Consider the following 55,651-nt stretch of genomic DNA (forward strand, 5'->3'; position numbering starts at 1 on the left):
CGGCCTGCAGGCCGACGTCGTCACCCTGGCGCTGTCGGGCGACATCGACGCCATCGCGCAGAACGCGAAACTGCTGCCCGCGAACTGGCAATCCCGGCTGCCGCACAACAGTTCGCCGTACACCTCGACGATCGTGTTCCTGGTGCGCAAGGGCAACCCGAAGAAGATCCGCGACTGGGGCGACCTGGCGAAGCCCGGCGTCGCGGTGATCACGCCGAACCCCAAGACCTCCGGCGGCGCGCGCTGGAACTATCTCGCGGCCTGGGCCTGGGCCTCGAAGGAATATCGCGACGGCGACAAAGTGCTCGGTTTCCTCACGCGACTGTTCAAGAACGTGCCGGTGCTGGATACCGGTGCGCGTGGTTCGACCACCACCTTCGTCGAACGCGGCATCGGCGACGTGCTGATCGCCTGGGAGAACGAGGCCCTGCTCACGCTCAACGAAGGCGACACGCGCAGCAAGTTCGAGATCGTCGTGCCCAGCCTGAGTATCAAGGCCGAGCCGCCGGTCGCCTGGGTCGACAGGAACGTGGCCAAGCACGGCACGCGCAAGCAGGCCGAAGCCTATCTGCGCTTCCTCTACACGCCGGAAGGCCAGCGCCTCGCTGCCAAGCATTTCTATCGCCCATCCGAACCGGACAAGGTGCCGGCCGCCGAACTGGCGAAGTTCCCGCAGGTCACGCTGGTCACCATCGACAGTGCGTTCGGTGGCTGGAAGAAGGCGCAGGCGCAGCATTTCGCCGACGGCGGTTTCTTCGATCGCATCCAGCAGTCCGGACGTTGATCCGATGAACCCTGGCCATCGCCCACACAGGGAGACGCCTGCATGACTTCTTCTGCCATACAGCGCGACAGGGCGCCCACCGCGCCCACCGCGTTGCCCGCCACCCACATGCGCAGGCTGCGTCATCCGTTGCCGGGATTCGGCCTCGGCCTCGGCGTCGGCATGGCCTGGCTCGGGCTCGTCGTCCTGCTGCCATTGCTCGCCCTGTGCGTGCGTGCGGCAGGCCTCGGCATCGACGGCTGGCTGCGCGCGTTCCGTGACGAGCGCGTGCAGGCCGCGCTGCAGCTGAGCTTCGGTGCAGCGCTGGTAGCGGCGATCGTTGCATCGCTGGTCGGCCTGATCGTTGCCTGGGTGCTGGTCCGCTACCGCTTCCCGGGCAGACGCCTGATCGATGCCCTCGTCGATTTGCCGTTCGCGCTGCCGACGGCGGTCGCGGGCATCGCGCTGACCGCGATCTACTCCAGCAACGGCTGGGTCGGGCAATGGCTCGAACCGCTGGGTATCAAGATCGCGTACACCAGCGTCGGCATCACGCTCGCGCTGATCTTCATCGGCTTGCCGTTCGCGGTGCGCTCGGTGCAGCCGCTGCTGGAGACCCTGGGGCGCGAACAGGAAGAGGCCGCCGCTTCGCTGGGTGCATCGCGCTGGACCGCACTGCGCCGCGTGGTGCTGCCGGAAGTGCTGCCCGGCGTGCTCACCGGCTTCTCGCTCGCGTTCGCGCGCGGACTGGGCGAATACGGCTCGGTGATCTTCATCGCCGGCAACCTGGCGTACAAGACCGAGATCGCGCCGCTGCTCATCACCATCCGCCTGGAGGAATACGACTACAACGGCGCCATCGCGCTGGCGGCGCTGCTGCTGGCCGCGTCGTTCCTCTGCCTGCTCGCGATCAACGCCATTCCCGCGCTGTTTGCGCACGGGCGCGGCAAGGGAGACCACCATGTCTGCTGAGTCCTTCCACCATGACGATCCACTGCGCGAGCCCGTGTGGGTGCGTGTGGGGCTGATCGCCTTCGCGGTGCTCGCCATGCTCCTGCTGGTCGTGCTGCCGCTGATCACCGTGCTGGCGTCTGCGTTCGGCGACGGTTTCGGCGCATGGTGGGCGGCGCTGCGCGAACCCGATGCCCTGGCTGCGCTGCGCCTGACCCTGCTCACCGTGTCGATCGCGGTGCCGGTGAACGCGGTCTGCGGCGTGCTGATGGCCTGGGCGCTCGCGCGTTTCGAGTTTCCGGGCAAACGCGTGCTGCTGTCGCTGATCGACCTGCCGTTCGCGGTGTCGCCGGTCGTCGCCGGCCTGTGCCTGGTGCTGCTGTTCGGCGCGCATGGCTGGTTCGCGGAACTGCTCGCCGAGCACGACATCAAGATCTTGTTCGCGCGCCCCGGCATCGTGCTGGCCACGCTCTTCATCACCTTTCCGTTCGTGGTGCGCGAATTGCTGCCGCTGATGCAACAGCAGGGCGCCGACGATGAGCTTGCGGCGCGCTCGCTGGGCGCCGGTGCATGGCGGCTGTTCTTCCGCATCACCCTGCCGAACATCAAGTGGGGCCTGCTCTACGGCGTGCTGCTGTGCACGGCGCGCGCGATGGGCGAGTTCGGCGCGGTGTCGGTGGTCTCCGGCCACATCCGCGGGCTCACGAATACGCTGCCGCTGCACATCGAGATCCTCTACAACGAATTCGACACCGTTGCCGCGTTCGCCGCCGCCTCGCTGCTCTCGGGCATGGCGCTGGTCACGCTGGTGCTCAAGTTCTGGCTGGAATCCCGCCATGGCGACGCGCTGGCGTCGTCGCACAGGAAACACTGATTAGGAGTCCGTTGACATGCACCTGACCCTCCGCAACCTCCGCAAGCAGTATCCCGGCACCGCCGCGCTCGACGGCGTCGACCTCGACATCGCCTCGGGCGAACTCGTCGCGCTGCTCGGTCCGTCGGGATCGGGCAAGACCACGCTGCTGCGGATCATCGCCGGCCTGCTGTCGCCGGATGCCGGCGAGGTCCGCTTCGGCGACCGCGACGCCACACGACTGAGCCTGCGCGAACGCAACGTCGGCTTCGTGTTCCAGCACTACGCACTGTTCCGGCACATGACCGTGGCCGAGAACATCGCCTTCGGCCTGAGCAGCCGGCCGCGCGCCCGGCGCCCCGACAAGGCGACGATCGCGCGTCGCGTCGAGGAACTGCTGCAGCTGATCCAGCTGCCCGGCTACGGCCGGCGCCATCCCGAACAGCTGTCCGGCGGGCAGAAGCAGCGCATCGCCCTGGCCCGCGCGCTGGCGATCGATCCGAGCGTGCTGCTGCTCGACGAGCCCTTCGGTGCGCTCGACGCCAAGGTGCGCGTCGAACTGCGACGCTGGCTGCGCCGCCTGCACGACCAGACCGGGCAGACGACGGTGTTCGTCACCCACGACCAGGAAGAAGCATTGGAACTGGCCGATCGCGTGGTCGTGCTGCGCGAGGGACGCATCGAACAGGTCGGCACGCCGGACGAGATCTATGCGCATCCGGCCTCGGCCTACGTGTTCGACTTCATCGGTCGCGGCAATGCGATCCGTGGGCGGGTGCAATCCGGCGTGTTCGTGGCCGAGGACGAACTTGGCGTGCTGGATGCGCCTGGCGTCGCCGATGGCGATGCGCTGGCGATGTTTCGTCCGCACCAGGCGGTGCGCAACGACGAGGACGGCGAGGGCATCCGCGTGCGCGTGTCCGGCATGCACCGACGCGCGGAACGGATCACCGTCGATCTCTCCGCCGGCGGCGGCAATCGGCCGATCGAATGGGAGCATGTCGCCGACGATGGATTGCTGCTGCCTGCGGTCGGCGAGTCGCTGGTGCTGCGGCCGACGCGACCGCGTTTCTTCCCGTTGTCGGCTTGATCCACCCGCTGCGGACTTGGCCCGCCGTCGCCGTGTTGCGTACCGTCGCCATGTCCGGAACTCCCGAGGTCGAGTCTTTTCGACGGCGAGGGGATTCGATAAGGCAGGCTTGAACGGCAGGCCAAGTCCGCAGCAGGCATGCGATCAGCCGGAGCCGGGCGTCGTCATCCGCAGGCCGTGTCGCCATTCGGTTTCCCGGGTGGCGAGGTCCGAGGCATCGAGCCAGCGCAGGATCGCGCGCACGGTGACTACCGGATAGTCGCCGCCCAGGCGCGTACCGACGCCGTGGTCGGTGAACACGAGGTGCGCGCTGCCGAACAGGCCGCCGACGATCCGCTTCGAGTACGCGATGTGGATGAGGTCGGGCTCGAACCCGTGCGCCTGCGCGAGCAGGTAGGCCTGCGCGCGATCCGTCGTGCGATGTCGCTCCGGGATCGAGGCCGCGATGTGCTCCAGCACCCAGGCCGTGGAGTTCTGGTAGCGCGCGCTGCCGGGTCGTGCGATGAGGTTGTAGCGCGGCGTGTACAGCGGATCGTGCCGAAGGTCGACCAGGCGCGCGGCGAGTCGTGCCGCGAGGCCGGGTTCCAGCCAGGTGATCCGCGCGTCCTGTTCGATCAGGTCGTCGGCGAAGAAATTGACCAGGCCCTGCGCGTACAGGCCTGAACCGTCGCTGCTGCAGTCGTTGAGCAGGTGGACCACGGTCCAGCGGCCGGCGGCGTGGTCGCGCACCGCGAAGCCGGTGTGGCTGTAGCGCAGACCGTGTTTCGAGAGGTCGGTGCCGACGCGAGAGACCAGCGCGACCGGGGCATCATGGCGGTCCAGTTCCTCCACGACCATCCGCGCGGTGCGCGCGGCATCGGCGATGCGCGCGGGCGTCATCGTCCGGGTTTCGCAGGGCGTGCCCGCGTTCGCCGCCGGGGCCACGCTCATCAGCACGATCAGCGCCGCCAGCATCAGGCCGATCAGGCTCGCGGCAACACGCGCGCTGCGGCGTTCGTCGTCGGGGTCGTAACCGCTCACGAGACGCGCTCCGGGGAAGCGGGCTGCAGGGAAGTGATCTCCCGCGAGTGGATGTGCGTGCGCGTGGTCTCGTCGGCGATGAAGCAGATCGCTTCGCCGCTGGCCATCAGCAGCCAGCCGCCGGTCACCGCCACCGCTTCCAGCGCATGCCCGGCGGACAGGCCGAGCGCCTTCACCGCCTCGACCGAGAGGTAGACCACGAATGACACGCCGATGCCCACCGCCGAGACCGTCACCGCGACCACCGTGCCGCTGGCGACGACGCCAGTGACCACGAATTCGCTGCCCGCCGCCAGGGCGCTGACCGCCGCGATCGGCACCTCCACCGAGGCGGCGAGACTGGCCTCGGAGGCGCGCGACGCGCCAGCGTCGGCGGCCCGGGCATCCGCGGGCTTGATCAGCAGGCAGCCCAGCGTCAGCACGGTGGCGGCGATGCGATAGCGCAGGGGCATGTGGCGCAGCAGGGACAGCGGGCTTGGCGGCATGGCGGCGGCAGCGATCGGGAGGTGGATCGAGGAAAGCCGCGGCCCGGATCCATTGCAAACGGAATCGACCGGGTGTAAGCAGTGGGGCTGGCAAGTATTGGAAAGCGATACCCATGGCCGTTTCGGTGGACCTGATCGACGCCCTCAAGCGCCTCCTGCGCGGGCAGGGCATGACCTATCGCGAGCTGGCCGCGCGCCTGAAGATGAGCGAGGCGGCGGTCAAGCGCATGTTCTCGCTGCGCGCGATGAGCCTGCAGCGCCTGGAGCAGATCTGCGACGTGCTGGACATCGGCCTGGCCGAGATCGCCGCCGAGTCCGTGCGCGGCAAGGACAGCATGGCCGAGCTGAGCGAGGCCCAGGAGCGCGCGCTCGTCTCCGATCCGGCGCTGCTGTTGGCACTGTTCCTGAGCCTGAACCGCTGGAAGCAGAGCGACGTGCTGGCCCAGTTCTCGTTCACCGAGCCGCAGTGGACCGGCCTGCTGGTCAAGCTCGACCGCCTGGGCATCATCGAACTGCAGCCGGGCAACCGCGCGCGCCCGCTCACCGCGCGGAATTTCCGCTGGCGTCGCGGCGGACCGATGGAACGCTACTTCCGCGAGAAGCTGCTTGGCGATTACTTCGCCGATGCCTTCGACGGCGAGCAGGATGGCCTGTTCCTGCTCAGCGGCAGCCTGAGCGTCGATGGCGTGCGGCAGATGCGCCAGCGCCTCGAAGAAGTGGTGAAGGAGTTCGATGCGCTGCTGGTGCGCGATGCCACGCTCTCGCCGAAGGAGCGCATCGGCGTGAGCCTGGTGCTCGCGCAGAAGCCGTGGCTGCTGCAATTGTTCCAGGGCTATCGACGCGCGCTCGATGCGAAAGGCTGAACGCGGACGACAGCATGTGCATGCATACCCGTGCGTACAGTAGATGCATACGCATGCGTAGGTTCACGCATTGCATGAACGCATTCGCCCATACGCATGCGGATGCTGGAAAAACAGGGGTTTGACGCGCCGTCGTCGCCGCGAAAATGGCGATAATGGCAAGTTCTGTCCACTCGCTCTCCGCACATGCCGCAGCCCGCTTCGTTCGATTACGCGCAACTCATCGCCTGCTCGCAAGGCACCGTCTTCGGCCCCGGCAATGCGCGCCTTCCCGCGCCGCCGATGCTGATGTTCGACCGCATCACCCGCATCGACGAGAAGGGGGGCTCGCACGGCAAGGGACTGCTGGTGGCGGAACTGGACATCCGCCCGGACCTCTGGTTCTTCGCGTGCCACTTCGAAGGCGACCCGGTGATGCCCGGTTGCCTCGGCTTGGATGCGATGTGGCAGCTCGCGGGTTTCTACCTGCCGTGGCTCGGCGAACCGGGTCGCGGCCGCGCGCTCGGTGTCGGCAACGTCAAGTTCACCGGCCAGGTGCTGCCCACCGCGAAGGTGGTGCGCTACGAGATCGACGTGCGCCGCGTCATGCGCGGCAAGCTCGCGCTGGTCATCGCCGATGGCCGCACCTACGTCGATGATCGCCTGATCTACGAGGCAGAAGGGCTGCGTGTCGGCCTGTTCCAGTCGGTGGAGGGCTTCTGATGCGTCGCGTCGTCGTCACCGGCTACGGCCTGGTTTCCCCGATCGGCAACGATTCCGATACCGTCTCCGCCGCGCTGCGCAATGGCACCAGCGGCATCGAATCCGTCGCCGAGTACGCCGAGAAGGGCTTCCGCAGCCAGGTCGCGGGCGTGCCGAAGATCGATCTCGATGCGCAGATCGATCGCAAGCTCAAGCGTTTCATGGGCGATGCCGCCGCCTACGCGTACATCGCGATGCGCGACGCCATCGCCGATGCCGGCCTCGACGAGGCGCAAGTGCGCAACCCGCGCACCGGCGTGATCGCCGGCTCCGGCGGCGCGTCGGCGCACTGGCAGATCGAGACCGGCGACCTGATGCGCAACAAGGGCGCGCGCAAGGTCGGCGCGTTCATGGTGCCGCGCACGATGGCCTCGACCGTGTCCGCGTCGCTGGCCACCGCGTTCGGCATCCAGGGCGTGAGCTACACCATCGCTGCGGCCTGCGCGACCTCCGCGCACTGCATCGGCGCCGCTGCCGACCTGATCCGCCATGGCGCGCAGGACATCGTCATGGCCGGTGGTGGCGAAGAGCTGCACTGGGGCCTGTCGGTGCAGTTCGATGCGATGGGTGCGCTGTCCAGCCACTTCAACGACACCCCGCAGCGCGCCTCGCGTCCGTACGACGCGGATCGCGACGGCTTCGTCATCGGCGCCGGCGGCGGCATCCTCGTGCTCGAAGAATACGAACACGCCAAGGCACGCGGCGCGCGCATCCATGCCGAACTGGTCGGCTATGGCGTGACCTCCGACGGTGCCGACATGGTCGCGCCCAGCGGCGAGGGCGCGGTGCGCTGCATGCGCATGGCGATGCAGGGCTTCCCGGGCGGCGGCGAGCCGGTCGGCACGATCGATTACCTCAACACCCACGGCACCTCGACGCCGCTGGGCGACATCATCGAGATCGAGGCGGTGCGCGAAGCCTTCGGCGGCGACACTGCTGCAATCCCGCCGTTCTCCTCGACGAAGGCGCTCACTGGCCATTCGCTCGGCGCCGCCAGCGTGCACGAAGCGATCTACAGCCTGCTGATGCTGCGCGACGGCTTCATGGCCGGCTCGGCGAACATCGAGACCCTCGATCCGCGCCTCGACGGCTATCCGGTGCTGCGCGAGACCCGCGATGCGCCGCTGCGCACGGTCATGTCGAACAGCTTCGGCTTCGGCGGCACGAACGCGACGCTGGTGTTCCGGGCGGTGTGAACCATTCTGGAGCGGGGTCGATGACCCCGCTCCTCAAGTCCCGTCGAATCGACTGGGGGTGCGTTTCGGATAGGCCAGCCCTTTGTGGATGAACATGGCATTCCGGCGCGTTTCGTCGAATTCGACCCGGTTCATGGCGATCGTGTCGAGTGGTTTGAATCCCTGGATGTTTCCGTCTGCATCCCGCACGCGAAACGCATCGCGTGCGGCAGCGGCATCGTGACCGATGCCGTAGACCATCAGCTGGTCGGAATAGTCGTCGATGGCATCGTCGAAGCCACTGTCGAAAATCCAGAAGGCCATGTCGCGATCCAGGACGAGCATCGAGCGCGGCACGTCATGGAAGCTTCCATATTCGACGATCCGCAACCACTTCAGGACCGGGATAGCCGCAGTCTCGTTCGGGTTCATTCGACAGTCTGCAGCGGCTTCACCACCGAATAGCGTTCCTTCTTCGGCTTCCCGGGCAGCGGCGGGAAATCGACCGGTTCCGGCTTGATCTGCGTGTCCGGCAGGCGATCGAGCAGGTCGCGGATCATCGTGAGCCGGCCGCGCTTCTGGTCGTTGAAATCGACCAGTGTCCACGGCGCGTAGTCAGTGTGGGTGGCCTTGAGCATGGCTTCGCGCGCCTTCGTGTATTCGTCGTACTTCGCGCGTGCGTCGATGTCGATCGGCGACAGCTTCCAGCCCTTGAGCGGGTCTTCGCGGCGTTCGGCGAAGCGCTTTTCCTGCTCGTCCTGGTCGCAGCACAGCCAGTACTTGAACAGCAGGATGCCGTCGTCGACCAGCATCTTCTCGAAGACGGGCGCCTGCTTCAGGAATGCCTTCACCTGCTTGTCGTCGGCGAAGCCCATCACCTTCTCGACGCCGGCGCGGTTGTACCAACTGCGGTCGAACAGCACGATCTCGCCAGCCGCGGGCAGGTGCGGCACGTAGCGCTGGAAATACCATTGGCTGCGTTCGCGCTCGCTCGGCTTGGGCAGGGCGACGGTGCGGCACTGGCGCGGGTTGATGTGCGCGCTGATCGCATCGATCACGCCGCCCTTGCCGGCGGTGTCGCGGCCTTCGATCAGCACCAGGATGCGCTGGTTCGTGTGCGCGGCCCAGCGCGCCATCGACGCCAGCTCGCGCTGCAGCGGTTCCAGGCGTTCCTCGTAGTCCTTGCGCTTGAGCTTTTCGGGTTTGGTCATGGTGAGATCCGCAGTTCCAGTCATTGGGATGTTGGAAACCAGATGTCGTCGAGGTCTTCCATTGTGCCGTCGAAGTCGAAGGGCTTCAGGAAATCGTTCATGGCGTCCGGAGGTTCGCCACGGAGCATGCTGGCTCGCATTTCAAGCAGGCGGATCAAGCAGGCGCCGGAATAATGGTTTTCTCCCCATGCTTGCGGTGGCCCATGGATTTCGACGCGCCGTTGCAGATCGCGCTCGGCGACTTTCCAGAAGGCTTCTCGATCATCTAGGGTCAAGCCCCTCAGATCGAAGCCGTCAAAGATCGAGTAGCCGTGTTCGCACTTGTCCATGAGCCAGTGCGCGAGCTTTGCTTGAGGAGGCGGCAGCAGTTCCGCGATCCGCTCGAGCATTCCGGTCATGCCCAAATTGGACCCGCTCAACACTCTGCCGTCTTCGAGCACGATTTGAATGCTCACCGCGCCTGTCCGTCAGGTTGCTTTGCGCGCTCGCTTGCTCGCCGCCCGCTTGCGCGCGGGCTTCGCCGGTGCATCCTCCGGTCGCGCACCGGCGGCCATGCTCTTCGCGACTTCCAGCAGCGCGCCCTGCTGCCTGGTGTTGAGCGCGCGGTAGGCGGCGAGCAGCGCGTGTTCGCCCCTGGTGCGGGTGGGGTCGAGGGTGCTGGCGACTTCGGCCAGCAGCGCGCCGGCGGGGACGCCGAAGGTGCGGGCGAGGGCGTCGATCTGGTCGCGCCCGGGCATCTTCTCGTCCTTCAGCCAGGCGCTGATGGTGCTGGCGCCGGCGCGCGGGATGGCGGTGGCGAGGTCGGTCACCGACAGGCCGGTGGCCTTGGTCAGCAGGCGCAGGGTGTTGCCGATCGGCATGGCTTACTCCTTGAGGCGGGGCCGCAGGGTCGCAAGGTTGCACGGTTTCGTGCGCGCGTCGAGCTGTGCGCAGACGATCTTCTCCCAGGCGGTCCGGCAGGCCGAGGTGGAGCCGGGCAGGGCGAACAGGAAGGTGCCGTTGGCCAAGCCCGCGAACGCCCGAGACTGCAGGGTCGAGGTGCCGATCTCCTCGTAGCTGATCGCCCGGAACAGCTCCCCGAAGCCCGGCATCTCCTTGTCCAGCAGCGGCAGCAGCGCCTCCGGCGTCGAGTCGCGGCCGGTGAAGCCGGTCCCCCCGGTCACCAGGATGCCGTCCACCGCCGGATCCGCGATCCAGATCGACACCTGCGCTCGCAGCTTGTAGCGGTCGTCAGGCAGGAGGGTGCGGTCGTGCAGCCGATGGCCGGCCTCGACCAGCGCCTCGGCGAGATAACCGCCGGAACTGTCCTCCGCCAGCGTGCGGGTGTCCGACACGGTGAGGACGCAGAGAGAGAGGGGGATGAGGTTGGGTTGGGCGGTCATGGCTGATCAATATCTCTCGGTGGATCGAAAAAGCATGCATGAATCGGATGGTGCCGACTTTGCAATCACTCCAGCGCTTTCGCGACATCCTTCGCGGTGCGCGAGACCGCTGCCAGAACGGCGGCATGCTCGCTGCTTCCGATCAGCTTTCCGCTGGGCCTGTGAAAAGACGCCAATATCGCGCCAGTTGCCACGTCGATGACACGTACCGTCGAGAACCCGTTCAGCATGGCTCCGGTGTGGTGGCTGGTGACCTTGCCCATGATCAGTACCTCGGCATTGGCTTCTTTCGCTTTCTGGATGGCCAATTCCGTGGGAGCGAGATTGCCGCCGGCAATGATGTCGGTCGACTCGATCCGTAAAGCGGAGCCTTGCACGATGGTCGCCTGGATTCTGGTTTCAAGCTCGGCAATGAACAAGTCGGTGCTTACTTCGACGAAGTCTGGATTTCCTTCGAATCGGGGCACGAATATCTTGGTGATGGCAATCCTGTCGATCGCTTCCTTGTTGACGCGGGTGACGGACGGGTTTGCGAATCCAGTCAGGAAAACAATGAGGGCGATGCAAAACAGTATGCGGCGCATGCTGTGTCTCCTTTGCCAGTTGATTGAGACGGTGGCTTTCATGAATCAATTGGTCACCTGATGCCAATCCGCCCACGACTCCACAAAGATATCCCGAATCTCGACCTCGCCGATCGGCGTATCCACCGTCCCCAGCGAGAACGCGATCAACCCGGGTTCGCGGTTCTCGTCGCGCCAGAACAGCGAGGCGCCGCAGCCGGCGCAGAAGCCGCGCTCGGCGGTGGTCGAGGAGCGATACCACGTCAGAGTCCCTGTCTCGTCTTCGATGGACAACTGCGCCGTGGACACCGTGGCATAGGTCGCGAACGCGGCGCCGTGGCTCTTGCGGCACATCGAACAGTGGCAGTGCGTGACCCGGTCGAAGTCGCCTGCGACGCGGTAGCGCACCGCGCCGCAGAGGCAGCTGCCGGCATGGGTTGCGGTGGTCATGCGTCGTCGCTCCAGGTCGTGGCGAGCGGCAGCTGGAAGCGCAGGGTCTCGTCGTACTGCACCCAGCCTTCCGCGCGGTACAGCGCCTGCGCGGCGTGGTTGTCGGGCATGGTTTCCAGTTCGAGGCGGATCGCGCCGGCCTCGCGGCCGAAGTCTGCCGCCGCCGAGAGCAGCGCCTGCGCGACACCCTTGCGCCGGGCGTGCGCGGCGACGAACAGGTCGTTGAGAATGAAGGTGCGCTGCGCGCGCACCGAGGAGAACATCGGGTAGAGCTGGGTGAAGCCGGCGGGCGCGCCGTCGAGCGTGGCAAGGAAGACCACCGATTCATTGCGCGACAGGCGTTCGTGCAGGAAGCTCCGTGCGGTGTCGAGGTCGGGCGGCATCGCATAGAACGTGCGGTAATCGGCGAACAGCGGCGCCAGCGCGTCGAGATCGTCGAGCGTGGCGCGGCGGATGGTCACGGGCATGGGCGTCGTCCTGGGGAATGCGATGTTGCGATGCTAGCAGGCGGAGCGTTTCCGTCGCGGAACGCTGTTGTCCGCGGCCCAAGGGTTTTGTAGAGCGGAGCTTGCTCCGCTCGCTTCTTCCGGTAAATGCATGAGCGGAGCAAGCTCCGCTCTACAGGTCTTCCGCAGGGAGATGAGCGGAGCAAGCTCCGCTCTACAGGTGATGCATCCGCGTTCGGGCGATGCGTCAGAGATCCCCGAACCGCGCCTGCATCGCGGCGATGGCGGCGAGACCGGCGGTCTCGGTGCGCAGGACGCGCGGGCCGAGGCGCAGGCCGGTGAAGCAGTGCTGCGCGAGCAGTTCGCGATCCTTCGCGGACCAGCCGCCTTCGGGGCCGATGCCGATCACCACCGCGCCCTGCGGTCGCGACAGCGTCTCGAAGCGATGCTCCCCCTGCGGATCGAGGGTGAGCTTGAGCGCATCGGCGTCCAGCGCCGCAGCGGCTTCGCCCAGGCCGCGTGCCGGCATCAGCTCGGGAATGCGCGCACGACCGCTCTGCTCGCAGGCCGAGGTCACGACGCTGCGCCAGTGCGCCATGCGCTTGTCGAGGCGCTCGCCGTCGAGCCTGACCTCGGTGCGATCGGCGAACACCGGCGCAATGGCCGACACGCCCAGCTCCGTGGCCTTCTGCAGGATCAGGTCCATCTTCTCGCCGCGCGCGATGCCCTGCAGCAGGACGATGCGCAGCGGCGATTCGTTGTCGACGACGCGCAGGCCGCCGACCTCGACATCGACGCCGCGCTTGGTCACGGTGGCCAGCGTGGCGTCGTAGTCGTGGCCATCGCCGTTGAACAGCACGCAGGCCTCGCCTTCGCGCAGGCGCAGCACGCGCACCAGGTGCGTGGCCGCGCTCTCGGGCAGGGTCACGCGCGCGCCGGGCGCGAGCGGCTGGTCGACGAACACTCGGGTCAGGCGCATCGTGCGGCCTCCTTCAGGCAGGCATCGGTCGCATCGGCGATCTGCGCGAGCTGCGCGTCGTCGACGCAATAGGGCGGCATCCAGTACAGCACGTCGCCGAGCGGGCGCAGCAGCACGCCGTGGTCGAGCGCGGTGCGGTACATGCGCAGGCCGCGACGGCCGGCGATCTCGACCGCGTGGCCGTCGTCGTGGTTCTCCGGTTCCGGATGCAGTTCGATCGCGACGACCATGCCGGCCTGGCGCACCTCGGCGACCAGCGGGTTCGCCGCGAACGAGGACGCGAGTTCGCCCATCTTCTGCGCGGTGACGCGGTTGCGCGCGATCACGTCGTCGCCTTCGAGGATGTCCAGCGAGGCCAGCGCGGCGGCGCAGGCCAGCGGGTTGCCGCTGTAGCTGTGCGAGTGCAGGAAGGCGCGCTCGCGGGAATCGTCGAGGAAACCCTCGTAGATCTGCTGCGTCGCCAGCACCGCTGCCAGCGGCAGGAAACCGCCGGTGAGGCCCTTCGACACGCACATGAGGTCGGGCATCACCCCGGCCTGCTCGAAGGCGAACAGCGTGCCGGTGCGGCCGAAGCCGGTGGCGATCTCGTCGGCGATCAGGAATACGCCGTGCACGTCGCACAGGTCGCGCACGCGCTTGAGGTAGACCGGATCGTGCATGCGCATGCCGCCGGCGCACTGCAGGCGCGGTTCGAGGATCAGCGCGCAGACCTCGCCGGGATGTTCGTCGAGCAGGCGGGCGAGGGCGTCGGCGGCGTCCTCGGCGCACTGTGAGGCGTCGGCCGGCGTGCGCGCGCCGAAGGCGTCGGGCGAGGGCGCGAACAGCACGTCGAGCAGCAGCGGCGCGTACACGCGGCGATACAGCGGGATGTCGCCGACCGACAGTGCGCCGACGGTCTCGCCGTGGTAGCTGTTGGTCAGGGCGACGAACTTGGTGCGGTTCGGTTCGTCGCCGCGGTTGCGATACCAGTGGAAGGCCATCTTCAGTGCGACTTCGACGCCGGCCGAGCCGTTGTCGGCATAGAAGACCTTGGCCAGCGGGGCGCGATCGGGCTGGCGCGGGGCCACGGCGAGCAGACGTTCGGCCAGCTCCACGGCCGGGGCATGCGAGAACCCGGCGAGGATCACCTGCTCCAGCGTGCGCGCCTGACGGCCGATGGCCTCTGCGATGCGCGGTTCGGAGTGACCGTGGATGTTCGTCCACCAGCTGCTGACCGCGTCCAGGGTCCGGCGGCCGTCGTGGCCGACCAGCCAGGCGCCTTTGCCGTAGGCCACCGGCAGGAGGGGCAGGGCGTGGGGGTGTTCGCGCATCTGGGTGCAGGGGTGCCAGAGCACGTCGAGATCGCGCGCGCGCCAGTGGTCGGCGTCGTGGTCGTTTATGATCTTGGGATGCCTCGTCATCCCCACATTATCGCCCGTCCCCCCGCCCGCCCGGTGGCCGCATGAGCCGGCCCCTGCCGATCGTCCACCAGGTCACGCGTCGCCAGTCCGACGGCGACCGGGTGGTGGAGGAGCTGGACCTGGAGTTCTCCAACGGCGAGCGCCGCCGCTACCACCGCGTGGCGCCGGTGGGCAACGGCGCGGTGATCGTGGTGCCGATGATCGACGACCACACCGCGCTGCTGATCCGCGAGTACGCCGCCGGCACCCATCGCTACGAGCTGGGCCTGGTCAAGGGCCGGATCGACGACGGCGAGACGCCCGAGCAGGCGGCGAACCGCGAGCTGAAGGAAGAGGCCGGCTACGGTGCGCGTTCGCTGACCGTGCTGCGCCGCCTGAGCCTGGCGCCGACGTACATGGGCCACGAGACCGTGCTGGTGCTGGCCCGCGACCTGTACGAGGAGCGCCTGCCGGGCGACGAGCCCGAGGTGCTGGAGGTCGTGCCGTGGCGCCTCGATGCGCTGCACGAACTGATGTTCGTAGAAGAATTCTCGGAGGGGCGCTCGATCGCGGCGCTCTTCCTCGTCAGGGAACTGCTGTCCGGAGGACACGAGACCGATGCCCATGCTGCTCGATGAGACGATCCGCGAAGGCGTGATCGCCATCGCCAATGCCGCCGCAGCCGAGATCCTGGCGGTCTACGAACAACCCATCTATGTCGAGCGCAAGGGCGACGACAGCCCGCTGACCGCCGCCGACCTGGCCTCGCACCACTGCATCGTTGATGGCCTGGCCCGGCTGACGCCGGACATCCCGGTGCTGTCGGAGGAGTCCGCCGTGCTGCCCGTCGCCGAGCGCCGCGCCTGGACGCGGTTCTGGCTGGTCGATCCGCTCGACGGCACCCGCGAGTTCGTCAAGCGCAACGGCGAGTTCACGGTGAACATCGCGCTGATCGAGGACGGCGTCGCCGTCTTCGGCGTGATCCAGGCGCCGGTGCCGGGCGTGCTGTGGTGGGGCGACCTCGCCCACGGCGCGTACCGTCGCGCCGATGGCGGGGAAACGGCGATGGAAGTGCGCAGCCCGGCCGTGGCGCCGATCCGCGTCGCCGCCAGCCGTTCGCATCGCGACGCGCGCACGGAAGCCTTCATGGCACGTATGGCCGCCGACCTGGGCGAGCTGGAGGACGTGACCGTCGGCTCCTCGCTCAAGTTCTGCCGCATCGCCGAAGGCGCGATCGACATCTACCCGCGCTTCGGCCCGACCAGCGAATGGGACACCGCCGCCGGCCAGGCCATCCTCGAAGCCGCCGGTGGCCGCGTGCTCGACCCGCAGGGCCGACCGTTCCGCTACAACCAGCGCGACACCCTGCTCAACGGGGATTTCGTTGCGCTGGGGGATGTTCACATGCCGTGGCAGACGTGGTGCGATTGATCGGGCCATCCGCGCAGTCATGACCGAGTCCACCGACATCCACCGCATCCTCGCGATCATGGCCCGCCTGCGCGACCCGCAGGGCGGCTGCCCGTGGGATCGGAAGCAGACCTTCGCCACCATCGCGCCGTACACGGTGGAGGAGGCGTATGAAGTCGCCGATGCCATCGACCGCAACGACCTCGACGACCTGAAGGACGAACTCGGCGACCTGCTGTTCCAGGTGGTGTTCCATGCGCGCATGGCCGAGGAGCAGGGCGCGTTCGCGTTCGGCGACGTGGTCGCGGCGATCAGCGACAAGATGGAGCGCCGGCATCCGCACGTGTTCGCCGGGATGAGCATCGCCGACAGCGATGCGCTGAACGCGATGTGGGACGCGGAGAAAAAGAAGGAACGCCTGGCGAAGCTCGGTGTGGAGGCCGATGCGTCCGCTCTGGCCGGCATCGCCCGGGGCCTGCCCGAGTGGCAGCGCGCGCTGAAGCTGCAGAAGAAGGCCGCGATGGTCGGGTTCGACTGGCCCGGGCCGGCGCCGGTGATCGACAAGCTGAAGGAAGAGCTGGAGGAAGTGCGGGTGGAGTTCGAGGCCCGCGCCGCTGCGCCGGGTGATCCCGCAGCGCAGGACCGGCTGGAGGAGGAGCTGGGCGACCTGCTGTTCGTCGCCGCGAATCTCGCCCGTCACGCGAAGGTCGACCCGGGTGCGGCGCTGCGTCGCGCCAACCACAAGTTCGAGCGCCGCTTCCGCGCGATGGAAGCCATGGCCGCCGCCGATGGCATGCGCCTTGCCGATCTGCCGCTGGACGCGCAGGATCGTTACTGGGACCGGGCCAAACAGCAGGAGTCGACATGAGCGAACGCTTCTCAAGCTTCCGCGAGTTCTACCCCTTCTACCTCGGCGAGCACCGCAACATGGTGTGCCGCCGCCTGCATTTCGTCGGCAGCTGCGTGGCGCTGGGCCTGATCGCCGCCGCCATCGCGCAACGCAACCCGTGGTGGCTGCTCGGCGCGCTGGTCAGCGGCTATGCGTTCGCCTGGGTCGGGCATTTCTTCTTCGAGAAGAACCGGCCCGCGACGTTCAAGCACCCGTTCTACTCGTTCGCCGGCGACTGGGTGATGTTCAAGGACATCCTGATCGGACGGATTCCGTTCTGACCCGGTCGCCCTTGTAGAGCGGAGCTTGCTCCGCTCATGGCGTTCCCGGGAGATTGAGCGGAGCAAGCTCCGCTGCCGGCTTTCCGAGAGCCTTTGAATCTGCCGTCGCGGTGATGGGGCAGGCTTCGGTGAGGGTGCAGCGGAGCTGCGCTCCGCTCTACGGAAACGATTGCGCTATTTCCCCAGCTTCGCCACCAGCGCCTTCATCGCGGCCTGCGTATCCGGTTCCCACCAGCCGTCGACGAAGGCTTCGACATCGATGCTTTCCGGCGACATCGCCTCGACCACGTCCGCGCGGGCGATGGCGCGGGTCTGCAGCATCGGCTGGCGCGGCAGTTTCAGCAGAGCCTGTTGCCATGCGATCGCGCGCGCTTCGACGTGCTCGCCGTCGGCGAGTTCATCGACCAGGCCAAGGTCGAACGCGCGCTCGGCGGGAATCATTTCGCCGGTGACGAGCAGGCGTTCAGTGCGATGGCCGCCGACGATGCGGCGCATCAGTTTCTGGATGCCCTCGGGCACCGCCAGGCCGACCTGGGTTTCGTTCAGGCCGATGGCGAAGGGCTTGGCCGGATCGGCGCTGCGCGCCATCACCCGGTAATCGCAGCACAGCGCGAGCACGCAGCCGCCGGCCGGCGAGTGGCCGGTGATCGCCGCTGCCACGGGGATGCGCGATTCGGCCAGCAGACGCGCCACGCCGAAGAAGGCCTGCCAGGCTTCGAGTACGGCGCTGCGGTCGTCCCCCAGCGAGACCAGGTAGGGCACGTCGAGGCCGGCGGAGAAGATCTTGGGATTGCCGGCCAGCACCACGCCGAGCACGCCGTCGCTGTAGGCGGTTTCCAGTGCGGCGATGAGGCTGCGGCACAGTTCGGGGTTCAGCGCGTTCACCGGCGGCCGGGCCATGCGGATGCAGCGGATGGCGCCGATGTCCTGGGTCTCGATCAAGGGGATGCTCATCGTCTTCCGGGCGAGAGAGGGGGAGTCGCTATCATAGGGCCATGAACGCATCTGCCCATCGCCATGTCTGTCGTCTCGCCGTCCTTGTCGCCCTCGCGGTCGCGTCCGTCCTCGGGCCCGGAGCCGCACTGGCCGCGAACAAGCCCTGCCTGCCCGTCGTCCGCGATGCCTGGGTGCGCCTGCCGCCCGGCAACATGCCGATGATGGCCGGCTTTGGCCGCATCGAGAACCGCTGCGGCATGCCCGCGACCATCCTGCGCGCCACCAGCCCGTCTTTCGCGAGCGTCGAGCTGCACGAGTCGAAGATGGTCGATGGCGTCAGCCGCATGCGCCCGGTGCCCGAACTGCGCCTCGCACCGAACGGCGCCGCCGTGCTCAAGCCCGGCGGCCTGCACCTGATGCTGATGAAGCCCTCTGCACCGCTGAATCCGGGCAGCCGCATCGTGCTCCAGTTCGAACTCGCCGGCGGCGGCAAAGTGCTGGGTGAGTTCGAGGTGCGGAAGGCGACGCCGTAGCGCTGCCTCCGCTGTTCGGTAGGAGCGACGCGAGTCGCGACGCACCTCCGTTGGTCTGTCGCGACTCGCGTCGCTCCTGCAAAAGTCGGAGCGTTGGCTCAGCTTTCCGCCGACGCTCGCACCGCTTCCGGCAGCGGGATCGGCCGGCCGCTGTGTCGGTCGATCCACACCAGCACGCAGTGGCCGTCGGCGTGGACGCGGTCGTCGGTGTCGATGATGCGATGGCCGAGGGTGACGCTGGTGTTGCCAACGCGGTCGGCGAACAGCTCGACGAAGACCTGCGAGGGGTAGGGGATCGGCAGGCGGTAGTTCATCTGCACGGCAGCGAGCAGCGGGATGTGGTCTTCGGTGATCCACGCCTTGCCGGTGCTCTCGAACCAGCGGATCCGCGCCTCTTCGAGGTAGGTCATGAAGTTCGAGTTGTTGACGTGGTTGAACGCGTCCAGGTCGCGCCAGCGCAGCTCCATGGGCATGCGGACGAGGATCTTCTTCGCGGTGTCGGTGGGGGCGGTCATGATGATTTCTTTCCGGCTTTGCCTGCCGGGGTTTTCTTGGCGGGCATGTTCTTTGGAGGCGCTTTCTTCGCGACGGCCTTCTTTGCCTCGGACTTGCGCGGCGGCAGCGCGCGTTCGGCCTTGGAGATGGTCGAAGCCTTCGACGGCGTGCTGCCGGCGACGCGTTTCGGGTCGAGCAGCGGGGCGAGGAATCGGCCGGTGTGCGAATGCGGCATTGCCGCGATCTCCTCGGGCGTGCCCTCGCCGAGGATCGTGCCGCCGCGATGCCCGCCTTCGGGGCCGAGGTCGATCACCCAGTCGGCGGTCTTGATCACGTCGAGGTTGTGCTCGATCACCACGATCGTGTTGCCCTCGTCGCGCAGCTTGTGCAGCACCGCGAGCAGGTGCTCGATGTCGTGGAAATGCAGGCCGGTGGTCGGCTCGTCGAGGATGTACAGCGTGCGGCCCGTGTCGCGGCGCGACAGTTCCTTGGACAGCTTCACGCGCTGCGCCTCTCCGCCGGACAGCGTCGTCGCCGGCTGGCCCAGACGCACGTAGCTCAGGCCCACATCGACCAGGGTTTCCAGCTTGCGCGCGATCGACGGCACCGGTTCGAACAGCTTCAGCGCGTCCTCGACGGTCATCTCCAGCACGTCGTGGATGCTGTAGCCCTTGTAGAGGATCTCCAGCGTCTCGCGGTTGTAGCGCTTGCCGTGGCACACGTCGCAGGGCACGTACACGTCGGGCAGGAAGTGCATCTCGACCTTGATCAGGCCATCGCCCTGGCAGGCCTCGCAGCGGCCGCCGCGCACGTTGAAGCTGAAACGCCCCGGCGAATAGCCGCGCGCGCGCGCTTCCGGCACCTGCGCGTACAGCTCGCGCAGCGGTGTGAACAGGCCGGTGTAGGTCGCCGGGTTCGAGCGCGGGGTGCGACCGATCGGCGACTGGTCGATGTCGACGACCTTGTCGAACAGGTCGATGCCCTTCACCTCGCGGTATGCCGCCGGTTTGTGCGAGGCGCCGTTGATCTCGTTCGCGGCCAGCGCATACAGGGTGTCGTTGATGAGCGTCGACTTGCCCGAACCCGACACGCCGGTCACGGCGGTGAACAGGCCCGCATGCAGGGTCAGGTCCACGTCCTTGAGGTTGTTGCCCGAGGCGCCGCGCAGCTGCAGCTTCATCTTCGGGTTCGGCTTGTGTCGATGCGCGGGAATCTCGATGCGCTTGCGACCGCTGAGGTACTGGCCCGTGAGCGAGCGCGGCGACTTCAGCAGGTCGTCGAGCGTGCCCTGGGCGATGACTTCGCCGCCGTGCACGCCTGCGCCCGGGCCGATGTCGACCACATGGTCCGCCAGACGGATCGCATCCTCGTCGTGCTCGACCACGATCACGGTGTTGCCGAGATCGCGCAGCCGGGTGAGTGTGCCGAGCAGGCGCTCGTTGTCGCGCTGGTGCAGGCCGATCGAGGGCTCGTCGAGTACGTACATCACGCCCACCAGGCCCGCGCCGATCTGCGAGGCGAGACGGATGCGCTGCGCTTCGCCACCGGACAGGGTGTCGGCCTTGCGCTCCAGCGTGAGGTAATCCAGGCCCACGTCGACGAGGAAGGTCAGGCGCTCGCGAATTTCCTTGACGATCTTGGTCGCGATCTCGCCGCGCCAGCCGGCCAGCGACAGCGCGCTGAAGAAGTCGAGCGCTTCGTCGATGGGCAGCACCACGATCGACGACAGCGGACGGTCGGCGACGAACACGTTGCGCGCGGCGCGGTTCAGGCGCGCGCCGCCGCAGTCGGTGCAGGCACGCTCGCTGATGTATTTCGCCAGTTCCTCGCGCACCGCAGCGGATTCGGTTTCGCGGTAGCGGCGTTCGAGGTTGGGCAGGATGCCTTCGAAGCGATGCTTGCGCTGGGTGCGGCCGCCGGCATCGGTGAGGTAGGTGAAGGTGATGACCTCGCTGCCGCTGCCGTGGAGCACCGCGTCGCGGCTGCTTTCCGGCAGCTCCTGCCAGGGCGTGTCGACGCTGAAGCCGTAGTGCTTGGCCAGCGACTGGATCAGCTGGAAGTAGTAGACGTTGCGGCGGTCCCAGCCGCGCACCGCACCGGCGGCCAGCGACAGTTCCGGGTGCACCACCACGCGCGCCGGGTCGAAGAATTGGCTGACGCCGAGGCCGTCGCAGGTCGGGCAGGCGCCGATCGGCGAGTTGAAGGAGAACAGGCGCGGTTCCAGCTCCGGCAACGCGTATTCGCAGACCGGGCAGCTGTATTTCGACGAGAACAGCAGCGGCTCGGCATTCGCATCGTCGAGCGACTGCACCATGGCCATGCCGTCGCCGAGTTTCAGGGCCGTCTCGAAGGACTCGGCGAGGCGCTGCTTGAGGTCCTCGCGCGGCTTGAAGCGATCGACCACGGCCTCGATCGTGTGCTTCACGCGCAATGCGAGCGGCGGCACGGCGTCGATCTCGTACAGCACGCCGTCCACGCGCACGCGCACGTAGCCCTGCGCGCGCAGTTGCTCGAACACCTGCGCATGCTCGCCCTTGCGCTCGCGCACGACCGGCGCCAGCAGCATCCAGCGCTGCTCGGCGGTCTTCGGGTCGTTCGCCAGCGCCAGCACCTGGTCGACCATCTGGCTGACGGTCTGCGCCTCCAGCGGGAAATGGTGGTCGGGGCAGCGCGGGCTGCCGACGCGGGCGTAGAGCAGGCGCAGGTAGTCGTAGATCTCGGTGATCGTGCCGACCGTCGAGCGCGGGTTGTGGCTGGTCGACTTCTGCTCGATCGAGATCGCCGGGCTCAGGCCCTCGATGTGGTCGACATCGGGCTTCTCCATCACGCTGAGGAACTGGCGCGCGTAGGCCGAGAGCGACTCGACGTAGCGGCGCTGGCCCTCGGCGTAGATGGTGTCGAACGCCAGCGACGACTTGCCGGAACCGGACAGGCCGGTGATCACGATCAGCTTGTCGCGCGGCAAGTCGAGATCGATGTTCTTCAGATTGTGGGTACGCGCTCCGCGGATGCGGATGGTGTCCATCGCCATGGGGGTGGGGGGATCCGGGTGACTGCAGGGAAGGGGCGCCGCCTTGTCCCGGCCCCGGTGGTCCGGATGGCCGAGCAAAGGCAACTCGCTAGCCTACCGAGCGCCCATGTCCGGAGCAAACCCACGGGTGGAACGCTGCAAGCCCGTTCATTCCGGTCCGTTCATCCCGCCACACTCAGCGCAGCAGTTCGAAGCGCATCGACGCACCGCCTGGCGGCGGCACCGCGTTCTCGACCGGGCTGCCGTCGGGGTTCTGCCCCCAGCCGCGCGTGTCGATCACCGCCGGGCTGACGCCCTGCAGGATCAGCTGCACCTTGAGCGCCTCGGCGCGCTGTTTCGACAGGAACACGTCGTTGGCGGCATCGCTGGTCGGCGTGACAGGGCCGACGATCACCAGGCGCGTGCCTTCGGGCGCGGCACGGATGGCGTCGGCGGCCTGCGCGACCAGCGCCAGGCTGTCGTCGCTGACTTCGCCGCTCCCCGGCTTGAAGGCCACGTCGGTCGCGTTCAGGGTCTTCGCCAGTGCTTCGGGACTCAGCTTCGGTTCCGTCCCGGAATCGTCGCCCGGCGGCTCGAACAGGCCCGACAGGCGCACGCCCGGGAAGGCGCGTTCGGCGGCTGCGCGCAGCGCGCGGCGCTGGTCGTTGTCCAGCGGGCCGCTGAGCGTGGCCTGGTTGCCCGACAGGCGCAGGCCGGCGCCGGGGACGGTGGACAGGATGCGCAGGAAGTCTTCCAGACCCTTGGCCCAGATCGGCGGCCTTGCGGACGGATCGACGTCGATCGCGCCCTGCGCCCGGCCGTTGCCGTAGACGGCCAGCAGCGCGCGTTCGATGGCGGTGCGGGTGGCTTCGCTGTCGACGGTGCCGTCGAAGCGCAAGCTGCCGCTGTTGTCGGCCAGGCCCAGTGTGGCGTCGATCTGCACGCGGGGCGCGGTTGGCACCTCGGTTTGGGGCGGCGTGTCGCTGCCGCGCTGGCAGCCGGTGGTGGCGATGAGCAGGGCCAGCGCGCAGGCAAAAGCAGGCGCTGGCCTCGGAAATTCGGGGGAATGGATCGGCATGGTGTCCTCGCGGAAGCTCCCCCGGCGTGCGCCGGGGGAGCATTGTGACGCTTGTCGCGGTTGGTGCAGCGAACGGCTTACTTCTTCGAGCTGTAGTTCACCGACACTTCGTCGGAGCACTCGCTCGTGCCCTGGTTGCAGATCTTGTAGGTCATCGTGCCGCTGCCCACGATCCGGAACGTGTCCGTGAACGTGTAGGTGTTGCGGCGCGAGTTGTAGATCAGGCCATTGCGGTAGATGTCCACCTGCTTCTTGCCGTGCTGCCAGGTCAGGGCGACCCGCGTGCGGTGGTTGGTCAGCTGCTCGACCGTGGCCGCCTGCTTGTACGGGTAGTTGGCGTCGACGAAGCTCGGGTACAGCGAGATGCCGGCGGCGGCGCTGAAGCCCTTGATCGTCACGTACCACACGCCTGCGCGCGGCGCCGGGAAGAAGCAGTTCTCGTTGTTGCCGAAGCTGAACGGACGGCAGTCGAACGCGCTGTTGGTCGGCGGTGCGCCATAACGGACGTAGACATCGGCATCGCCGGTGCCGCCGTACATCGCGAACAGCAGGTTGCTGGCGCCGTTGGGCACCACCAGCTGGTACTTCAGCTCGCCGTTGGCGCCGACGCTGAGGTTGCTGACCGTCACACCGTTGAACAGCTCGGTGGCCGGCGGCGGGGGCGGTGGCGGCGGCGGATCCGACGGCAGCGGGTCGGTGCCGTTGGCGACGCGCACGGCGGCGGTGGCATCGACGATGCCGGTGCCGCAGGGCTTGTCGTAGGAGCAGCCACCTGGGAAGCCGCCATTCGCGTACGCGGTGTTCTCCAGGATCTTCTTGACCTGCGCCGGTGTCTTCGGCGTGGACGAAGCGGACTGCATCAGCGCGACGATGCCGGCCACATGCGGCGACGCCATCGAGGTGCCGGCGTACCAGCCGTAGCCCTCCGCGCCCTGCGTGGTCAGGCCCAGGTTCAGCGTCGAGAGCACGTTGTCGGAGGCGGGCGCGGCACCGCTGCCGCCCGGCGCGGCGACATCGACGACCGGGCCGAAGCTCGAATAGCTGGCCAGCGCACCGGTCGGGCCGACCGCGGACACCGCGACCACGTTGTTGCAGCTCGCCGGCTGCTGGCTGGCCGCGTCGCCGCCGGAATTGCCGGCCGCGACCACCACGGTCGTGCCGCGTGCGACCGCAGCGTCGATGGCGTTCTGGAACGCCACGCTGCACGCGCCGCCGCCGCCGAGGCTGAGGTTCAGCACTTCCGCCGGGTTGGCGTTCGCGGGCACACCGGCGACGGTGCCGCCCGAACCCCAGGTGATGCCGTCGACGATGTCGGACAGGAAGCCGCCGCACTTGCCCAGCGCCCGGATCGGCAGGATCTTCGCGCCGGGCGCCACGCCCGCACCGCCGACGCCGTTATCGGTCAGCGCCGAGATCGTGCCGGCGACATGCGTGCCGTGCCAGCTGCTGTCCTCGGCGATGCCGAAGATGTTGCATTCGCCGTCGTGCCAGTCGCCCGGATCGTTCGGGTCCGCGTCGCGGCCGTCGCCGTCGACGGCAGTGTCGAGATCGCCGATGAAGTCGTAGCCCGGCACCAGCTGGCCCGCGAATTCGCTGTGCGGGACGATGCCGGTGTCGATCACGCCGACCACGATGCCGGCGCCGCGGGTGATGTCCCACGCCGGTTCGAGGTTCGCGCCGCCGGCGCCCGCCTTGTAATGCCACTGCTGGGCATACAGCGGATCGTTCGGCGTGAACAGCGGCTTCATCCGCACGTCGGCTTCGACGGCGAAGATGTTCGGGTCCTTCATCAGCTCGGCCATCAGCTGCTTGCTTTCGGCCAGGTCCAGCTTGCGATCGGTGCGGATCACGTCGGCACCGGTCGCCAGCGTGCGCAGGCCCTGGATGCCGAGGCCGAGATTGCCGGCCTTGCCGGCGTAGCGGCTCTCCAGCGAGGTCCTCGCTGCCCGCGCGTTGTCGCGGTAGGTGACGATGAAGCGGTCGTGCCCTTCGTCCTGCGCTGCTGACATGCGGCTTTGGGCGGCGGTCCTGTCGACGACGGGGGCGCGGCTGCCCGACCAGGCGATCGGCGCGGTCACCGCAGCGACGGCCACGGCCAGTGCGGTCAGCCTGAACGCGTGTGAGGGTTTGAGTCGGATCATGGTGCATCAGCTCCTTGTGCATGAGGGGCGGCCTGAATCCTGGCTGCCCGGAGTGGCCGATCCGGCATGTCATGACGCGACGGATCGTCCTGGGGGATGCGTCCCGGTGCCGCGGCCGCGGACCCGGGACGCGACGCCGCACGCCGCCGTGGGTGGCGCGGCGACGGGCGGGGTGTCTGGGCCGAGCGTCAGGGGTCGGCAGCGGCCGGCGGCAAGCTCACGCCGGCAGGGGGATGTGAGGGCAGGCCATGCGCCTGCGGGGTGCGGCAGATATGGATGGAACGACTGCGCTGGGACATCGAACACGGACTCCATGTGTGTGCCGTCGGACCGACCGGCCTCTGTCATCCCCGGGACCCCCCTTGTCCCGCGGGTGCGACCGGACCCTCCGGCCGCATAAACATACGCTGATGAATGGACCGAGGCTAAGCCGGCCCGGGCGCGTTCCGCAAGTGCCTGCTCGACGGGGGGGTCGACTGAACTTGCGGCAGGGCGCCGTCGCCGCTAGAATTCCGCCTCTTTCCGCCCGCAGGGGCGGTTTAGCGTCACCAGCAATACCCGCAACACCAAAAGCGACACCCAAATAACTACAGAGGAATTCCGTTCATGTACGCAGTTCTGGTCACCGGCGGTAAGCAATACCGCGTGATGCAAGGCGAGACGCTTCGCGTCGAGCTGCTCGAAGCCGACGCCGGCAGCGAGATCAAATTCGACAACGTGCTGATGCTGGGCGACGGCGAGGGCGTGACCCTCGGCGACGCACTGAAGGGCGCCACCGTCACCGCCAAGGTGCTCGGTCATGGCCGCGCCGACAAGATCCGCATCGTCAAGTTCCGCCGCCGCAAGCACCATCGCAAGCAGATGGGCCATCGGCAGCACTACACCGAAATCCAGATCACTGGCATCAACAAGTAAGGAGAAGCAGCCATGGCACATAAAAAGGGCGTAGGTTCCTCGCGCAACGGCCGCGACTCCAACCCGAAATACCTCGGCGTGAAGCTGTTCGGCGGTCAGGCCGTCGAAGCCGGCAACATCATCGTCCGTCAGCGCGGCACCCAGTTCCACCCGGGTCCGGGCGTCGGCCTCGGTCGCGACCACACGCTGTTCGCGCTGGTCGACGGCAAGGTCGAGTTTTCGGTGAAGGGCGCCAAGAAGCGCCGCACCGTCAGCATCGTCTGATCGATGCCGCATCGCGCGAGAGGCCCCGCTTCGGCGGGGCTTTTCGTTTCTAGCGTAGGACCATCGCGCTTCTTCTCCGCTTCACCGCCCCTTGCCAGGATCGGTTCTTCCTGCGCCAGTCCTGCCAGAATGCACCCCGTCAGTTCCCGGAAACCTGCCCCATGAAACTCGTCGACGAAGCCGAAATCGAAGTGATCGCCGGATCCGGCGGCAATGGCTGCGTGGGGTTCCGGCGCGAGAAGTTCATCCCGCTGGGTGGCCCCGACGGCGGCGACGGTGGCGATGGCGGCAGCATCTGGCTGCAGGCCGACGAGAACCTGAACACCCTGGTCGACTTCCGCCACGAGCGGAAATTCCGCGCCCAACGCGGCGAGAACGGCATGGGCCGACAGATGTACGGCAAGGGCGGCGAGGACACCACGATCATCGTGCCGGTGGGCACGGTCATCACCAATGTCGAGACCGATGAAATCATCGGCGACCTGACCCGCCACGGGCAGCGCCTGCTGGTCGCCAAGGGCGGCAAGGGTGGCCTCGGCAACATGCATTTCAAGAGCTCGGTCAATCGCGCGCCGCGCAAGGCGCTGCCGGGCCTGCCGGGCGAGGAGCGCATGCTCCGACTGGAGCTGAAGCTGCTGGCCGACGTCGGCCTGCTGGGTTTCCCGAACGCCGGCAAGAGCACTTTCGTCCGCGCGGTGTCGGCGGCGACGCCGAAGGTCGCGGACTATCCGTTCACCACCCTGTATCCGAACCTGGGCGTGGTCAGCGTCGAGCCGCATCGCAGCTTCGTGATCGCGGACATCCCGGGGCTCATCGAAGGCGCCGCCGACGGCGCCGGCCTGGGCGCGCAGTTCCTGCGCCACGTCCAGCGCACCCGCCTGCTGCTGCACTTGGTGGACATGGCGCCGATGGAGGGCGTGATCGACGCCTCGCCGGCCGAGCAGGTCCGCGCGATCGAGCACGAGCTGCGCAAGCACGACCCGGCGATGCTCGAAAAGCCGCGCTGGCTGGTGCTCAACAAGGCCGACCTGATGTTCGAGGACGAGGCCCGCGCCCGCGCCGAGGAGATCGTTGCCGAGCTGGGCTGGACCCAGCCCTGGTACATGGTCTCCGCGATCTCGCGCGAAGGCACCTGGCCGATCATGCTGGAGATCCAGCATTTCTTCGATCGCCTGCGCGAGGAGCAGCTGGAAGCCGAGGCGGAAGCGAAGGCGGCCAGCGCACAGGCCGGGAATCCGCCCTCCGATCAGGCGTAAGCGAATGCCCGACGATTCGCGGTGTGTAGGGCGGGCTCAAGCCCGCCACCCTGCATGCGGAAAGACGATCGGCGGGCTTGAGCCCGCCCTATGGCATGTTTCGTGCCTGTACCGTTACCTCAAGGCAACAAAAAACCCGGCCGGAGCCGGGTTCTTGCACATCACGTTCGGACTGGAATCAGCCGACGGCCTTGAGGGCCTTGATGCGGGCCGTCAGACGGCTCTTGTGGCGGGCAGCCTTGTTCTTGTGGATCAGGCCGCGCGCGCTGAAGCGATCGAGGATCGGCTGGGCGACGGCGAAAGCGGCTTCGGCGCCGGCGGCGTCGTTCGAGTCGATGGCCTTGAGGACCTTCTTGACGGCGGTGCGGAGCTGGGAACGCTGGGCGGTGTTGCGGGCGTTGCGCACGACGGTCTGCTTGGCGCGCTTCTTGGCGGACTTGATGTTGGCCACGATGGAATCCTGGGGTTTACGGTTGATATCGGTCGGAAAAACAGGGCGGTGCCCGCCGTCCGATGGTTGAATGAAAGAGGACAGACCGCCGCTATGCGGACAGTTAGACAGAAAATTATGGGCGATTCAGTGGGTTGGGTCAACCGGTCCGGTGCCGGGAGGCTGCAATGAGCGGTCCGGGCGACGAAAAGGCGGGCGAGACGGGGGGGCAGGGCGCCCCGAAGCCGCCCGCCAAGGTCGGCCTGTTGCGCTCGACCTCCGTGTTCAGCGCGATGACCCTGCTGTCGCGGATCGCCGGGTTCGCCCGCGACGCCCTGCAGTCCCGCCTGTTCGGCAGCTCGGTGGCGATGGACGCCTTCGTCATCGCCTACCGGATCCCGAACTACCTGCGCCGGATCTTCGCCGAGGGCTCGATGCAGATGGCCTTCGTGCCCGTGCTGAACGAGCTGCGCGAGCGGGGCGACCAGACGGCGCTGAAGGAATTCGTCGACCGCATGGCAGGAGCGCTGTTCTCGGTGGTCTTCGTGGTCTCCGGCATCGGCATGCTGGCGGCGCCGCTGATCGCCAGCCTGTTCGCGCCGGGCGCGGTGGACGAGCCGGAGAAGTTCGGCCTGATCGTCGACATGCTGCGGATCACCTTCCCGTACCTGCTGTTCATTTCGATGATGGCCCTGGTGGCTTCGGTGCTGAACAGCTTCGGCAAGTTCGCGCTGCCCGCCGTCACCCCGGTCCTGCACAACCTGGTGATGATCGCGGCGATGGTCTGGCTGGCGCCGCGCTTCGCCGAGCCGGCCAAGGCCCTGGCCTGGGGCGTCCTGATCGCCGGCATCCTGCAGTTGGTGGTGCTGTGGCCGGCGCTGGGTCGGCTGGGGTTGCGGCCGACGTTCAAGCCCGGATTCGGTCATCCCGATGTCCGCCGGGTGGCGAAGCTGATGATCCCGACGCTGTTCTCGTCGTCGGTGGCGCAGCTGAACCTGCTGGTCGGCACGATCTTCGCGTCGGTGCTGGTCACCGGCAGCCAGACCTGGCTGTACCTGTCCGACCGCCTGATCGAGTTCCCGCTGGGCCTGTTCGGCGTGGCGATCGGCACGGTGATCCTGCCGCACCTGTCGCGGCGCCATGCCGCGACCGACGCCGAGGGCTACTCGGCGGCGCTGGACTGGGCGCTGCGCCTGGCCCTGCTCGCCGGCGTGCCGGCCGGCCTGGGCCTGCTGCTGCTGGCCGAGCCGCTGACCTCGGTGGTCTACCAGGGCGGCAAGTTCACCGCGCACGACACTCGCATGGCCGCGCTTAGCCTGAGTGCGATGAGCCTGGGCGTGCCGGCCTTCATGCTCAGCAAGGTGCTGTCCCCGGCGTTCTATGCCCGCCAGGACACCAGGACCCCGATGAAGGCGGCGATCTGGACCGTGTTCGCGAATGTCGCGATGACCATCGCCTTCACCCTGCCGCTGTGGCTGAACGACGTCGACGGCGCCCATGGCGGCATCGCGCTGGCCACCGGCCTGGCCGGCATTTTCAATGCCTGGCTCCTGTGGCGCTACCTTCGCCGCGACGGCCTGCTGAAGCCGCAACCGGGCTGGGGTCGGCACCTGCTGCGGATCGCGGTCGCCTGCGCGGCGATGACGGCGGTGGTGCTGGGCATCTCGCACTGGGTGGGCGACTGGACCGCGATCGGCATCTGGCATCGGACGCTGTGGCTGCTGGCGGCGGTTGCCGCCGGTGCGGCGGCCTACGGCGCCACCCTGCTGGCGATGGGCCTGCGACCGCGCGATCTGCGCCACTGAGTTGCAGCGGTGAACGCCCGATCACGGAGGCCGTGGGCGGGCGCTGCCGCTATACTCCGGGGTTCTTTCGCTGTCCGTTCCCGGCGCATCCCGCCGGGGCCTCCACCAAGCCAATGACCGAACTCTTCCGCGACCTCGACGGCGGGCCGCTGTGCCCGGATGGCAGCGTGGTGTGCATCGGCGCCTTCGATGGCCTGCACCTGGGGCATCGCGCGCTGGTCCGCCGCGCGGTCGAGCGTGCCCGAACGCTGGGTGTGCCGGCGGTGGTGCTGAGCTTCGAGCCGCTGCCGCGTGAATTCTTCGCCCGTGACGGCAAGCCGCCGCGCCTGCAGCTGCCACGCGCGAAGCTGTCGCACCTGCGCGAACTCGGCGTCGACAAGGTCGGCCTGCTGCGCTTCGGCGCCGCGCTGGCGGCGGTGTCCGCCGAGGACTTCGTCGAGCGCCAGCTCGTCGAGCGCCTGTCCGCGCGCGAAGTCTGGGTCGGCCCGGATTTCCGCTTCGGCCGCGCCCGCGCCGGCGACCTGGACCTGCTGCAGCGCATGGGCGCCGAGGCCGGTTTCACCGCGCAGACGATCGAGCCGGTGCTGGTCGACGCGGCGCCGGTGTCCAGCACCCGCATCCGCAATGCCCTGCAGGCCGGCGATTTCGCCTCGGCAGCGGGTCTGCTCGGGCGGCCCTATGCCATCGGCGGGCGCGTGGTCCGCGGCAAGCAGCTCGGGCGCACGCTCGGCTATCCCACCGCGAACCTGCGTTTCCCGAAGACCCCCGCGCTGCGCGGCATCTACGCGACCTGGGTGCACGGCATCGCCGAGCATCCGTGGCCGTCGGTGTCCAGCTTCGGCACTCGGCCCACGGTCGGCGGCGTCGAGCCGCTGCTCGAAGCCCACCTGTTCGACTTCCAGGGCGACCTCTATGGTCGTCATGTCGAAGTGGAATTCGTCGCGCACCTGCGCGACGAGGAAAAATTCCCGGATCTCCCCAGCCTCGTCGCGCAGATGGATCGCGATGCCGAGCAGGCGAGGGCGATCCTTTCGAGCCCGGATGCATCGAGCCACGGTGCATCGGGCCCTGACACACTTTCATTGCATTCGACAGAGCGAGCCCGCGCGTGAGCGACCAGGACAGCCAACGCTACAAGACCACCATCCACCTGCCCGCGACGGACTTCCCGATGCGCGGCGACCTGCCCAAGCGCGAACCCGTCGCGCTCAAGCGCTGGGAGGACGAGAACCTCTACGCGCAGGTGCGCAAGCATGCGCAGGGCCGGCCGACCTTCATCCTGCATGATGGTCCGCCGTACGCGAACGGCCAGATCCACATCGGCCACGCGGTCAACAAGGTGCTGAAGGACATCGTGGTGAAGTCGAAGCTGATGGCCGGCTTCGATGCGCCGTACGTGCCCGGCTGGGACTGCCACGGCCTGCCGATCGAACTGCAGGTCGAGAAGAAGTTCGGCAAGGTCGGCGACAAGATCGACGCCGCCGAATTCCGCAAGCGCTGCCGCGAATACGCCGCCGAGCAGATCGACCTGCAGCGTCGCGACTTCAAGCGCCTGGGCGTGCTCGGCGACTGGGACAACCCGTATCGCACGATGGATTTCCGCTTCGAGGCGGACATGGTGCGCGCGTTGGCGAAGATCGTCGAACGCGGCCATCTGGCGCGCGGCGCGAAGCCGGTGCACTGGTGCTTCGACTGCGGCTCGTCGCTGGCCGAGGCCGAGATCGAATACGAGAACAAGAAGTCGCCGGCGGTGGACGTGGCCTATGCCGCGCGCGATCCGCAGGCGCTGGCGGCGAAGTTCGGCGTGGTCATCGATGCCGATGCCGAAGTCGCCGTGCCGATCTGGACCACCACGCCGTGGACGCTGCCGGCTTCGCTGGCGGTGAGCATCGGTCCGGAATTGGAATACGCCCTGGTCGAAGGCCCCGCGCGCGACGGCAAGCGCCGCCTGCTGGTGCTGGCCGAGGGACTGGTGCCGAAGGCGCTGAAGCGCTACGGCATCGAGGAACCCGAGATGCTCGGTCGCGCGCTCGGTGCGGCGCTGGAAAACCTCGTGCTCGCGCATCCCTTCTATGCCGAACGCGACATCCCGCTGATCCTCGGCGACCACGTCAGCGCCGAGGACGGCACCGGCGCCGTGCACACCGCGCCGGGCCATGGCCAGGAAGACTATGCGGTCGGCCTGAAGTACGGCCTGGTCGCGAAGTACACGGCCGCGCAGATGAATCCGGTCGACGGTCGCGGCGTGTACCTGCCGTCGACGCCGCCGCTGGGTGAGACCACGCTGGCCGGCCTGCATATCTGGAAGGCGAACGGCGTCATCGTCGAGGCGCTGCGCGGCATCGGCGCGCTGCTCGCGTTCTTCGAGCTGGAGCACAGCTATCCGCACTGCTGGCGTCACAAGACGCCGGTGGCGTTCCGCGCCACGCCGCAGTGGTTCATCTCGATGAGCCAGGCCAACCTGCGCGCCGACGCGCTGGAAGCGATCAAGCAGGTCGAATGGTTCCCCGACTGGGGCCAGGCGCGCATCGCCGGCATGGTCGACGGCCGCCCGGACTGGACGATCTCGCGCCAGCGCACCTGGGGTGTGCCGATCGCGCTGTTCATCCATCGCGAGACCGGCCTGCCGCATCCGAATTCGCCGTCGCTGATGCGCCAGGTCGCCGAGCGCGTGGAGCAGGCCGGCGCCGATGCGTGGTACGCGCTCGATGCCGCCGAGCTCCTCGGCGAGGAAGCGAAGGACTACGACAAGGTCACCGACATCCTCGATGTCTGGTTCGACTCCGGCGTCACCCACGACTGCGTGCTGGGCCAGCGCCCGCAGGACGGCCTGCGCAAGCCGGCCGACATGTACCTGGAAGGGTCAGACCAGCATCGCGGCTGGTTCCAGAGCTCGCTGCTCACCGGCGTGGCGATGGACGGCAAGGCGCCGTACCGCCAGGTGCTGACGCATGGCTTCACGGTCGACGAAAGCGGCCGGAAGATGTCGAAGTCGCTGGGCAACATCGTCGAGCCGCAGAAGGTCATCGACCAGATGGGCGCCGACGTGCTGCGCCTGTGGATCGCCTCGGCCGACTACCGCAACGAGATGTCGGTCTCCGACACCATCCTCAAGCGCAGCGGCGATGTCTATCGCCGCATCCGCAACACCGCGCGCTTCCTGCTCGGCAACCTGCACGGCTTCGACCCGGCGCGCGACCTGCTGCCGCTCGACGACATGCTGGCGCTGGATCGCTGGGCCGTGCATCGCGCCGATGCCCTGCAGCACGAGATCGCGAACGCCTACCGTAACTACGACTTCCCGGTGGTGGTGCAGGCGGTGATCAACTTCTGCAGCGTCGACCTCGGTGCGCTGTATCTCGACGTCACCAAGGATCGCCTGTACACGATGCGTGAGGACGCGCGCGGCCGGCGCAGCGCGCAGAGCGCGATGTTCCGCATCGCCGAGGCCTTCGCGCGCTGGATCGCACCGATCCTCACGTTCACGGCGGAAGAGATGTGGAGCCACCTGCTGGGCGAGCGCGAAGGCCATGTGCTGTTCGCGACCTGGTACGACGGGCTGGCGCCGCTGCCTGCGGATGCAGTGCTGAACGGCGAGCGCTTCGATCGCCTGTTGGCGCTGCGCGAGCAGGTGTCCAAGGTGCTGGAGCCGATGCGCGCCAGCGGCGAGATCGGTGCGGCGCTGGATGCCGAGATCGCCATCACCTGCAACGCCGAGGAATTCGCGTGGCTGTCGCCGCTCGCCGACGAACTGCGCTTCCTGTTCATCAGCGGCGATGTATCGGTGGTGCAGGGCAGCGAAGGCGTGACGGCGACGGTCAGCACCAAGCCCAAGTGCATCCGCTGCTGGCACCACCGCGACGATGTCGGCAGTCATCCCGACCACCCCGAGATCTGCGGTCGTTGCGTGAGCAATGTCGAAGGCCCGGGCGAAGTGCGACAGTGGTTCTGATGTCCTGTGGGAGCGACGCGAGTCGCGACCATGGCCATCTGTGGGGCATCGCGACTTGCGTCGCTCCCACAATGGATGTTTGCCCTGCTGCCCCCACCCCAGCCCTCTCCCGCGATGCGGGGGAGGGAGCAAGACGAGATGCGATGAAATGACGTCCTCCCCCAAACCCAATGCACTGGTCTGGCTGCTGCTGTCGGTGGTCGTGATCGGCCTCGACCAGTGGACGAAGCAGTGGGTGCTGACCAGCCTGCCCGAGTACCAGCCGGTGGTCGTCATCGAAGGCGTCTGGAACTGGTATCGCAGCTATAACACCGGTGCGGCCTTCAGCTTCCTCGCCGATGCCGGCGGCTGGCAGAAGTACTTCTTCGCGGCGCTGGCGATCGGCATCTGCGGCCTGCTGACGGTGTGGCTGTCGCGTACCGCGCGCGGCGACTGGCGCAACGCGCTGCCGTTCTCGCTGGTGATCGGTGGTGCGCTGGGCAACCTGATCGACCGTTTCATGCACGGCCACGTGGTCGATTTCATCCAGTGGTACTACGGCAGTTTCGTCTGGCCGTCGTTCAACATCGCCGACTCGGCGATCGTCTGCGGCGCGATCGCGCTGGTGGCGTTCGGCGTGTTCGGCAAGCATCCGTCCCCGGCGACGAAGAAGGCAGACTGATTCCATGGACATCATCCTCGCCAATCCGCGCGGCTTCTGCGCCGGCGTCGACCGCGCGATCGAGATCGTCAAGCGCGCCATCGAAACCCTGGGCGCGCCGATCTATGTGCGCCACGAGGTCGTGCACAACCGTTTCGTCGTCGAGGACCTGCGCCAGCGCGGCGCAATCTTCGTCGAGGAACTCGACGAAGTGCCGGACAACGCGACGGTCATCTTCAGTGCCCATGGCGTCTCGCAGGCGGTGCGCAGCGAGGCCGAACGTCGCGGCCTGAAGGTGTTCGACGCGACCTGTCCGCTGGTGACCAAGGTCCACCTCGAAGTCGCGCGCCACTGCCGCGCCGGCCGCGACGTGATCCTGGTCGGCCACGCCGGCCATCCGGAGGTGGAAGGCACGATGGGCCAGTGGCAGGCCGAGGCCGGGGTCGGCCGCATCTACCTGGTCGAGGACATCGACGATGTCGCGCGGCTCGAAGTGGGGCAGCCCGAGAACCTGGCCTACACCACCCAGACCACGCTGTCGGTGGACGACACCCGGGGCATCATCGAAGCCCTGCGCGCGAAGTTCCCGAAGATGCACGGCCCGCGCAACGACGACATCTGCTATGCCACCCAGAACCGCCAGGACGCCGTGCGCGAGCTGGCCGAACACTGCGACCTGGTGCTGGTGGTCGGCTCGCCGAACAGCTCGAATTCCAATCGCCTGCGCGAGCTGGCCGAGCGCGAAGGCGTGGAGGCCTACCTGATCGACGGCGCCGACGAGATCGACCCCCGATGGGTCGAAGGCCGTCGCCACATCGGCGTCACCGCCGGTGCGTCCGCGCCGGACGTGCTGGTGCAGGGGGTGATCGCCCGCCTGCGCGAGCTGGGGGCCGGTGGCCTGCGCGAACTGGACGGGGAGCCCGAGGACATGGTCTTCGCGCTGCCCAAGGAACTGCGCCTGCGCCTGGTCGATTGACCGGGCCTCCCCCGAAACCCTAGAATCGCATCCCTGCCGCGACCCCATGTCCCGGCAGACACCGCCGGAATAGCTCAGTTGGTAGAGCGGCGCATTCGTAATGCGTAGGTCGCAGGTTCGACTCCTGTTTCCGGCACCAGACATCCGACATGTCCTCCGACATGACCGGGCAGAAGGCCGCCTCCGGGCGGCCTTCGTGCTTTTGGCCTCCATCGACGCCCTGCAGGCCGCGCACGTTTTCGAGACGCGCTTCGCTTGCCGGCATCACGGCCTGCGTGCTAACTCTTGCTGCGCAGGGCAGTGGCGATGCGCCGCGCATCTGATCCTGTACTGATGCCGCAGGGGGTCTGCAGCGGACGCAGACTTCAAGGGCGATGCGGGTGCATCGCGACGGGCACGCTGTCGCCCGGGACACAAGGACGCCAGGGGGATTCGATGCAGGGGATCGCTGCGCCGCCGCTTCCGATGTCGCCGCCGGGTCTCGATCCGGATGCGCCGCGCGATGCCTGCGCCCCGGATCGCATGCTCCGATGGCGACGCCCCATCGAGTGCGTCGCAGGGATCCTTCGGAGCATGTGATCGGAGCAGTGACATGGATGCGAATTCGCGATTCGACCTCGTCGGCGCCTCGCCGCAATTCAGGAAGGCGGTGGCGCAGATCCAGCGCATGGCATCGATCGATGCCACCGTCCTGATCGCCGGCGAGACCGGCACGGGCAAGGAAGTCGCGGCGCGCGCCATCCATTACGGCAGCGAGCGCGCGCACAAGCCGTTCGTGCCGGTGAATTGCGGCGCCCTGGCCGAATCGCTGGTGGAAAGCGAATTGTTCGGCCACGAACGCGGGGCGTTCACCGATGCCAAGACCGCCTCGATCGGCCTGGTCGGCCAGGCCACGGGCGGCACGATCTTCCTCGACGAAATCGACGCGCTGACGCCGAAGGCGCAGGCGGCCCTGCTGCGTTTCCTGCAGGACCGCACCTATCGCCGCGTCGGCGGCGGCAGCCTGTTGCAGGTCGACGTGCGGGTGCTGGTCGCCAGCAACGCCGACCTCGATGCGCTCGCGCGCGAACGCCGCTTCCGCCAGGACCTGCTGTATCGCCTGCGCGTGCTCTCGCTGCGCCTGCCGCCCCTGCGCGAGCGCCCCGGCGACGGCGTGCTCCTCGCGCGCAACATGCTCAAGCGCCTGAGCCATCAGTACCGGACCCACGCGCGCGAGCTGCATGCGGAGGGCGAGGATTTCATCCGCGGCTACGACTGGCCGGGCAACATCCGCGAACTCGAGAACGTGATCCATCGCGAATTCCTGATGAGCGACGACGAGGCCCTGCGGCTCCGCGAGACGCGCGAGGAGCTGATGCCGGGCGATGTCGCTGCGGCGCCAGCCGAGACGGCTTCGACATCGGCATCGGCGCCCGAATCGACGGTTGCGGATGCGGACTGCACGTCCTTCAAGGATGCCAAGGCGAAGGCGGTCGCGGAGTTCGAGCGCAGCTACGTGCGCGAGATGCTGGCGCGGGCGGGGGGCAACCTTTCGCAGGCCGCGCGGCTGTCGAACCAGGAGCGCAGCGCCTTCGGCAAACTGGTGCGCAAGTACCGTCTCGGCGGCGAGGGCCAGGTGGCTTGAATCTCCGACCGGGCCGCGCCGAAGCCTGGATTGTCCAAAAGGACACGACACGTTCTAGGATGTCCCGACTTCCCATCTCCGGCGGCCGCGCATGGACCGAGGATTGATCGAATTCGCCAAGGACGCCATCCGCCGGTTCCTCGAGAGACGGCCCGAGGCCGCCGACACCCTGGAAGGCATCCATCATTGGTGGATCGACTGGCCTGGACATGCGGAATCCCAGGTGGTCACCGAGGTCGCGCTGGAGCAGCTGCATGCCGAGGGCCTGATCGAACCGCTGCGCATCGGCAACAACGTGCTGTGGCGGCGTCGGCGCGAGGACGCTGCGGACTGAGGCCTGCCGATGGCGGGGTGGGTGCAATTCCACCCAGGCAGGCATCGCGCCATCGCGTGCCGAGGCCGTGGCATGCATGACATCCGCCGCTTCCGGAATGGAAGTGCTTTTCGATCAACCGCTTGCCACGACTCGGCAGCGCATGCGTCCGCTGCGGTCGCCGTGGCACGGGTCTTGCAGCGCGATGCCCGCGATCCGCGACGTGCGCGGATGAAGCGGGTATCGACATGCACGGCCAGAACGACAATCCCGGACATCGCGGCGGCGCTTCGACGGACCTCAGTCCCATGGCGTCGCGGCCGCGCAGCGCTTCCTCGCCACCAGCGCTGTCGTCGATGCGGTCATCGTCTCCGCCCCCGTCCCTGATCCTGCCTCCCGTCCAGCCTCCCGTTCAATCCTCCGTCCAGCCTGCCGTCCAACCCCCTGTCCAACTTCCGGTACAGACGTCCGTTCAATCCTCGGCGCAGCTGTCGCAGATGCACGTGCCGGTCTCTCCGCCCTTGTCCAGCGTCGTGTCGCCGCAGATGCAACCGCCGTCGCATCCGCCGCCATCCCAGCGCCTGCAGAGATCCTCGCCATCCCCCGAGGAATCCATCAGGAGCGAACATGTCGTGCCGGTGCCGCAGGTGCTCACGCCGATGCAGAGATCGCTGAGCACCAGCAGTCGCAACTACGGCACGATCAACGACGACGCGCAGCGCGGCGCACACGAACCGCTCCTCGGGCCACAGCCCGTCCAGCCGCCTGGTCCCGTGTTGCGCAATACCGCGCATGCCACGGACGTGCTCGCGGCCGTGTCCAGTGCGCCGTATCCCGGCAGCGCCGGTCCATGGATACAGGGGGCTTCCGGCCTGCTCTGGGCGACCTCCGGCACCGTGAGCGGCATCGATAATCTGCGCCAGCAGCCGACGACCAGGATGGAGCGCGTCGCGCGCGGCGTCTCGGTGTTCACCGATGTCACGTCCACGCTGGCTGGCCTCGCCGACACGGCGAACGCCGCCACCAATGGATTTGTGCCGGATGCGCACGACTGGCGTCGCGGCACGGGGCAGGCCAGCAATGCGCTCTGGGCGGTGTCGGGCCTGACATCGATGGTCAGCACCGGCTACCAGACGGCGAACAACTGGTGGAACGGACGACCCTCGCTGTCGCAAGCCCTGGGCTTTGCTTCGGCCACGTTCAACACCCTGGGCGCGGGCTTCGGCATGGTCGCCAATGAGTACCAGCAGCACGACGATGCTGCCAGCCAGACGAATGCGACCTTGTACGGCACGTTGTCCGCCGCCTCGTGGGTCACCGGGTCCCTGTTTTCGATGGCCAGCACCTACACGGCGCGTCGCCAGCAGAGTGCGAGCGCGCATCCACCACCGTCCGGGGAGGTCTGAGCGGATGCGCACGCATCTTCGTGGCGATGCCGGCGCGTGCGCGAGCGGGCCGTCGACTGCACGGGAGAGGGTCTGAGATGCGCGTGCGCAGCAAGACACCGGAAACAGACGCCGCCGCCGTGCCCGTGGCGCAGGATGCGTTGCTGGCGTCGGCCTTCGAACAGCTGGAAGCGGAAGGATGGTCGCCGCAGGTGTTCGCCGCACGCCTGCCCGGTCTGTGGGAGGCCTGTCGTACGCAACGAGCGGACAGGCGCACGCCATGGCTGGCCGGCATGCGCGAGGTGGCGCGTCGTGCCTGGGCCTTGCCCGAGACCGTGCGCGATGCGTGGACGGCGCTGCTGGCGGAGTGGGCCGACTGGCCGCTGCTGCTCGCCGTGGCTGCCCATGGCGGGCAGGCGGACGATCCATCCGAACGGCTTTCGCAGCGGCTGGCATTGGCGCACTTCCGGCTGGGGAACATGGCGGCCGCCCTGTCCGCATGCAGGCGCAACCTGCTGCTGCATCCGGCGTCCGCCTGGTCGCTCGAACTGCATCGTGCATGCGTCGAATGGCAGACCTTCCTCGACCGTGTCCCGCCGATCGAAGACGAGACGTTGCGTCTCGAACCGCTCGGTCACCAGCATTGCGCCGACTTCGCCTGGCAGTACTGGGATCCGGACATCGCGCGGCTCTGCTGCCTGCCCGTGTTCGGCGACGACGCGGCCTGGCATCGCTGGCTCGACGAATGTTGGGGCTACGGCGACCAGCGCCTGTACGCGGTGCTGCACCGCGACTGGGGCTTCGTCGGCAGCGTGAGCCTGACCCTGCACGGTGACCTCGGTTTCTTCTACTACTGGATCGGCCGCGATTTCCAGGGGCAGGGCCTGGGCCCTGCCGCTGTGCGCCTGCTGTTGTCCGATGCCTTCGACCGCCACGGCATGCGTGCCTGCTACGCGAAGGTGTTCGAGCACAACGTGCCGTCGCGGCGTGCGCTGGCGCGCCTGGGATTCGAAGCGCTGGATTTCCGTCCCGCGCCGCCGCACGACGATGAACTGCTGTACCGGCTGGGGCCGCCGCAGGGTCGATGGGACAGCGCGGAAGCGCTGCACGAGCTGTTCGCGCGCATGGGATCGCAGACGCGCGTCGCGGTGCCATCGCGAGGCGCCTTGCGCGCCCCGTGCCATGCGTGACGACGATCCTGTCTGAGGCTTCGATGCGCATTCATCAACAAGGAGCAGGCAATGTCGGATTGGGGCAGCAGGGAATTGAGGGGCCGCACGGTCACCTGGCAGGACATGGATTCGATCGGGTCGCGCACATCGCGCAGCAGGCACACGTCCTACGTGCATCCGTCCGGGACCGGCACGACGCCCGTCACGCGCGCCACCGTGCAGATGGCGCCGGCGCCGCAGTCGATCGCCTGGTCCTATCGCACGTCCGGCGGCGCGCATGGCGCATGGGAGGCGCCCAATCCTGCGCCGGTTGGCGGCGCCCCCTGGGATGCAGGCCACATGATGCCGCGTGCCGGCGGCGGCCCCGGGCACGTGCCTGAACTCGTGGTGCCGCAGAACCCCGAGGTCAATCGAGGCACCGGCGGGCACTACGGCGAGCATCGTGCGCACGAGCGCGAGATGACCTCGGACCTGCGCCGGGCCGAATCTGCACGGGTCACCGTCACCCAGTGGCACACGCCGAGACCGCATTACGGTCAGTGAGAGGGATGCGACATGAGCTATTTCGACAAGGTCGCGTCGGCGATCAAGACCACGGCCACGATGGCCTATCACGCCACCGGCGCATCGCAGGTGGTCGATGGCGCCACCCAGGTCTATCGCAACAGCGGCGAGGGCGGCACCTGGGGTGGCATCGCCAAGGGCATGGCGCGCATGGCGGTGGGTGGCGCGGCGCTGTACACGCTGCCGAGCGCGCCGCTGCGCAATCTCGCGGTGATGGGCGCGGGCAAGCTGCTGGAAACCACCGGTCGTGAAGAGCTCGGCAGGACGATCAAGCGCAAGGGCAAGCAGGAAAACCGCCAGGATCTGATCGACAAGGGCCGCTGGCTGCAGTACGGCCACCTGTCGCCCGACGAACTGTTCCAGCAGCATCCTGCGGCGTTCCTCAGGACGTATGCGGTGCAGGGCAAGGTGCAGGAGCCGGATGATCCGGGCGGCACGTCGAACACGGCCACCGGGTTCCAGTTCCGCACGGTGACCAGTCGCACCTCCGCCTTCCCGTCGCTCAACCAGATCACCGATCGCTCTGGCAGGACGCGCCGGCCGCTGGCGCACCTGGGCCTGGTCAAGTCGAGCGACGCCGAGGCGCATCGCGGCGCCCATGGCACCAAGCGCATGGGGCACGACTTCACGGCAGCGTTCCTGCCCATGATGCAGTCCACCAGCGACCAGATGACCAGCGGCCCGCAGCCGCACGGCGCGCCGAATGATGCGCGCGTCACCGGTTTCTCGCAGGGGCGCCTTCCTGCCAACACCCTGAGCCAGCGCACGGAGTCGACCATCGTCACCACACAGCTCAGTGGCTGTTCGGTGAGCCGGCAGGGCGGGGCGTTCATGCATGTCCGCCCCGACACGGACGGACGCGTGCTGCAGCAAACGTTGTCCGCGAACGGCCCCACCTTCGGCCGCAACGACTACCCCGGCGGCCAGCACGCGTTCGTGATGATCCGGCACAAGCCCGACGGCAGCGCGCGCCTGCACTACCAGGTCCACGATGGCCGTACCAACACCATCCAATCCGGCCGGCGCAACCTCTAGCGTGACGTGTGCGAATGACGATGACTGCCGGAAGGCGAGGGCAGTGAAACAAAGAAAAGCGATGGAATGGTTCGATGAACAGCGATGACAGCAAGAAGCGCAAACGAAGCGAATTCAAATCCGATCTCAAGGAAGAGGGCAACAAGTCCCAGGTCCTGCAGAAGAACGATGAGCGGGTCGGCAAGAAGATCAGCACGACGCCCTCGCTGCCGAAGCAGGTCATCCGTACGCCGACATCCACCTTCAACGCCACGATCAAGAATCCCCTGTCGTTCGGGCACGAGGCCTTCGAGGAAAAGGCCATCGAGTCCGGGCAAGGGGTGAAATGGCACAAATTCTCGAACATCACATTTTCCGGCGACGAGGAAAAGAGCGAAACGCCGCGGGAGCAGCTGGACAGCTATATCGAGAAAACCGGCCTCAAGCCCATCAAGACCAAGCAGGACTGGGGGCTGGGCAGCAGCGTCATGTACAGGTCCCGCCGGGGGTCCATCGGCGGATTCAGCGACCTGGACAATGGCGGCATCCAGGGTTGGCGCATGCATTCGCTGCCGACTTCCGAAGCGTTCTCCAGCGACCCGTCCAGCAAGAGCGAGTTCGTCGACGCGTTCAATTCGCGCGCGGAGGTCATGACGAAGCCGTCGGTCAACACCAGGGACAAGCCGCAGACCGTCAACACGATCCTGTCCGATGTGGGCAAGGTGCGGTTCGACGAGAAGTCACGGAACTTCCAGTTCACTGAATCCACGTATGCAATGGGGGTGTCCGGAAAGGGCTTGGACAACAAGAAGAGCGACAGTCCGCAGAGACTCTACCTGCCGAGCATCGAGGTGGCGAAGATGGACGGCAAGAAGGGGACGCCCTCGCAGACCTACCATTCCGAACCCATGTCGCTGACCCTCCACAACCAGTACCGCAGCGTGAAGATGGACAGGGATTCGGAACTGGTCGGCATGTTCGCCAGCTTTCCGAACCAGGTCTGTTTCCAGTGCGGGAGAGTGTTCGAAAAGAAGACCGGCGACCGCTCGGTCATCTCGGGCGTTCCGGGCGTGGAGTTCGGCGGTCAGAAACCGGGCCCCGTCTTCAACGAAAAGCGCAAGAACACCGTGATCCGCGCGAAGCCGATGGAAAGCCTGATCGACAGCGAAAAGAACGTCACGGAACTGCGCAGCCTCTACGCTTACCACAAGAAATGACCGGCCCCGTCGGGCTTGTCGTCATCCCAAGGCGCGCGCGGATGCCCGAGGGCTTCCGCGCCGCAGCATTCTCCATTGCCTGATCCGCCCCTGCGCGCGATGGATCGCGTTCAGAGCGCGCACCGAGCGCTTTCCATCGTCGTCGTCGATCCGGTCCACGCGGTGCATCCTGTCCGCTCGATCGGTCATGCACGAGGCGACCTGCCTCCTGCGCGATCGCCTGGGTGTATTCCGACCCGGCCCGGGTCGAATTCCACCCACCGCAGGTGCGCGAAGAGATTCCGTTGAATTTCAGCAAATCCCTTGTTTGCAAGGGTTTTCCGGCTGGTCGGCATCGCGCTTGAAAAAGCGCGACGCGTCGCCGGAGATTCGCAGGAAGGCAGCCTCTTCGACAAAACAGTTTGACGATCAACGGCTTGCGAGATGGTCGCGACTTGGCACGCAACTTGTTTACGTCATCGCCGAAGCCTTGCACGTTGGTGCGGTCGCGATGGTCGCGACATGGACACGCAGGGCAGCGAATGCCCGGTGATCGCGACAGCATCGCGGCGCGGGCGCAAGGAACGACCAACCAACCCTGTGGGGCCAAGCGAATGAGCGAAAGCGCGCAAAAAAAGTTGCTGCGGGTGCGTCCTCCCCGTGTGCGAATCACGTATGACGTCCACACCAACGGTGCCATCGAGAAGCGCGAACTGCCCTTCATCGTCGGCATCTTCGCGGACCTGACCGGCGACCGCGATCCGGAAGCCGCCGCGCCGGTACCGGTGGCGATGAAGGAACGTCGCATCGTCGATATCGACCGCGACAACTTCAACGAAGTGCTGCGGCAGAGCATGCCGCGCGTGCTGCTCAAGGACGTGGACAACGTCCTGCCGGGCGGCACGGGCAAGCTGGCCGGCGAAGTCGTGGTGTTCGAATCGATCGCCGATTTCGACCCGGTCGCGGTGGTACGCAAGGTCAAGGCGCTGGACGACGTGTTCGAGCAGCGCAAGGCGCTGCGCGACGCCCAGGCCCGCGCCGAGGTGAACGACGGGGTCGGCACGATCCTGGAAGACGCCGTGAAGGCGATCGAAACCAGCGGCGCCTGGTCTGCCGATGTCGGCACCAAGCTCAACGAGGGCTTCCCCGACAAGGACGAGGCCTTCAAGGCCACGCTCGCCAAGGCGTTCGAGGTCCATGTCGTGCCGGTGATCGTCACCAAGGACGCGAACGGCAACGATGGTAAGGGCCTGGGTGCAGCCTTGTCGATCGATCATGCGGTGGCCGCGATCGACAAGGCGCTGAGCAGCCAGCTGTCGCTGGTCATGCACAGCGCGCGCTTCAAGGAAATGGAGGCGACCTGGCGCGCCCTCTATTACCTCGTGTCGCGTTCCGAGACCGGTCCGCAGCTCAAGCTCCGCGTGTTCAACGCCACCTTGAAGGAACTGCAGGACGATCTGTCCAAGGCGGTCGAGTTCGACCAGAGCCGCCTGTTCAAGCTGATCTACGAGGCCGAGTACGGCACCTACGGCGGTTCGCCGTACAGCCTGCTGATCGGCGGCTACGAGTTCGGTCCGTCGGCCTCGCACATGGGCTTCATCGAGGCCATGTCCGGTGTCGCCGCCGCCGCGCATGCGCCGTTCATCGCTGCCGCATCGCCGGAGATGTTCGGCCTGTCCGCCTTCGGTGACCTGGCCAAGCCGCGCGAGCTGTCGAAGGTGTTCGAGGGTGCCGACCTGGCGCAGTGGGGCGACTTCCGCAACAGCGAGGATTCGCGCTACGTGTCCCTGGTCCTGCCACGCGCGATGCTGCGCCTGCCGTATGGCGAGAAGACGCTGCCGGCCGATGGCTTCAACTTCGAGGAGTCGGTGCTGTCCGAGTCCGGCCTGCCCGACAACGCGAACTTCCTGTGGGGCAACGCCGCGTATTTCCTGGCCGAGCGCATCACCAACGCCTTCTCGCTGTACAGCTGGACGGCGGCGATCCGTGGCGTGGAAGGCGGCGGTCTGGTCGAGGGCCTGCCGATCTACACGTTCCGCAGCGGTGGCGACGACGGCATCAAGGAACTCTTCTGTCCGACCGAAGTGGCGATCACCGATCGCCGCGAGAAGGAGCTGAACGACCTCGGCTTCATCTCGCTCTGCCATTGCAAGGGCACCGGCAAGGCCGCGTTCTTCGGTGGCCAGACCACCAACAAGCCGAAGAAGTACATCAACGCCGACGCCAACGCCAACGCGGCGCTGTCCTCGCGGCTGCCGTACATCCTCGCCGCGTCGCGCTTCGCCCACTACATCAAGGTGATCGTGCGCGAGAAGGTCGGCGGCTTCCTCACCCGCGGCAACGTCGAGTCCTTCCTCAACAGCTGGATCTCGCAGTACGTGCTGCTCGACGACAACGCGTCGCAGGAAGTGAAGTCGGCGTTCCCGCTGCGCGAGGCGTCGATCGTGGTGGTCGATGTGCCCGGCGAGCCCGGCGCGTACAAGGCCACGGTCTTCCTCAAGCCGCACTTCCAGCTCGAGGAACTGACGACCTCGATCCGGCTGGTGGCCGATCTTCCGAAGTGATGCCCGGGGCGGCGCATGACGCGTCGCCCCGCGCCCCGCTGATCCCACGCACATCCCGACGCACCCAACTACACCAGGGCAGGCATCCATGGACCTCATTCTTCTGCAACCGGGCAACCCGGACCTCATCGGCGAGACCAGTTCGACGCACATCGACAACGTCTGGCGCCAGGACATCCTCAACTTCGGCAAGTGCATGGAGCTGGTCTCCATCCACCACGGCATGAAGCAGCAGATCACCACCGACGTGAGCAACAAGGCGCGTACGTCCGGGCGACCGGTGATCACCGAGTTCACCTGCGTCAAGTACGTCGACCAGACCTCGGTCAAGCTGTACGACATCTGCCTGCGCGCCGCGCCGCTGGGCGCGGGCAAGGACAATCCGACGAAGATCTACATCGCGCGCAACAGCGGCGACAAGACCGCGAACATCATGACCCTCGCGCTGCGCGACGCGATCATCAGCGAGATCCAGTTCCAGTCGCATCCCAACGACATGCCGACCGAGCAGTTCAAGATCAGTTTCACCGAGATCCTCTGGACCTACACGATCCAGGACGTCGACATGAGCACGCCCGGCAACGTGCATGCAGGCTGGAGCGTCATGCACAACCGGCCGATCGCCAACAGCTTCACCTGATCGTCGCGGTTCCGCGTCGGCGCGATGCGCGCGCGCCGGCGCGATGTCTTCCCCTCGCGCGTTGTCGTGGAGCCCGCATGCAGTTCCTGTTCGAACGCCTCAGCACCCTGCCGCGCGGCCTGGACGGCCGGCAGGAGCCGTTCGACCAGAACGCGGCGATCGTGGCGCAGATCCAGCGCATCGCCGCCACCGGCCGACTGGTCGGGCAGGGCATTCCGGCGGTGCCCTGGGGCATGCCGTCCGTGGTGACGATGGGCGCGAGCGCGATCGGCATGCTCGACGCCTACGCCGAGGCGCTGCGCGAAGCGATCGTGCGCCACGAGCCGCGCCTGCGCGATGTCCGCGTCGAGACCGAGCGCGCGACCGACGCGCTGTCCCCCTGGCGGCTGGTGGTGAGCGCCGTGTTCCCCAACGAAGACCAGCCGCGCAATGTCTGCGTGGCGGCGCCGTTCTGAGCCGGAGGCCGACGCGAGCATGCGCAGCGGGGTCGACCGACTGAAGGATGCCTACCAGCAGGAGCTGACCGCCCTGCGCGAGGAGGCCAGCGAGTTCGCTGCCGACCATCCGGCGCAGGCCGGCATGCTCGGCCTGCATCGCGGCCGCTCGCAGGATCCGCAGGTCGAACTGCTGATGCAGTCGTTCGCCTATCTCACCGGGCGCCTGCGCCACCAGCTCGATCTCGACCAGGCCGAGCTGCCGAACGCGTTGCTCGCCGACCTGTATCCGCACCTGGCCGCACCGCTGCCGTCGATGATGGTCGCGCACATGGCCGTGCAGCCCGATGGCGTGGGCCGCGTCGAACGCGGGCGCAGCGTCGTCGCCTCGGTGCCGATCGAGGCCGGCGGCAGCGCGACGTGCCGTTTCCGCACCTGCTTCGACACCGCGCTGTGGCCGCTGGACGTGGTCGACCTGGCCATCGTCTCGCCGAAGGACTACCCGCAGCTGGCGATCGACCAGGACACCCGCAGCGTGCTGCGCGTGAGCCTGCGCAAGAACGGCCGCACGGCGCTGCACCAGATGCAGCCGACCCGGCTGCGTTTCCATCTCAATCCCGAGGGCGGGCCCGCGCACGCGCTGCACCAGCTGCTCGGCGCGCACCTGCGCGGCCTGGCGGTGGTCGAGGCGCCCGGCACGGGCGCGACCTGCCGCCGGCTGCCGATCGAACACCTGCGCTGGCTCGGCTTCGAGGACGACGAGGCCGCGCTGCCCGCGCATCCGCAGGCGCATCCGGCCTTCCGCATCCTGCAGGAATATTTCGCCTTCCCGGAGAAGTTCCTGTTCTTCGAGATCGAGGCGCTGGACCTGGCGCACGCCGACGACACGCTGGACCTGCTGTTCATGCTCGACGTGCCGCCGAACCCGGCGCTGCGCCTGGCGCCAACGGTACTGATGACCAACTGCGTGCCGCTGGTCAACCTGTATCCGCAGCGCATCGATCCACTGAACCTCGACCACACCCGCTACGAGTACCGCCTCACCGGCGACATCGGCCAGCACGCGAACTGCGAGATCTACCGGATCGAGCGGCTCAACGCGGTGCGGGCCGGATCCGCGCCGCGCGTGCTGGTGCCGTATTTCTCGATGGACGATTTCCAGCACATCGAAGGCCAGGACTACTTCTACATCACCCGTCGCGAGCCCAGCCAGCGCACGCGGATCGGCGGCACCGAGCTGTACGTGTCTTTCCTCGACGCGCAGTTCCGCCTCACCGATCCGGCCGAGGACGTGATCGCGGGCAGCGCGCTGTGCACCAATCGGCGGATGCCGGAGCGCCTGCGCGTCGGCGACAAGCTGCAGGTCGAAGGTGCATCGCCGATCGCGACCACGCGTGTGCTCGGCAAGCCGACCGCGCACCAGACGCCGCCGATGACCGGATCGCGGCCGTGGCTGCTCGTCTCGCAACTGGCGCTCAATCACCTGTCGCTGTCCAGTGGCCCGCATGCGATGTCGGCGCTGAAGGACATCCTGCGCCAGCACGTCGGCCCGAGCAGCACGCTGGGCCATCGCGCGATCGACGGCATCCTCGCGATCGATCCGCGTCCGCTGGTGCGCTGGCACGGCGAACCGGGCCGACGCGGCTACGTGCAGGGCGTCGAGATCGACGTGACCCTGGACCACACCCGGTTCGAAGACACCAGCGCGGTGCTGTTCTGCACCGTGCTCCGACATTTCTTCGCGCTCTACGCCGCCGTGAACACGGTGGTGCAGGTGCGCCTGCGCATGCCTGACGTCAAGGGAGTTCTCAAGGAATGGCCACCGCTGGCGGGCAACCAGGTCCTTCTCTGATCGGCGCCGTCGTCGGGCAGTACGCCCGGTTCGACGTCCATCAGCTCGTGCGGCTGCTCCGGCACCGCAGCGAAGGCCCGTGGCCGGTCGACGCGCGCCTGCGCTTCCGTGCCGACCTCGGCGCGGCCTTCCCGGGCCACGAGGTCACGCGGCTCGGCAAGGCGCCGCCGATGCCCGCCTTCCGCCTGGCCATGCGCGAGCGCGGCGAGATGCCGGTGCGCGTGGAGCTGCGCACGCCGAACTACTGCGTCGCCAGCGAGCTGGGCCCGCTGCCCGAACCCTTCCTGGAATGGGTGCGCGAACAGGAGCGCATCGGCGGCCACGCGATGCCGGCCTTCCTCGACGTGTTCAACCAGCGCCTGCACGTGCTGCGCCACGACCTGAAGAGCACGGCGGTGCGCGCGCTCGATCCTGCGCCGCCGGAAGCGACCCGCTACGCCGCGCAGCTGGCGTCGCTGATGGGCCTGGGCCTGAAGGCGCAGCAGGCGCAGGTGCCGCTGCCGATGCGTGCCTGGCTGGGCCTCGCGGGGCTGATGGTCAACACGCGCAAGAGCGGTGCGGTGGTCGCGCAGGTCATGACGACCTACCTCGGCGTGCACTGCAAGCTGCGGATGCTGGTCGGGCGCTGGCGACCTCTGGAACCGCGCGATCGCATCTGCCTGGGTCGCTGCGGCCACCGCCTCGGCGACGGCGCGCTGCTCGGGCAAAGCATGTGGGACGCCCGTGCGGCGGTCGCGCTCGACGTGGGTTTCGTGTCGTTCCAGCGCCTGTGCGCGCTGCTGCCGTTGCGTGTGCAGCGGTCCGGCGAACGCTGGCCGGATGCCGGGCATCGCGGCCTGGTGTCGATGCTGCGCCTGCTGCTGGATCGCCGCTTCGACTGCGAGGTGGGCATAGCGGTCGATCCCGACACCGTGCCGCCGCCGGTCCTGCGCGGCTCACCCGCTGCAGGCACGGTCGGCCTGCGCCTCGGGCAGACCGCGTGGCTCGGCCGGCCCGCCGCGCCGCAGCTGCGCTTCACGGTCCCGGCCTTCGACGGCCACGCAGGAGGCGCCGCATGACTTCGCTCGACGATCCCATCGCCGGCTCCGCGCTCGAACTGGTCGACCAGCCGCTGCTCTACCAGCATTGCCGCATCGCGATGCCGCAGGGGCAGGTGCTCGGCGAGAACGCTTTCAGCCTCGAACGCTTCCAGGGCCAGGAGAGCGCGTCCGACCTGTTCGAGTACCAGCTGGAGCTGCACGGCGATACCGCCACGGGCGATGCCGCCGAACAGGCCGCAGCGCTCGACTTCGCGACGGTGATCGGCCGCCCGGTCACCGTCGGCATCGGCACCACGCCGTACAGCGATCGCGACGAAGGCCATCTCGCGTTCCGCCAGGCGCTGGACGGCACCGGCCCGAAAGGTGCGTTCGCGCTGTTCAACGGCATCGTCGCCGCGCTGGCGATCGAACTGCCCGGCATCTATCGCATCACCATGCGTCCTGCGGCCTGGCGCATGGGCCTGACCAACCGCTATCGCGTGTTCACCCAGAAGAGCATCTGCGACGTGCTCGAACAGCTGTGCCGCGAGCACGGCGTCGAGGCATCCTTCTCGGGCCTGAAGGGCAGCGACAACCTCGCCACCTGCCGCGTGCAGGACTGGTTCCAGGCCGGCGAGACCGACCTGGACTTCCTGCGCCGGCTGATGTCGAAGGCGCACATCTACTACTACTTCCGCCACGAGGCCGACCGCCACGTGATGGTGTTCGACAACCGGCCGACCTATCCGCCGGCGATTCCGGGCGACACCGCGCTGCGCTACACCTGGACAGCCACCGACGCGCTGGGCATGCACCAAGGCGACGTGGTGTCGCAGTACAGCTACCAGCAGTCGCTCGGCGTCAGCGGCGTGCAGGGCATCTTCACGCTGCAGACCGAAGCCTGGGACGTGACCCAGCCGGGCGATCCGCTGGCCAGCTTCACCACTTTCCGCGCCGACAGCCGTCCCGACACCGGCGACCTGCCGTTCCGCCAGCACAAGGTGGTGCAGTACGGCTTCAGCACCGCGCAGGTGCGCGAATTCGCGCAGGCCACCGAATCGGCGATCCACAGTGGCGAACGCCAGTTCAGCGGCGCCAGCTTCTGCCCGCTGCTGCGCGCCGGCCATCGCTTCCACATGGCCACCGATATGCAGGACGTGCGGCCCGAGCTGAACGGCGTGGAGTTCGTGCTCACCCAGGTGCAGCACGAGTCGGTGCTCGACGGCGAGTACAACAACCACTTCTCCGCGACGCCTGCCGACGGCCTGATCTCCGCCACCGGTCTGCAGGACACCCAGCAGGGCGTGGTCCTCGCGCACGTCGCCTCGCCCGGCGGCGACGATGCCGTGCAGCACTGGCCGTACTACATCCCCGACGATTTCAGCCTCGGCCGCAATTGGCTGGAGGACAGCCAGGGCGTGCACAAGCGCCTGCACGCCAAGGGCGTGTACGTGCGCTTCGCCACCGATCCGCCTGGCACGCCTCCGGTGTGGGTGAAGCTGGCCGCGCACATGCAGACGATTCCGGAAGTCGGCGCCTGCGTCTGGGTTTCGCGCGCCAACGACGAATCGGAAATCCCCGAGATCCAGAACATGGTCCAGGGCGATGGCACGAAGACCATCACCGATTCGAGCTGGACCGCGCACAGCCAGGTCGGCAACAGCTTCTCGACCAGCTATGGCGATTCGCGCAGCATCCATTTCGGCCAGCCCTGGTCGCGCGCCGACGTCGATGCCGCGGTCAAGCTGGTCGAGGCCGCCTATGGCCGCAAGCTCTTCCGCGATGCCTCGTACTCGCGCGGCGGCAGCTACGGCTACTCGACCTCGGAGCAGGGCGCAGACGGCATGCTCAGCGAGTCCTGGTCCTACGGTTCCACCTACGGAAACAGCTGGGGCAAGGAGCAGATCAGCTTCAGCGCCACCGGCGCCAGCCACCACCAGTCGGTGGTCGGCAAGTACGACCCGGCTTCGATCGCGCCGGAAACGGACGCCGACGCCGATGCCGCCGTGCAGTCCTCGATCTCCACGGTGCATGGCGATACCTACGCGAAGAGCACGAGCAACGGCAAGACGAAGTCCATCTCGACCTACAACGGCGCGGTGAGCAACGAGAGCACGCACACCGGCAAGGTCAGCAGCAAGACCGACATCTTCGCGGACTCGGAAAACATCTCGACGATCACCGGTACCTCGACCAACATCAGCACGCACAACATCGAGAACAACGTCAGCACGGTGACGACGCAGAGCAGCACGAGCACCGTCGGTACCAGCGTGAGCAGCCATGCCGCCGGCGCGAGCAACAGCAACAGCGCCATCGGCGCGCACAACAGCAACGACGCGATCGGCATAAGCCAGTCGAATTCCGCGACCGGCGTGTCCGAACGCAACAGCCTGCTCGGTGTCAGCGCCGAAGTGAGCCTGGTGGGCGCCACCAATGCGATGAACATCGTCGGCATGGACAACCGCCTGTCGGTCACCGGCTCGTCCAACCATCTCAGCGTCACGGGGGATTCCAGTTCGGTCAGCGTGACCGGCTCCAGCACGGTGGTCGAGGTCGCGGGCCCCGGCGTGCACGTCTCGGCGAAGGCGCCGCAGGCGAAGATCGACCTCGACGGACCGGTGATGCAGATCCCGGTCATCGTCCTGGTGCTGTGAGCGGAGACGCCGATGAAGATCGTCAAGCCGCTCACGCTCGGGGTCCTGCAGCAGCCGTACCCGTATCGCGGCGCGCATCGCCTCGCCGTGGCCACGCTCGGCTTCTTCGCGCTGGGCCGCGACGACGAACGCCTGCTGACCGAGAACCTGCAGTGGCCGAAGGTGCTCAAGCAGCTTCCGGCCGGGCAGGCGCTGGACCACATCCTGCCCAAGGCCCATGCCGAGGTCATGCTCAGCGGCAGCGCGCACGCGCCGAAGCCGGTGCCGCGCATGCAGGTGCGCCTGCAGTGCGGACCGATCGACAAGCGCATCGACGTGATCGGCGACCGTCGCTGGGAACGCATGTGGTACGGCCGCGTGTGCATCCGCGCGCCGAAGCCCTTCACGACGATGCCGCTGTCGGCCGAGCGCGCCTATGGCGGTGAAGGCCACGACAACCCGCTGGGCGTCGGCTACCTGCCGCGCCTGTGGGCGCTGCGCCTGCGCGAAGGCGCGATGCCGAACCTGGAACAGCCGGGCGAGGTGGTCGCGCCCGGCCGCGACGACTTCACCGTCGCCGGCTTCGCGCCGCAGGCGCTGATGCATGCGCGCCGCCGCATGCGCGCCAGCGGCACCTACGACAAGCGCTGGCTGGACGAGGACTTCCCGGGCCTGCCGCGCGATTTCGATTTCGCGATGTACAACCTGTCGCCGACGGACCAGCAGTTCGCCGGACGTTTCGCGGGCGGCGAAGCCTATCGGCTCGAAGGCGTGCATGCCTCGGGCGAGGCGATCGCCGGCACCCTGCCGTCGATCCGGCCGCGCGCCTTCGTGCTCGGCCAGGGCGCCGATGCGGCGGATGCGCGCGAAGCCGCGCTGGCCTGCGACACGGTCTGGTTCTTCCCCGAGGTCGGCGTGGGCCTGATGGTCCATCGCGGCGAGGTCGAGATCCGCGACAGCGATGCGCTGGACGTCGCCGCGCTGATGGTCGGTTACGACGCCGCCGATCATGTCCGCGATGCCGCGCACTACCGCAAGGTGTTCGCGCTGCGCCTCGACCCCGAGACCGCCGGCCTGCATGCCTTCGACGAAAGCCAGCTCGCGCCCGTACTCGGTCCGCGTGCGCAGGCCGAACGCGAGGCGGCCCGCGAACGCGCCCGTACCGCACTGATGGCGAAACGCCAGGCCGTGCTCGACGCGACCATGGCCGAATTCTGGCAGCGCAGCGGCATGACGCCGCCGCCGGACCACGTGCCGCCCAGGGCCGAACCGCCATCGCTGCCATCGTTCGATGCGCACGCGCTGGAAAGTTGCGATTTTGACCTGGCCGAACTGCAGGCGCAGGCACAGGCGCTCGCCGCACAGGCGAAGCGCGATGCCGACGAGAAGCTCGCGAGCCTGCAGCAGGCGCTGGACGAACGCCTGCCCGAGGTGCCGAAGACGCCCGAGAAATCGGTCGAGGCGCTGGTGCAGGAAGCGCTCGCCCGCGCCGCGCAGCCCGCGCACGACCTGATCGGCGAGCCGACGCCGCTGCCGTCGACACTGACCGAGGTCTTCGCGAAAGCGCGCGAAGCCGGTCCCGAGGCCGTCGATCCGAAGCGGCTCGACGAGGCCCAGGCCGCATTCGCCACGCTCGCACCGCTGCAGCGCGCCGCACGCGCCGCGTCGCCGACGCCGACCACGCTCGACGCCGCGCCGCCGGATGCCGTTGCCCAGGCGCTGGGCGCGCAACTGCTGTCGCTGCTCCGCGCCGGCACGCCGGTCGTCGGTCGCGACTTCGCAGGTGCCTGCCTGCGTGGCGCCGACTTGCGCAACGCCGATCTGCGCGAAGTGATGCTGGAACGCGCCGATCTGCGCAATGCCTGCCTGGCCGGTGCGGACCTATCGAAGACGGCACTGTCCCAGGCCTGCCTCGACGGCGCTGATCTGACCGGTGCGCGACTGGTCGGCACGAACCTCTGCGGCAGTTCGGCACGCTCGGCGTGCTTCGCTGCCGCCGTGCTGCAGGGCGCGCATGCGATGGATGCGACGTGGCAGGCGGCGGATCTGCACGGCGCCGTGCTCGACGATGCGCTGATGCTGCGCATCGACCTGAGCGATGCGCGCCTCGACGGGGCCGTGCTCACGCGGACCATCCTGATGCATGCCACGGCGCCGCGCAGCCGCTGGGTCGGCACGCGCTGGTCGATGGCGGTCGCGGCTTCCGCCGATTTCACCGGCGCCTGCTTCGATGGCGCCTCGCTGACGCGCAGCGTGCTGATGGATGCGCAGCTGCCCGGCAGTCACTGGCAGGGCGCGACCCTGCTTACGGTCTATGCCGGTGGACGCGCGAACTGGCGCGGCGCGCGGCTGTCGCTGCTGCGTGCGCAGACGTGCGGCTGGCGCGGCAGCGACCTGCGTGAGGCCTGCCTCGACGGCGCGACGCTGGCCAGCTGCGATTTCGGCGATGCCGATTTGACCGGCGCTTCGCTGCGCGGCGCGCAGCTGCACCGCTCGCTGTTCCTGCGCAGCACCCTGGCGCGCGTCGATGCGACCGGTGCGAGTTTCTTCCAGACGCTGTGTCGCAAGACCGATTTCCGCGACGCCGACCTGCGCGATGCCGTACTCGTGCAGGCGGAACTGACCGAGGCCCGGCTCGATGGCGCACAGCTCGCAGGCGCGCGCCGCGATGCGCCGGTGGGGATCGCATGAGCCAGACCGCCGCCACCGTGACCATTCCCGCGATGCCGAAGATGAGCCCGCTGCCGGCGCGCGTCGCGCCTTCGGCAGTTCTTCCATTGGGCGACTGGCCGACGATCGAATCGGCGCTGCTGCTGTCGCGGCCGGTCTCCAGGGTGTCGCTGCGTACGGTCGACCTGCGCGGCCGTGCGCTGGCCGGCGCCGTGTTCGAAGGCTGCGACCTGCGCGGGATGGATCTCGATGGTTGCGATCTTGGCCGAGTGACCTTCATCGACTGCGTGCTTGCCGGCGCAGACCTGCGCGGCGCCCTGCTGTCCGAAACTACCTGCGTGCGCTGCGACCTGTCCGATGCGCGCATGCCGCAGGGCGTGCCCTCGCGGCTGGTGCTGGTCGACTGCTCGCTCGTGCGTTCGCAGTGGATGGGCGCGCATCTCGATCGCAGCGCCGCGAGTCAATGCGATTTCAGCGACGCGGACCTGCGCGCGTTGCGCCTGGAGCGCACGGTGCTGTGGAAGCCCGCGCTGGGCGGCGCCGATCTGCGCGGTGCGATCTTCGACCAGGCCGCGCTGTGCGACACCGACCTGCGCCGGACACGAATGGAAGGCGTGCAGGGCGAGCATGCCGTGCTGATGAAGAACGACCTGCGCGCGCGCTCGCTGGCCGGCGCCACGCTGCGCCGCTGCCAGCTGCAGGGCAGCGACCTGCGCGGCGCCGATCTGACCGACGTCGACCTGACGGAATCGGGCTGCATCCAGGTCGATTTCAGTGGCGCCACGCTGGCGGGCCTGCGTGCGCCGCGCGCGATCTTCCTGTCGGCGCGTCTCGACGGCGTCGTGCTGCGCGGCAGCGACCTGCAGGGCGCGATGTTCCATGTCGCCGTCATCGAGAAGACCCGCTTCGAGGGCTGCGCGATGCGCGAGAGCAGTTGGGAGAAGAGCCGCATGCGCGAGGTTGCCTTCACAGGCTGCGACCTGCGCTGGGCGCGCTTCGACCATGCACGCATCGACGATGGCGCGATCGAGCGCAGCCGCATGCAGCACAGCCGCCTGCATGGCGCGCAGTTCTCGAACGTGCGCCTGCGCGGCGTGTCGCGACGCGGACAGACCGGCACCGACAAGGCCCTGCTCGCCATCGAAGCCCCCACTCTGGACCTGGAGACACTGCCATGCGCACCGTGAGCGAGTCGCACCGCGTCGA

General features: G+C 67.8%; 54 protein-coding genes and 1 tRNA gene (2 of these 55 cut by a window edge). 37 read left to right on the plus strand and 18 right to left on the minus strand.

The features are described 5' to 3' along the window. The 4 genes from ACFQ0E_RS13090 to ACFQ0E_RS13105 form a co-directional block, all read left to right on the plus strand. Positions 1–784, plus strand: partial view of a sulfate ABC transporter substrate-binding protein gene (locus ACFQ0E_RS13090; RefSeq protein WP_386824474.1) — the 3' portion only. Its footprint begins 248 nt before the window's first position; 784 of the gene's 1,032 nt are visible here — the last part of the coding sequence; the start codon falls outside the window, past its left edge; the stop codon is at positions 782–784. Between the two features lie 108 nt (positions 785–892). Next, on the plus strand, positions 893–1,735 hold the full coding sequence (gene cysT, locus ACFQ0E_RS13095; protein ID WP_386824773.1) for a sulfate ABC transporter permease subunit CysT: 843 nt from the start codon (positions 893–895) through the stop codon (positions 1,733–1,735). After that, positions 1,725–2,588, plus strand: a complete 864-nt coding sequence (cysW, locus tag ACFQ0E_RS13100; protein WP_386824476.1) for a sulfate ABC transporter permease subunit CysW — start codon at positions 1,725–1,727, stop codon at positions 2,586–2,588. Before cysT ends, cysW begins: the two co-directional genes overlap by 11 nt. A gap of 16 nt (positions 2,589–2,604) precedes the next feature. Continuing rightward, on the plus strand, positions 2,605–3,657 hold the full coding sequence (locus tag ACFQ0E_RS13105; RefSeq protein WP_386824478.1) for a sulfate/molybdate ABC transporter ATP-binding protein: 1,053 nt from the start codon (positions 2,605–2,607) through the stop codon (positions 3,655–3,657). Positions 3,658–3,801: 144 nt separating this feature from the next. Here the strand turns inward: ACFQ0E_RS13105 and ACFQ0E_RS13110 are convergent, their stop codons facing one another. Both ACFQ0E_RS13110 and ACFQ0E_RS13115 read right to left on the minus strand, forming a co-directional pair. Further along, positions 3,802–4,677 (minus strand): DUF2145 domain-containing protein, encoded by an 876-nt coding sequence (locus ACFQ0E_RS13110; protein WP_386824480.1) that lies wholly within the window; start codon positions 4,675–4,677, stop codon positions 3,802–3,804. Beyond that, positions 4,674–5,162 carry a hypothetical protein gene (locus ACFQ0E_RS13115; protein ID WP_386824482.1) on the minus strand — a complete coding sequence of 163 codons (489 nt, stop codon included), beginning with the start codon at positions 5,160–5,162 and terminating at the stop codon, positions 4,674–4,676. Before ACFQ0E_RS13115 ends, ACFQ0E_RS13110 begins: the two co-directional genes overlap by 4 nt. Before the next feature lie 113 nt (positions 5,163–5,275). Between ACFQ0E_RS13115 and ACFQ0E_RS13120 the strand changes: the two genes are divergently transcribed. The 3 genes from ACFQ0E_RS13120 (at position 5,276) to ACFQ0E_RS13130 (ending at position 7,962) form a co-directional block, all read left to right on the plus strand. Next, positions 5,276–6,025, plus strand: coding sequence for a helix-turn-helix domain-containing protein (locus ACFQ0E_RS13120; RefSeq protein ID WP_171008338.1), 750 nt, complete (start codon positions 5,276–5,278; stop codon positions 6,023–6,025). A gap of 186 nt (positions 6,026–6,211) precedes the next feature. Next, complete coding sequence (fabA, locus tag ACFQ0E_RS13125) at positions 6,212–6,727, plus strand: 3-hydroxyacyl-[acyl-carrier-protein] dehydratase FabA (RefSeq protein ID WP_386824484.1); 516 nt, start codon at positions 6,212–6,214, stop codon at positions 6,725–6,727. Beyond that, positions 6,727–7,962: a beta-ketoacyl-ACP synthase II gene (locus tag ACFQ0E_RS13130; protein ID WP_386824488.1), complete on the plus strand. Its 1,236-nt coding sequence runs from the start codon at positions 6,727–6,729 to the stop codon at positions 7,960–7,962. Before fabA ends, ACFQ0E_RS13130 begins: the two co-directional genes overlap by 1 nt. A 33-nt stretch (positions 7,963–7,995) precedes the next feature. Here ACFQ0E_RS13130 and ACFQ0E_RS13135 read toward each other — a convergent pair whose 3' ends face one another. From ACFQ0E_RS13135 to bioA, 10 genes are all read right to left on the minus strand, one after another. Continuing rightward, positions 7,996–8,373 (minus strand): hypothetical protein, encoded by a 378-nt coding sequence (locus ACFQ0E_RS13135; RefSeq protein WP_386824490.1) that lies wholly within the window; start codon positions 8,371–8,373, stop codon positions 7,996–7,998. Beyond that, the gene (ppk2, locus tag ACFQ0E_RS13140) at positions 8,370–9,152 is read right to left on the minus strand and encodes a polyphosphate kinase 2 (protein ID WP_386824492.1); all 783 of its coding nucleotides are present in this window, start codon (positions 9,150–9,152) and stop codon (positions 8,370–8,372) included. The genes ACFQ0E_RS13135 and ppk2 overlap by 4 nt, the downstream gene beginning before the upstream one ends. A gap of 20 nt (positions 9,153–9,172) precedes the next feature. Then, a complete protein-coding gene (locus ACFQ0E_RS13145; protein WP_386824493.1) occupies positions 9,173–9,607 on the minus strand; it encodes a hypothetical protein in 435 nt (144 codons plus the stop codon). Between the two features lie 12 nt (positions 9,608–9,619). Then, positions 9,620–10,012 (minus strand): helix-turn-helix domain-containing protein, encoded by a 393-nt coding sequence (locus tag ACFQ0E_RS13150; protein WP_386824495.1) that lies wholly within the window; start codon positions 10,010–10,012, stop codon positions 9,620–9,622. A 3-nt stretch (positions 10,013–10,015) separates the two neighbouring features. Beyond that, positions 10,016–10,534 (minus strand): molybdenum cofactor biosynthesis protein B, encoded by a 519-nt coding sequence (gene moaB / locus ACFQ0E_RS13155; RefSeq protein ID WP_386824497.1) that lies wholly within the window; start codon positions 10,532–10,534, stop codon positions 10,016–10,018. A 65-nt stretch (positions 10,535–10,599) separates the two neighbouring features. Continuing rightward, positions 10,600–11,118: a hypothetical protein gene (locus ACFQ0E_RS13160; protein WP_386824499.1), complete on the minus strand. Its 519-nt coding sequence runs from the start codon at positions 11,116–11,118 to the stop codon at positions 10,600–10,602. Between the two features lie 45 nt (positions 11,119–11,163). Then, a complete protein-coding gene (locus ACFQ0E_RS13165) occupies positions 11,164–11,547 on the minus strand; it encodes a GFA family protein (RefSeq protein WP_386824500.1) in 384 nt (127 codons plus the stop codon). Beyond that, on the minus strand, positions 11,544–12,014 hold the full coding sequence (locus ACFQ0E_RS13170) for a GNAT family N-acetyltransferase (RefSeq protein ID WP_386824502.1): 471 nt from the start codon (positions 12,012–12,014) through the stop codon (positions 11,544–11,546). Before ACFQ0E_RS13170 ends, ACFQ0E_RS13165 begins: the two co-directional genes overlap by 4 nt. Before the next feature lie 226 nt (positions 12,015–12,240). Beyond that, positions 12,241–12,972 (minus strand): 16S rRNA (uracil(1498)-N(3))-methyltransferase, encoded by a 732-nt coding sequence (locus tag ACFQ0E_RS13175; protein ID WP_386824503.1) that lies wholly within the window; start codon positions 12,970–12,972, stop codon positions 12,241–12,243. Further along, positions 12,963–14,372: an adenosylmethionine--8-amino-7-oxononanoate transaminase gene (bioA, locus tag ACFQ0E_RS13180; RefSeq protein ID WP_386824505.1), complete on the minus strand. Its 1,410-nt coding sequence runs from the start codon at positions 14,370–14,372 to the stop codon at positions 12,963–12,965. Before bioA ends, ACFQ0E_RS13175 begins: the two co-directional genes overlap by 10 nt. A gap of 41 nt (positions 14,373–14,413) precedes the next feature. On the opposite strand from bioA, the gene nudE reads away from it, so the two are divergent. The 4 genes from nudE to ACFQ0E_RS13200 are packed head-to-tail and all read left to right on the plus strand — an operon-like array spanning position 14,414 to position 16,931. Continuing rightward, the gene (nudE, locus tag ACFQ0E_RS13185; protein WP_386824507.1) at positions 14,414–14,989 is read left to right on the plus strand and encodes an ADP compounds hydrolase NudE; all 576 of its coding nucleotides are present in this window, start codon (positions 14,414–14,416) and stop codon (positions 14,987–14,989) included. Continuing rightward, positions 14,976–15,782: a 3'(2'),5'-bisphosphate nucleotidase CysQ gene (gene cysQ / locus ACFQ0E_RS13190; RefSeq protein WP_386824509.1), complete on the plus strand. Its 807-nt coding sequence runs from the start codon at positions 14,976–14,978 to the stop codon at positions 15,780–15,782. The genes nudE and cysQ overlap by 14 nt, the downstream gene beginning before the upstream one ends. Positions 15,783–15,801: 19 nt before the next feature. Next, entirely contained in the window at positions 15,802–16,629 is an 828-nt protein-coding gene (gene mazG, locus ACFQ0E_RS13195) for a nucleoside triphosphate pyrophosphohydrolase (RefSeq protein ID WP_386824511.1), read from the plus strand. Beyond that, entirely contained in the window at positions 16,626–16,931 is a 306-nt protein-coding gene (locus ACFQ0E_RS13200; RefSeq protein WP_386824512.1) for an Mpo1-like protein, read from the plus strand. Before mazG ends, ACFQ0E_RS13200 begins: the two co-directional genes overlap by 4 nt. Before the next feature lie 174 nt (positions 16,932–17,105). Here the strand turns inward: ACFQ0E_RS13200 and ACFQ0E_RS13205 are convergent, their stop codons facing one another. Further along, positions 17,106–17,885, minus strand: a complete 780-nt coding sequence (locus ACFQ0E_RS13205) for an enoyl-CoA hydratase/isomerase family protein (RefSeq protein ID WP_386824514.1) — start codon at positions 17,883–17,885, stop codon at positions 17,106–17,108. A 41-nt stretch (positions 17,886–17,926) separates the two neighbouring features. On the opposite strand from ACFQ0E_RS13205, the gene ACFQ0E_RS13210 reads away from it, so the two are divergent. Further along, on the plus strand, positions 17,927–18,400 hold the full coding sequence (locus ACFQ0E_RS13210; RefSeq protein ID WP_386824516.1) for a copper chaperone PCu(A)C: 474 nt from the start codon (positions 17,927–17,929) through the stop codon (positions 18,398–18,400). 98 nt (positions 18,401–18,498) lie between these two features. On the opposite strand, the gene ACFQ0E_RS13215 is transcribed toward ACFQ0E_RS13210, so the two are convergent. From ACFQ0E_RS13215 to ACFQ0E_RS13230, 4 genes are all read right to left on the minus strand, one after another. After that, on the minus strand, positions 18,499–18,915 hold the full coding sequence (locus ACFQ0E_RS13215) for an acyl-CoA thioesterase (RefSeq protein WP_386824518.1): 417 nt from the start codon (positions 18,913–18,915) through the stop codon (positions 18,499–18,501). Next, complete coding sequence (gene uvrA, locus ACFQ0E_RS13220; RefSeq protein ID WP_386824520.1) at positions 18,912–21,926, minus strand: excinuclease ABC subunit UvrA; 3,015 nt, start codon at positions 21,924–21,926, stop codon at positions 18,912–18,914. Before uvrA ends, ACFQ0E_RS13215 begins: the two co-directional genes overlap by 4 nt. Positions 21,927–22,101: 175 nt before the next feature. Then, positions 22,102–22,983, minus strand: a complete 882-nt coding sequence (locus ACFQ0E_RS13225; protein ID WP_386824522.1) for an OmpA family protein — start codon at positions 22,981–22,983, stop codon at positions 22,102–22,104. A 77-nt stretch (positions 22,984–23,060) separates the two neighbouring features. Beyond that, on the minus strand, positions 23,061–25,124 hold the full coding sequence (locus ACFQ0E_RS13230) for a S8 family peptidase (RefSeq protein WP_386824524.1): 2,064 nt from the start codon (positions 25,122–25,124) through the stop codon (positions 23,061–23,063). Positions 25,125–25,730: 606 nt separating this feature from the next. Between ACFQ0E_RS13230 and rplU the strand changes: the two genes are divergently transcribed. The 3 genes from rplU to cgtA all read left to right on the plus strand — a co-directional run bounded on the left by rplU (position 25,731) and on the right by cgtA (position 27,559). Continuing rightward, positions 25,731–26,039 (plus strand): 50S ribosomal protein L21, encoded by a 309-nt coding sequence (gene rplU, locus ACFQ0E_RS13235; protein ID WP_137852411.1) that lies wholly within the window; start codon positions 25,731–25,733, stop codon positions 26,037–26,039. A 12-nt stretch (positions 26,040–26,051) separates the two neighbouring features. After that, positions 26,052–26,303, plus strand: coding sequence for a 50S ribosomal protein L27 (rpmA, locus tag ACFQ0E_RS13240; RefSeq protein ID WP_386824527.1), 252 nt, complete (start codon positions 26,052–26,054; stop codon positions 26,301–26,303). A 161-nt stretch (positions 26,304–26,464) separates the two neighbouring features. Beyond that, entirely contained in the window at positions 26,465–27,559 is a 1,095-nt protein-coding gene (gene cgtA / locus ACFQ0E_RS13245) for an Obg family GTPase CgtA (RefSeq protein WP_386824529.1), read from the plus strand. Positions 27,560–27,737: 178 nt separating this feature from the next. Here cgtA and rpsT read toward each other — a convergent pair whose 3' ends face one another. After that, on the minus strand, positions 27,738–28,010 hold the full coding sequence (rpsT, locus tag ACFQ0E_RS13250; protein ID WP_137852414.1) for a 30S ribosomal protein S20: 273 nt from the start codon (positions 28,008–28,010) through the stop codon (positions 27,738–27,740). Between the two features lie 167 nt (positions 28,011–28,177). On the opposite strand from rpsT, the gene murJ reads away from it, so the two are divergent. The 22 genes from murJ to ACFQ0E_RS13360 all read left to right on the plus strand — a co-directional run. Beyond that, entirely contained in the window at positions 28,178–29,794 is a 1,617-nt protein-coding gene (gene murJ / locus ACFQ0E_RS13255; RefSeq protein ID WP_386824531.1) for a murein biosynthesis integral membrane protein MurJ, read from the plus strand. Positions 29,795–29,907: 113 nt separating this feature from the next. Further along, positions 29,908–30,906 carry a bifunctional riboflavin kinase/FAD synthetase gene (locus ACFQ0E_RS13260; RefSeq protein WP_386824532.1) on the plus strand — a complete coding sequence of 333 codons (999 nt, stop codon included), beginning with the start codon at positions 29,908–29,910 and terminating at the stop codon, positions 30,904–30,906. Between the two features lie 59 nt (positions 30,907–30,965). After that, positions 30,966–33,746 (plus strand): isoleucine--tRNA ligase, encoded by a 2,781-nt coding sequence (ileS, locus tag ACFQ0E_RS13265; protein ID WP_386824775.1) that lies wholly within the window; start codon positions 30,966–30,968, stop codon positions 33,744–33,746. A gap of 148 nt (positions 33,747–33,894) precedes the next feature. Next, positions 33,895–34,407 (plus strand): signal peptidase II, encoded by a 513-nt coding sequence (lspA, locus tag ACFQ0E_RS13270; protein ID WP_386824534.1) that lies wholly within the window; start codon positions 33,895–33,897, stop codon positions 34,405–34,407. A gap of 4 nt (positions 34,408–34,411) precedes the next feature. Beyond that, positions 34,412–35,362 carry a 4-hydroxy-3-methylbut-2-enyl diphosphate reductase gene (ispH, locus tag ACFQ0E_RS13275; RefSeq protein ID WP_386824535.1) on the plus strand — a complete coding sequence of 317 codons (951 nt, stop codon included), beginning with the start codon at positions 34,412–34,414 and terminating at the stop codon, positions 35,360–35,362. 63 nt (positions 35,363–35,425) lie between these two features. Next, positions 35,426–35,501: transfer RNA gene (locus ACFQ0E_RS13280), tRNA-Thr, on the plus strand. Between the two features lie 453 nt (positions 35,502–35,954). Next, positions 35,955–36,986 carry a sigma 54-interacting transcriptional regulator gene (locus ACFQ0E_RS13285; protein WP_386824536.1) on the plus strand — a complete coding sequence of 344 codons (1,032 nt, stop codon included), beginning with the start codon at positions 35,955–35,957 and terminating at the stop codon, positions 36,984–36,986. 91 nt (positions 36,987–37,077) lie between these two features. After that, entirely contained in the window at positions 37,078–37,320 is a 243-nt protein-coding gene (locus tag ACFQ0E_RS13290; protein ID WP_386824538.1) for a hypothetical protein, read from the plus strand. A gap of 638 nt (positions 37,321–37,958) precedes the next feature. Continuing rightward, positions 37,959–38,705, plus strand: a complete 747-nt coding sequence (locus ACFQ0E_RS13295; RefSeq protein ID WP_386824540.1) for a hypothetical protein — start codon at positions 37,959–37,961, stop codon at positions 38,703–38,705. Between the two features lie 77 nt (positions 38,706–38,782). After that, the gene (locus ACFQ0E_RS13300; RefSeq protein ID WP_386824542.1) at positions 38,783–39,874 is read left to right on the plus strand and encodes a GNAT family N-acetyltransferase; all 1,092 of its coding nucleotides are present in this window, start codon (positions 38,783–38,785) and stop codon (positions 39,872–39,874) included. A gap of 51 nt (positions 39,875–39,925) precedes the next feature. After that, the gene (locus ACFQ0E_RS13305; RefSeq protein WP_386824544.1) at positions 39,926–40,399 is read left to right on the plus strand and encodes a hypothetical protein; all 474 of its coding nucleotides are present in this window, start codon (positions 39,926–39,928) and stop codon (positions 40,397–40,399) included. Between the two features lie 12 nt (positions 40,400–40,411). Beyond that, positions 40,412–41,455 (plus strand): hypothetical protein, encoded by a 1,044-nt coding sequence (locus ACFQ0E_RS13310; RefSeq protein WP_386824546.1) that lies wholly within the window; start codon positions 40,412–40,414, stop codon positions 41,453–41,455. A 74-nt stretch (positions 41,456–41,529) separates the two neighbouring features. Beyond that, positions 41,530–42,651 (plus strand): hypothetical protein, encoded by a 1,122-nt coding sequence (locus ACFQ0E_RS13315; protein WP_386824548.1) that lies wholly within the window; start codon positions 41,530–41,532, stop codon positions 42,649–42,651. Between the two features lie 593 nt (positions 42,652–43,244). Further along, entirely contained in the window at positions 43,245–45,194 is a 1,950-nt protein-coding gene (gene tssC, locus ACFQ0E_RS13320; protein ID WP_386824550.1) for a type VI secretion system contractile sheath large subunit, read from the plus strand. A gap of 88 nt (positions 45,195–45,282) precedes the next feature. Then, positions 45,283–45,834 carry a type VI secretion system tube protein Hcp gene (locus ACFQ0E_RS13325; protein WP_137852428.1) on the plus strand — a complete coding sequence of 184 codons (552 nt, stop codon included), beginning with the start codon at positions 45,283–45,285 and terminating at the stop codon, positions 45,832–45,834. 77 nt (positions 45,835–45,911) lie between these two features. Continuing rightward, positions 45,912–46,289 (plus strand): hypothetical protein, encoded by a 378-nt coding sequence (locus tag ACFQ0E_RS13330; protein WP_386824552.1) that lies wholly within the window; start codon positions 45,912–45,914, stop codon positions 46,287–46,289. A 19-nt stretch (positions 46,290–46,308) separates the two neighbouring features. Beyond that, positions 46,309–48,120 carry a type VI secretion system baseplate subunit TssF gene (gene tssF / locus ACFQ0E_RS13335; RefSeq protein WP_386824554.1) on the plus strand — a complete coding sequence of 604 codons (1,812 nt, stop codon included), beginning with the start codon at positions 46,309–46,311 and terminating at the stop codon, positions 48,118–48,120. Next, positions 48,084–49,178 carry a type VI secretion system baseplate subunit TssG gene (gene tssG, locus ACFQ0E_RS13340; protein WP_386824556.1) on the plus strand — a complete coding sequence of 365 codons (1,095 nt, stop codon included), beginning with the start codon at positions 48,084–48,086 and terminating at the stop codon, positions 49,176–49,178. Before tssF ends, tssG begins: the two co-directional genes overlap by 37 nt. Beyond that, complete coding sequence (locus ACFQ0E_RS13345) at positions 49,175–51,796, plus strand: contractile injection system protein, VgrG/Pvc8 family (RefSeq protein ID WP_386824558.1); 2,622 nt, start codon at positions 49,175–49,177, stop codon at positions 51,794–51,796. The genes tssG and ACFQ0E_RS13345 overlap by 4 nt, the downstream gene beginning before the upstream one ends. A gap of 12 nt (positions 51,797–51,808) precedes the next feature. Next, positions 51,809–54,466: a DUF2169 family type VI secretion system accessory protein gene (locus tag ACFQ0E_RS13350; RefSeq protein WP_386824560.1), complete on the plus strand. Its 2,658-nt coding sequence runs from the start codon at positions 51,809–51,811 to the stop codon at positions 54,464–54,466. Beyond that, positions 54,463–55,632, plus strand: coding sequence for a pentapeptide repeat-containing protein (locus tag ACFQ0E_RS13355; RefSeq protein WP_386824562.1), 1,170 nt, complete (start codon positions 54,463–54,465; stop codon positions 55,630–55,632). Before ACFQ0E_RS13350 ends, ACFQ0E_RS13355 begins: the two co-directional genes overlap by 4 nt. Next, a protein-coding gene (locus tag ACFQ0E_RS13360; protein WP_386824564.1) for a DUF3540 domain-containing protein crosses the window boundary here: on the plus strand, positions 55,620–55,651 show its start. Its footprint extends 595 nt past the window's final position; the window shows 32 of its 627 coding nt (coding positions 1–32); it begins with the start codon at positions 55,620–55,622; its stop codon lies off the right edge, out of view. Before ACFQ0E_RS13355 ends, ACFQ0E_RS13360 begins: the two co-directional genes overlap by 13 nt.

The organism is Lysobacter brunescens (assembly GCF_042677005.1).
GTDB classification, from domain to species: domain Bacteria; phylum Pseudomonadota; class Gammaproteobacteria; order Xanthomonadales; family Xanthomonadaceae; genus Lysobacter_I; species Lysobacter_I brunescens.

Excerpts from the sequence above, each read along its gene's own strand:
- cysT (WP_386824773.1), top strand. The coding sequence starts at position 893 with ATGCGCAGGCTGCGTCATCCGTTGCCGGGATTCGGCCTCGGCCTCGGC.
- cysW (WP_386824476.1), top strand. The coding sequence starts at position 1,725 with ATGTCTGCTGAGTCCTTCCACCATGACGATCCACTGCGCGAGCCCGTG.
- ACFQ0E_RS13105 (WP_386824478.1), top strand. The coding sequence starts at position 2,605 with ATGCACCTGACCCTCCGCAACCTCCGCAAGCAGTATCCCGGCACCGCC.
- ACFQ0E_RS13115 (WP_386824482.1), bottom strand. The coding sequence starts at position 5,162 with ATGCCGCCAAGCCCGCTGTCCCTGCTGCGCCACATGCCCCTGCGCTAT.
- ACFQ0E_RS13120 (WP_171008338.1), top strand. The coding sequence starts at position 5,276 with ATGGCCGTTTCGGTGGACCTGATCGACGCCCTCAAGCGCCTCCTGCGC.
- fabA (WP_386824484.1), top strand. The coding sequence starts at position 6,212 with ATGCCGCAGCCCGCTTCGTTCGATTACGCGCAACTCATCGCCTGCTCG.
- ACFQ0E_RS13130 (WP_386824488.1), top strand. The coding sequence starts at position 6,727 with ATGCGTCGCGTCGTCGTCACCGGCTACGGCCTGGTTTCCCCGATCGGC.
- ACFQ0E_RS13135 (WP_386824490.1), bottom strand. The coding sequence starts at position 8,373 with ATGAACCCGAACGAGACTGCGGCTATCCCGGTCCTGAAGTGGTTGCGG.
- ppk2 (WP_386824492.1), bottom strand. The coding sequence starts at position 9,152 with ATGACCAAACCCGAAAAGCTCAAGCGCAAGGACTACGAGGAACGCCTG.
- ACFQ0E_RS13150 (WP_386824495.1), bottom strand. The coding sequence starts at position 10,012 with ATGCCGATCGGCAACACCCTGCGCCTGCTGACCAAGGCCACCGGCCTG.
- moaB (WP_386824497.1), bottom strand. The coding sequence starts at position 10,534 with ATGACCGCCCAACCCAACCTCATCCCCCTCTCTCTCTGCGTCCTCACC.
- ACFQ0E_RS13160 (WP_386824499.1), bottom strand. The coding sequence starts at position 11,118 with ATGCGCCGCATACTGTTTTGCATCGCCCTCATTGTTTTCCTGACTGGA.
- ACFQ0E_RS13165 (WP_386824500.1), bottom strand. The coding sequence starts at position 11,547 with ATGACCACCGCAACCCATGCCGGCAGCTGCCTCTGCGGCGCGGTGCGC.
- ACFQ0E_RS13170 (WP_386824502.1), bottom strand. The coding sequence starts at position 12,014 with ATGCCCGTGACCATCCGCCGCGCCACGCTCGACGATCTCGACGCGCTG.
- ACFQ0E_RS13175 (WP_386824503.1), bottom strand. The coding sequence starts at position 12,972 with ATGCGCCTGACCCGAGTGTTCGTCGACCAGCCGCTCGCGCCCGGCGCG.
- bioA (WP_386824505.1), bottom strand. The coding sequence starts at position 14,372 with ATGACGAGGCATCCCAAGATCATAAACGACCACGACGCCGACCACTGG.
- nudE (WP_386824507.1), top strand. The coding sequence starts at position 14,414 with ATGAGCCGGCCCCTGCCGATCGTCCACCAGGTCACGCGTCGCCAGTCC.
- cysQ (WP_386824509.1), top strand. The coding sequence starts at position 14,976 with ATGCTGCTCGATGAGACGATCCGCGAAGGCGTGATCGCCATCGCCAAT.
- mazG (WP_386824511.1), top strand. The coding sequence starts at position 15,802 with ATGACCGAGTCCACCGACATCCACCGCATCCTCGCGATCATGGCCCGC.
- ACFQ0E_RS13200 (WP_386824512.1), top strand. The coding sequence starts at position 16,626 with ATGAGCGAACGCTTCTCAAGCTTCCGCGAGTTCTACCCCTTCTACCTC.
- ACFQ0E_RS13205 (WP_386824514.1), bottom strand. The coding sequence starts at position 17,885 with ATGAGCATCCCCTTGATCGAGACCCAGGACATCGGCGCCATCCGCTGC.
- ACFQ0E_RS13210 (WP_386824516.1), top strand. The coding sequence starts at position 17,927 with ATGAACGCATCTGCCCATCGCCATGTCTGTCGTCTCGCCGTCCTTGTC.
- ACFQ0E_RS13215 (WP_386824518.1), bottom strand. The coding sequence starts at position 18,915 with ATGACCGCCCCCACCGACACCGCGAAGAAGATCCTCGTCCGCATGCCC.
- uvrA (WP_386824520.1), bottom strand. The coding sequence starts at position 21,926 with ATGGCGATGGACACCATCCGCATCCGCGGAGCGCGTACCCACAATCTG.
- ACFQ0E_RS13225 (WP_386824522.1), bottom strand. The coding sequence starts at position 22,983 with ATGCCGATCCATTCCCCCGAATTTCCGAGGCCAGCGCCTGCTTTTGCC.
- ACFQ0E_RS13230 (WP_386824524.1), bottom strand. The coding sequence starts at position 25,124 with ATGATCCGACTCAAACCCTCACACGCGTTCAGGCTGACCGCACTGGCC.
- rplU (WP_137852411.1), top strand. The coding sequence starts at position 25,731 with ATGTACGCAGTTCTGGTCACCGGCGGTAAGCAATACCGCGTGATGCAA.
- rpmA (WP_386824527.1), top strand. The coding sequence starts at position 26,052 with ATGGCACATAAAAAGGGCGTAGGTTCCTCGCGCAACGGCCGCGACTCC.
- cgtA (WP_386824529.1), top strand. The coding sequence starts at position 26,465 with ATGAAACTCGTCGACGAAGCCGAAATCGAAGTGATCGCCGGATCCGGC.
- murJ (WP_386824531.1), top strand. The coding sequence starts at position 28,178 with ATGAGCGGTCCGGGCGACGAAAAGGCGGGCGAGACGGGGGGGCAGGGC.
- ACFQ0E_RS13260 (WP_386824532.1), top strand. The coding sequence starts at position 29,908 with ATGACCGAACTCTTCCGCGACCTCGACGGCGGGCCGCTGTGCCCGGAT.
- ileS (WP_386824775.1), top strand. The coding sequence starts at position 30,966 with ATGCGCGGCGACCTGCCCAAGCGCGAACCCGTCGCGCTCAAGCGCTGG.
- lspA (WP_386824534.1), top strand. The coding sequence starts at position 33,895 with ATGACGTCCTCCCCCAAACCCAATGCACTGGTCTGGCTGCTGCTGTCG.
- ispH (WP_386824535.1), top strand. The coding sequence starts at position 34,412 with ATGGACATCATCCTCGCCAATCCGCGCGGCTTCTGCGCCGGCGTCGAC.
- ACFQ0E_RS13285 (WP_386824536.1), top strand. The coding sequence starts at position 35,955 with ATGGATGCGAATTCGCGATTCGACCTCGTCGGCGCCTCGCCGCAATTC.
- ACFQ0E_RS13290 (WP_386824538.1), top strand. The coding sequence starts at position 37,078 with ATGGACCGAGGATTGATCGAATTCGCCAAGGACGCCATCCGCCGGTTC.
- ACFQ0E_RS13295 (WP_386824540.1), top strand. The coding sequence starts at position 37,959 with ATGCAGAGATCGCTGAGCACCAGCAGTCGCAACTACGGCACGATCAAC.
- ACFQ0E_RS13300 (WP_386824542.1), top strand. The coding sequence starts at position 38,783 with ATGCGCGTGCGCAGCAAGACACCGGAAACAGACGCCGCCGCCGTGCCC.
- ACFQ0E_RS13305 (WP_386824544.1), top strand. The coding sequence starts at position 39,926 with ATGTCGGATTGGGGCAGCAGGGAATTGAGGGGCCGCACGGTCACCTGG.
- ACFQ0E_RS13310 (WP_386824546.1), top strand. The coding sequence starts at position 40,412 with ATGAGCTATTTCGACAAGGTCGCGTCGGCGATCAAGACCACGGCCACG.
- ACFQ0E_RS13315 (WP_386824548.1), top strand. The coding sequence starts at position 41,530 with ATGAACAGCGATGACAGCAAGAAGCGCAAACGAAGCGAATTCAAATCC.
- tssC (WP_386824550.1), top strand. The coding sequence starts at position 43,245 with ATGAGCGAAAGCGCGCAAAAAAAGTTGCTGCGGGTGCGTCCTCCCCGT.
- ACFQ0E_RS13325 (WP_137852428.1), top strand. The coding sequence starts at position 45,283 with ATGGACCTCATTCTTCTGCAACCGGGCAACCCGGACCTCATCGGCGAG.
- ACFQ0E_RS13330 (WP_386824552.1), top strand. The coding sequence starts at position 45,912 with ATGCAGTTCCTGTTCGAACGCCTCAGCACCCTGCCGCGCGGCCTGGAC.
- tssF (WP_386824554.1), top strand. The coding sequence starts at position 46,309 with ATGCGCAGCGGGGTCGACCGACTGAAGGATGCCTACCAGCAGGAGCTG.
- tssG (WP_386824556.1), top strand. The coding sequence starts at position 48,084 with ATGGCCACCGCTGGCGGGCAACCAGGTCCTTCTCTGATCGGCGCCGTC.
- ACFQ0E_RS13345 (WP_386824558.1), top strand. The coding sequence starts at position 49,175 with ATGACTTCGCTCGACGATCCCATCGCCGGCTCCGCGCTCGAACTGGTC.
- ACFQ0E_RS13350 (WP_386824560.1), top strand. The coding sequence starts at position 51,809 with ATGAAGATCGTCAAGCCGCTCACGCTCGGGGTCCTGCAGCAGCCGTAC.
- ACFQ0E_RS13355 (WP_386824562.1), top strand. The coding sequence starts at position 54,463 with ATGAGCCAGACCGCCGCCACCGTGACCATTCCCGCGATGCCGAAGATG.